Origin of the sequence: Hyalangium gracile, from assembly GCF_020103725.1 — a bacterium.
Taxonomy (GTDB): Bacteria; Myxococcota; Myxococcia; order Myxococcales; family Myxococcaceae; genus Hyalangium; species Hyalangium gracile.
In genome coordinates this window covers 1-55874 of the sequence record NZ_JAHXBG010000030.1, presented here as the reverse complement: position 1 = coordinate 55874, position 55874 = coordinate 1, and the positions used below count along the sequence as shown (strand labels likewise).

Annotated in this window: 59 protein-coding genes (1 of these 59 running past the window's edge); 16 read left to right on the top strand and 43 right to left on the bottom strand. The window is 68.6% G+C overall.

Translation table 11 applies throughout. The annotated features are described in order from the left end of the window. From KY572_RS39615 to KY572_RS39600, 4 genes are all read right to left on the bottom strand, one after another. Positions 1–530, bottom strand: partial view of a hypothetical protein gene (locus KY572_RS39615; protein WP_224248925.1) — the beginning only. Its footprint begins 1144 nt before the window's first position; 530 of the gene's 1674 nt are visible here — the first part of the coding sequence; its start codon is at positions 528–530; its stop codon lies beyond the left edge, outside the window. A 148-nt stretch (positions 531–678) separates the two neighbouring features. Beyond that, positions 679–1272: an HNH endonuclease gene (locus KY572_RS39610; protein WP_224248924.1), complete on the bottom strand. Its 594-nt coding sequence runs from the start codon at positions 1270–1272 to the stop codon at positions 679–681. Then, positions 1269–2669: an L-seryl-tRNA(Sec) selenium transferase gene (gene selA, locus KY572_RS39605; RefSeq protein ID WP_224248923.1), complete on the bottom strand. Its 1401-nt coding sequence runs from the start codon at positions 2667–2669 to the stop codon at positions 1269–1271. Before selA ends, KY572_RS39610 begins: the two co-directional genes overlap by 4 nt. Positions 2670–2789: 120 nt before the next feature. Then, entirely contained in the window at positions 2790–5204 is a 2415-nt protein-coding gene (locus KY572_RS39600; protein ID WP_224248922.1) for a transglycosylase SLT domain-containing protein, read from the bottom strand. Between the two features lie 108 nt (positions 5205–5312). Between KY572_RS39600 and KY572_RS39595 the strand changes: the two genes are divergently transcribed. The 5 genes from KY572_RS39595 (at position 5313) to KY572_RS39575 (ending at position 12524) form a co-directional block, all read left to right on the top strand. Continuing rightward, on the top strand, positions 5313–7550 hold the full coding sequence (locus tag KY572_RS39595; RefSeq protein ID WP_224248921.1) for a sensor histidine kinase: 2238 nt from the start codon (positions 5313–5315) through the stop codon (positions 7548–7550). A gap of 93 nt (positions 7551–7643) precedes the next feature. Continuing rightward, positions 7644–8681 (top strand): chemotaxis protein CheB, encoded by a 1038-nt coding sequence (locus KY572_RS39590; protein WP_224248920.1) that lies wholly within the window; start codon positions 7644–7646, stop codon positions 8679–8681. A 79-nt stretch (positions 8682–8760) separates the two neighbouring features. Next, entirely contained in the window at positions 8761–9810 is a 1050-nt protein-coding gene (locus KY572_RS39585) for a chemotaxis protein CheB (RefSeq protein ID WP_224248919.1), read from the top strand. Positions 9811–9972: 162 nt separating this feature from the next. Next, entirely contained in the window at positions 9973–11013 is a 1041-nt protein-coding gene (locus KY572_RS39580; RefSeq protein WP_224248918.1) for a chemotaxis protein CheB, read from the top strand. Positions 11014–11162: 149 nt separating this feature from the next. Next, positions 11163–12524 (top strand): serine/threonine protein kinase, encoded by a 1362-nt coding sequence (locus KY572_RS39575; protein WP_224248917.1) that lies wholly within the window; start codon positions 11163–11165, stop codon positions 12522–12524. A 16-nt stretch (positions 12525–12540) separates the two neighbouring features. On the opposite strand, the gene KY572_RS39570 is transcribed toward KY572_RS39575, so the two are convergent. Continuing rightward, positions 12541–12879, bottom strand: coding sequence for a hypothetical protein (locus tag KY572_RS39570; RefSeq protein WP_224248916.1), 339 nt, complete (start codon positions 12877–12879; stop codon positions 12541–12543). 1078 nt (positions 12880–13957) lie between these two features. Further along, positions 13958–15934 carry an ABC-F family ATP-binding cassette domain-containing protein gene (locus KY572_RS39565; RefSeq protein WP_224248915.1) on the bottom strand — a complete coding sequence of 659 codons (1977 nt, stop codon included), beginning with the start codon at positions 15932–15934 and terminating at the stop codon, positions 13958–13960. Positions 15935–16123: 189 nt separating this feature from the next. On the opposite strand from KY572_RS39565, the gene KY572_RS39560 reads away from it, so the two are divergent. From KY572_RS39560 to KY572_RS39540, 5 genes are all read left to right on the top strand, one after another. Continuing rightward, the gene (locus KY572_RS39560; RefSeq protein ID WP_224248914.1) at positions 16124–17779 is read left to right on the top strand and encodes a serine/threonine protein kinase; all 1656 of its coding nucleotides are present in this window, start codon (positions 16124–16126) and stop codon (positions 17777–17779) included. Between the two features lie 168 nt (positions 17780–17947). Further along, positions 17948–19015: a putative zinc-binding metallopeptidase gene (locus KY572_RS39555; protein WP_224248913.1), complete on the top strand. Its 1068-nt coding sequence runs from the start codon at positions 17948–17950 to the stop codon at positions 19013–19015. 54 nt (positions 19016–19069) lie between these two features. Continuing rightward, positions 19070–20149 carry a D-alanine--D-alanine ligase family protein gene (locus tag KY572_RS39550; RefSeq protein WP_224248912.1) on the top strand — a complete coding sequence of 360 codons (1080 nt, stop codon included), beginning with the start codon at positions 19070–19072 and terminating at the stop codon, positions 20147–20149. 121 nt (positions 20150–20270) lie between these two features. Next, positions 20271–20762, top strand: coding sequence for a GAF domain-containing protein (locus KY572_RS39545; RefSeq protein ID WP_224248911.1), 492 nt, complete (start codon positions 20271–20273; stop codon positions 20760–20762). A 236-nt stretch (positions 20763–20998) separates the two neighbouring features. Further along, a complete protein-coding gene (locus KY572_RS39540; protein WP_224248910.1) occupies positions 20999–21565 on the top strand; it encodes a TMEM165/GDT1 family protein in 567 nt (188 codons plus the stop codon). A gap of 1 nt (position 21566) precedes the next feature. Here KY572_RS39540 and KY572_RS39535 read toward each other — a convergent pair whose 3' ends face one another. Further along, positions 21567–22472: a pseudouridine-5'-phosphate glycosidase gene (locus tag KY572_RS39535; RefSeq protein WP_224248988.1), complete on the bottom strand. Its 906-nt coding sequence runs from the start codon at positions 22470–22472 to the stop codon at positions 21567–21569. A 103-nt stretch (positions 22473–22575) separates the two neighbouring features. Here KY572_RS39535 and KY572_RS39530 point away from each other — a divergent pair, with 103 nt between their 5' ends. Genes KY572_RS39530 through KY572_RS39520 form a run of 3 tightly spaced genes read left to right on the top strand, consistent with a single transcriptional unit; the run spans position 22576 to position 27721 of the window. After that, positions 22576–23451 (top strand): DMT family transporter, encoded by an 876-nt coding sequence (locus tag KY572_RS39530; protein WP_224248909.1) that lies wholly within the window; start codon positions 22576–22578, stop codon positions 23449–23451. A gap of 34 nt (positions 23452–23485) precedes the next feature. Next, positions 23486–24934, top strand: coding sequence for a hypothetical protein (locus KY572_RS39525; protein ID WP_224248908.1), 1449 nt, complete (start codon positions 23486–23488; stop codon positions 24932–24934). A gap of 9 nt (positions 24935–24943) precedes the next feature. Continuing rightward, positions 24944–27721, top strand: a complete 2778-nt coding sequence (locus tag KY572_RS39520) for a PKD domain-containing protein (protein WP_224248907.1) — start codon at positions 24944–24946, stop codon at positions 27719–27721. A gap of 66 nt (positions 27722–27787) precedes the next feature. On the opposite strand, the gene KY572_RS39515 is transcribed toward KY572_RS39520, so the two are convergent. From KY572_RS39515 to KY572_RS39495, 5 genes are all read right to left on the bottom strand, one after another. Then, complete coding sequence (locus KY572_RS39515) at positions 27788–30661, bottom strand: hypothetical protein (RefSeq protein WP_224248906.1); 2874 nt, start codon at positions 30659–30661, stop codon at positions 27788–27790. 124 nt (positions 30662–30785) lie between these two features. Next, on the bottom strand, positions 30786–31862 hold the full coding sequence (locus KY572_RS39510) for a winged helix DNA-binding domain-containing protein (RefSeq protein ID WP_224248905.1): 1077 nt from the start codon (positions 31860–31862) through the stop codon (positions 30786–30788). A 9-nt stretch (positions 31863–31871) separates the two neighbouring features. Next, positions 31872–33572, bottom strand: coding sequence for a sigma-54-dependent Fis family transcriptional regulator (locus KY572_RS39505; RefSeq protein WP_224248904.1), 1701 nt, complete (start codon positions 33570–33572; stop codon positions 31872–31874). A gap of 118 nt (positions 33573–33690) precedes the next feature. Continuing rightward, positions 33691–34869, bottom strand: coding sequence for a DUF2314 domain-containing protein (locus tag KY572_RS39500; RefSeq protein ID WP_224248903.1), 1179 nt, complete (start codon positions 34867–34869; stop codon positions 33691–33693). Continuing rightward, positions 34866–35480 (bottom strand): deoxynucleoside kinase, encoded by a 615-nt coding sequence (locus KY572_RS39495; protein WP_224248902.1) that lies wholly within the window; start codon positions 35478–35480, stop codon positions 34866–34868. The genes KY572_RS39500 and KY572_RS39495 overlap by 4 nt, the downstream gene beginning before the upstream one ends. A gap of 322 nt (positions 35481–35802) precedes the next feature. Between KY572_RS39495 and KY572_RS39490 the strand changes: the two genes are divergently transcribed. The 3 genes from KY572_RS39490 (at position 35803) to KY572_RS39480 (ending at position 38651) form a co-directional block, all read left to right on the top strand. Next, positions 35803–36552, top strand: coding sequence for a lysophospholipid acyltransferase family protein (locus KY572_RS39490; protein WP_224248901.1), 750 nt, complete (start codon positions 35803–35805; stop codon positions 36550–36552). 65 nt (positions 36553–36617) lie between these two features. Further along, on the top strand, positions 36618–37946 hold the full coding sequence (locus KY572_RS39485; protein ID WP_224248987.1) for a tetratricopeptide repeat protein: 1329 nt from the start codon (positions 36618–36620) through the stop codon (positions 37944–37946). Positions 37947–38078: 132 nt separating this feature from the next. Continuing rightward, entirely contained in the window at positions 38079–38651 is a 573-nt protein-coding gene (locus KY572_RS39480) for a hypothetical protein (RefSeq protein ID WP_224248900.1), read from the top strand. A 263-nt stretch (positions 38652–38914) separates the two neighbouring features. Here KY572_RS39480 and rplQ read toward each other — a convergent pair whose 3' ends face one another. From rplQ to KY572_RS39325, 31 genes are all read right to left on the bottom strand, one after another. Next, a complete protein-coding gene (gene rplQ, locus KY572_RS39475) occupies positions 38915–39340 on the bottom strand; it encodes a 50S ribosomal protein L17 (protein ID WP_224248899.1) in 426 nt (141 codons plus the stop codon). Between the two features lie 172 nt (positions 39341–39512). Then, positions 39513–40556, bottom strand: coding sequence for a DNA-directed RNA polymerase subunit alpha (locus KY572_RS39470; RefSeq protein ID WP_224248898.1), 1044 nt, complete (start codon positions 40554–40556; stop codon positions 39513–39515). A 183-nt stretch (positions 40557–40739) separates the two neighbouring features. Beyond that, the gene (rpsD, locus tag KY572_RS39465) at positions 40740–41366 is read right to left on the bottom strand and encodes a 30S ribosomal protein S4 (protein WP_224248897.1); all 627 of its coding nucleotides are present in this window, start codon (positions 41364–41366) and stop codon (positions 40740–40742) included. Positions 41367–41426: 60 nt separating this feature from the next. Then, the gene (gene rpsK, locus KY572_RS39460) at positions 41427–41870 is read right to left on the bottom strand and encodes a 30S ribosomal protein S11 (RefSeq protein ID WP_224248896.1); all 444 of its coding nucleotides are present in this window, start codon (positions 41868–41870) and stop codon (positions 41427–41429) included. Positions 41871–41942: 72 nt separating this feature from the next. After that, positions 41943–42329, bottom strand: coding sequence for a 30S ribosomal protein S13 (gene rpsM / locus KY572_RS39455; RefSeq protein ID WP_224248895.1), 387 nt, complete (start codon positions 42327–42329; stop codon positions 41943–41945). 47 nt (positions 42330–42376) lie between these two features. Continuing rightward, positions 42377–42493 (bottom strand): 50S ribosomal protein L36, encoded by a 117-nt coding sequence (rpmJ, locus tag KY572_RS39450; RefSeq protein ID WP_002614755.1) that lies wholly within the window; start codon positions 42491–42493, stop codon positions 42377–42379. 67 nt (positions 42494–42560) lie between these two features. Beyond that, positions 42561–42779: a translation initiation factor IF-1 gene (infA, locus tag KY572_RS39445; RefSeq protein WP_002614803.1), complete on the bottom strand. Its 219-nt coding sequence runs from the start codon at positions 42777–42779 to the stop codon at positions 42561–42563. A 148-nt stretch (positions 42780–42927) separates the two neighbouring features. After that, on the bottom strand, positions 42928–43686 hold the full coding sequence (gene map, locus KY572_RS39440; protein ID WP_224248894.1) for a type I methionyl aminopeptidase: 759 nt from the start codon (positions 43684–43686) through the stop codon (positions 42928–42930). An 89-nt stretch (positions 43687–43775) separates the two neighbouring features. Then, positions 43776–44423 (bottom strand): adenylate kinase, encoded by a 648-nt coding sequence (locus KY572_RS39435; protein ID WP_224248893.1) that lies wholly within the window; start codon positions 44421–44423, stop codon positions 43776–43778. Between the two features lie 148 nt (positions 44424–44571). Beyond that, the gene (gene secY, locus KY572_RS39430) at positions 44572–45918 is read right to left on the bottom strand and encodes a preprotein translocase subunit SecY (RefSeq protein WP_224248892.1); all 1347 of its coding nucleotides are present in this window, start codon (positions 45916–45918) and stop codon (positions 44572–44574) included. Between the two features lie 128 nt (positions 45919–46046). Next, on the bottom strand, positions 46047–46571 hold the full coding sequence (rplO, locus tag KY572_RS39425; protein WP_224248891.1) for a 50S ribosomal protein L15: 525 nt from the start codon (positions 46569–46571) through the stop codon (positions 46047–46049). A gap of 57 nt (positions 46572–46628) precedes the next feature. Then, a complete protein-coding gene (gene rpmD / locus KY572_RS39420) occupies positions 46629–46889 on the bottom strand; it encodes a 50S ribosomal protein L30 (RefSeq protein ID WP_224248890.1) in 261 nt (86 codons plus the stop codon). A 2-nt stretch (positions 46890–46891) separates the two neighbouring features. Beyond that, positions 46892–47413 (bottom strand): 30S ribosomal protein S5, encoded by a 522-nt coding sequence (gene rpsE, locus KY572_RS39415; RefSeq protein WP_224248889.1) that lies wholly within the window; start codon positions 47411–47413, stop codon positions 46892–46894. A gap of 24 nt (positions 47414–47437) precedes the next feature. Beyond that, the gene (gene rplR, locus KY572_RS39410; RefSeq protein ID WP_224248888.1) at positions 47438–47791 is read right to left on the bottom strand and encodes a 50S ribosomal protein L18; all 354 of its coding nucleotides are present in this window, start codon (positions 47789–47791) and stop codon (positions 47438–47440) included. A 108-nt stretch (positions 47792–47899) separates the two neighbouring features. Beyond that, positions 47900–48466: a 50S ribosomal protein L6 gene (gene rplF / locus KY572_RS39405; protein ID WP_224248887.1), complete on the bottom strand. Its 567-nt coding sequence runs from the start codon at positions 48464–48466 to the stop codon at positions 47900–47902. Between the two features lie 61 nt (positions 48467–48527). Beyond that, on the bottom strand, positions 48528–48929 hold the full coding sequence (gene rpsH, locus KY572_RS39400) for a 30S ribosomal protein S8 (protein WP_224248886.1): 402 nt from the start codon (positions 48927–48929) through the stop codon (positions 48528–48530). A gap of 171 nt (positions 48930–49100) precedes the next feature. Further along, positions 49101–49286 (bottom strand): type Z 30S ribosomal protein S14, encoded by a 186-nt coding sequence (locus KY572_RS39395; protein ID WP_002614761.1) that lies wholly within the window; start codon positions 49284–49286, stop codon positions 49101–49103. Between the two features lie 21 nt (positions 49287–49307). Further along, positions 49308–49973: a 50S ribosomal protein L5 gene (rplE, locus tag KY572_RS39390; RefSeq protein ID WP_224248885.1), complete on the bottom strand. Its 666-nt coding sequence runs from the start codon at positions 49971–49973 to the stop codon at positions 49308–49310. Between the two features lie 174 nt (positions 49974–50147). Beyond that, positions 50148–50477 (bottom strand): 50S ribosomal protein L24, encoded by a 330-nt coding sequence (rplX, locus tag KY572_RS39385; RefSeq protein WP_224248884.1) that lies wholly within the window; start codon positions 50475–50477, stop codon positions 50148–50150. A 35-nt stretch (positions 50478–50512) separates the two neighbouring features. Beyond that, entirely contained in the window at positions 50513–50881 is a 369-nt protein-coding gene (gene rplN / locus KY572_RS39380; RefSeq protein WP_224248883.1) for a 50S ribosomal protein L14, read from the bottom strand. A 101-nt stretch (positions 50882–50982) separates the two neighbouring features. Then, positions 50983–51300, bottom strand: a complete 318-nt coding sequence (gene rpsQ, locus KY572_RS39375) for a 30S ribosomal protein S17 (protein ID WP_224248882.1) — start codon at positions 51298–51300, stop codon at positions 50983–50985. Positions 51301–51375: 75 nt separating this feature from the next. After that, the gene (gene rpmC / locus KY572_RS39370) at positions 51376–51588 is read right to left on the bottom strand and encodes a 50S ribosomal protein L29 (protein WP_224248881.1); all 213 of its coding nucleotides are present in this window, start codon (positions 51586–51588) and stop codon (positions 51376–51378) included. 22 nt (positions 51589–51610) lie between these two features. After that, on the bottom strand, positions 51611–52030 hold the full coding sequence (gene rplP / locus KY572_RS39365; protein WP_224248880.1) for a 50S ribosomal protein L16: 420 nt from the start codon (positions 52028–52030) through the stop codon (positions 51611–51613). 56 nt (positions 52031–52086) lie between these two features. Further along, a complete protein-coding gene (gene rpsC, locus KY572_RS39360) occupies positions 52087–52749 on the bottom strand; it encodes a 30S ribosomal protein S3 (protein WP_224248879.1) in 663 nt (220 codons plus the stop codon). 34 nt (positions 52750–52783) lie between these two features. Continuing rightward, the gene (rplV, locus tag KY572_RS39355) at positions 52784–53128 is read right to left on the bottom strand and encodes a 50S ribosomal protein L22 (protein ID WP_224248878.1); all 345 of its coding nucleotides are present in this window, start codon (positions 53126–53128) and stop codon (positions 52784–52786) included. Between the two features lie 24 nt (positions 53129–53152). Next, positions 53153–53440 carry a 30S ribosomal protein S19 gene (rpsS, locus tag KY572_RS39350; RefSeq protein WP_002614770.1) on the bottom strand — a complete coding sequence of 96 codons (288 nt, stop codon included), beginning with the start codon at positions 53438–53440 and terminating at the stop codon, positions 53153–53155. A 19-nt stretch (positions 53441–53459) separates the two neighbouring features. Beyond that, positions 53460–54305, bottom strand: a complete 846-nt coding sequence (gene rplB / locus KY572_RS39345; RefSeq protein ID WP_224248877.1) for a 50S ribosomal protein L2 — start codon at positions 54303–54305, stop codon at positions 53460–53462. Positions 54306–54337: 32 nt separating this feature from the next. After that, on the bottom strand, positions 54338–54631 hold the full coding sequence (locus tag KY572_RS39340) for a 50S ribosomal protein L23 (RefSeq protein ID WP_224248876.1): 294 nt from the start codon (positions 54629–54631) through the stop codon (positions 54338–54340). Then, complete coding sequence (gene rplD, locus KY572_RS39335; protein ID WP_224248875.1) at positions 54628–55251, bottom strand: 50S ribosomal protein L4; 624 nt, start codon at positions 55249–55251, stop codon at positions 54628–54630. Before rplD ends, KY572_RS39340 begins: the two co-directional genes overlap by 4 nt. Positions 55252–55301: 50 nt before the next feature. Then, complete coding sequence (rpsJ, locus tag KY572_RS39330; RefSeq protein WP_002614753.1) at positions 55302–55610, bottom strand: 30S ribosomal protein S10; 309 nt, start codon at positions 55608–55610, stop codon at positions 55302–55304. Positions 55611–55796: 186 nt separating this feature from the next. Continuing rightward, the coding region (locus KY572_RS39325) for an EF-Tu C-terminal domain-related protein (protein ID WP_224248777.1) at positions 55797–55874 on the bottom strand (78 nt) is incomplete at its 5' end.

The following is a 55874-nucleotide window of genomic DNA, read 5'->3' as shown; positions in this document are numbered from 1 at the left end:
GCGCGGGTGCACAGGCCGCCCTGGCAGTTGGTGGAGCAGCAGTCGGAGTCCGCCCCGCAGGCCTGGCCCAGCACCTTGCACTGGGAGGAGCTGCCGGGGATGTCCGCGCACGTGCCGTTGGTGCAGACCTTGGTGCAGCACTGCTCGGCGCCGGTGCACGCCTGGCCCACGTCGCGGCACAGGTTGGTGGCGCAGGTGCCGTTCTCACAGATGTTGGTGCAGCAGTCGCCGCCCGTCTGGCAGGCCTCGCCCGCGCTGCGGCACAGGATATTGGGAGGCGGACAGCGCCCGTCGTCCCCGCACACGCCGGTACAGCACTGGTTGCCGGAGGTGCGGCTGCACGTGGCCCCCTCGAGCAGACACTCCGAGCCGGGCCCCGCGTCGGGGACCGGGAGCACGCCTCCATCCGTCTGGCTCCCTCCATCGGGGGTCTCTTCGGGCGGCGGATCATCTCCCCCGCAGTCACACCCCACGATGCTGAACGCCACCGCGAGCGCGCCCAACAACAGCAGACGGTTTGCCTCTCTCACGTGTCTCCCCTTCCCTGGGGGCGGTCCGCCAAGGAAGGCGCGCCCCGGTCCGGACTCCTGCGCACGGACACCCGTGCGCCAGGGGGGACTCCATCAGTCCGGAATCGGCCACAGCCGGCCAGGCGCCAGGCTGCGGGGAGACAGGGCGCTACTCGTCGAGCAGTTCGACGTTCCAGTACGAGGCATCCTCCACTCGCAGGAACGGAAGCCACTCGCGGTAGGTGACGCGCCGGATGGCGCCGCGGAACAGCGGCGTCCACCGGGGACGGAAAGGTTTACGCAGGAGCTTCATGCCGGCCTGCTCGGGAGTGCGCCCGCCCTTCCTCAGGTTGCAGGGCACGCAGGAGCAGACGACGTTCTCCCACGTCGTCTTGCCGCCCTCGCACCTGGGCAGCACGTGATCCAGGTTCAGCTCCGAGCGCGGGAGGGTCCGCCCGCAGTACTGGCAGGTGTCCGCGTCGCGCGCGTAGATGTTGAGGCGAGAGAAGCGCACGCGACCCTTGGGCAGGTACTCGTACGCGGAGAGCACCAGCACGCGCGGCACTCGGATGGAGCGGTTCACCGTGGTGATGCAGTCGTGCGTGGCGCTCAGGGCGGCCCAGTCCTCGAACTCGTAGAGCTTGTACTGGGCGTCGATGGCTTTGGCCACGCCCTGGTACAGCAGCGAGAAGGCTCGCTTCACCGAGGTGACGTGGACCGGTTGGTAGTTCCGGTTGAGGACCAGGACGGCGCTTTCGATCATGGGCGGCTTTCCTGTCTGGCGGTGCCGACGACGGCCTCGGCAACCAATCCGAGTTCCTCCTCCGCGAGACAACGGACGTCGAGGACGACCTCACCGTCCGCTATCCTTCCAATAACCGGCGCCTCGGCTTCTCGCAGGCGCGCCAGGAATACATCCGGCTCCCCAACTTTGAGGATGCACGCGAAGGAAGGCAATCGGGCCAGCGGCATCGCCCCCCCGCCTACCTGCCCCGACACCGCGACCACACGAACCGGGACATGGCGCGCGGCCAGCAGCCCCTCGAGGCGCTCGGCGCGTGCGCGCAGTTCCTCTGGCTGCTGGGAGAGCAGGCGCCAGGTGGGCACCGCCTGAGGACGGCCGTCCCGGTACAGCTCCAGGGTGGCCTCCAGCGCGGCCACCGTCATCTTGTCCACCCGCAGCGCGCGGGTGAGCGGGTGCGACTTGATGCGGGCCAGCAGCGCCTTGCGCCCCACGATGATGCCCGCCTGGGGGCCTCCCAGCAGCTTGTCGCCGGAGAAGGCCACCACGTCCGCGCCGGCCTCCACGGCCTGCTTCACCGTGAGCTCGGAGGTGAGCCCCTCGCCCTCCAGCGGCACCAGCGCGCCCGAGCCGAGATCCTGGAACACCGGCACCCCGCGCGCGCGGCCGAGCGCGGCCAGCTCCTCCACGCCCACCTCCTCCGTGAAGCCCACCAGCGCGAAGTTGGAGCGGTGCACCTTCACCAGCAGGGCGGTGTCCGGCGTGAGCGCGGACTCGTAGTCGGAGCGGCGGGTGCGGTTGGTGGTGCCCACCTCGACGAGCCTGGCGCCGGACTGGCGCATGACGTCCGGCACGCGGAAGCCTCCGCCGATCTCCACCAGCTCCCCGCGCGAGACGATGCACTCGCGCCCCGAGGCCAGCGACGCGAGCACCAGGAGCACCGCGCCCGCGCAGTTGTTGACGACGACCGCGTCCTCCGCGCCCGTCAGCTCGGTGAGCAGGCCGATGACGGGGGCATAGCGGCTGCCGCGCTCGCCCTCGTCGAGATCGTACTCGAGGTTGGAGTAGCCCCGAGCCACCGCCGCCACGCGGGCCACGGCCTCCGGAGCGAGCGGCGCGCGGCCCAGGTTGGTGTGCAGCACCACGCCGGTGGCGTTGAGCACGGGGCGCAGGTTCGGGGTGGCCAGCTGGCGCAGGGCCGCGTCCACGTCCGAGTCCTCGAAGGGGCGAGCGTCTCCACTCAGCAGCCGGGCCCGGACCTGCTCCACGGCCAGTCGCAGGGCCGCGACGGCTCGGGCACGAGGCAGTCCCGCCAGCCGTGACTGCAACGACGGCCGGTGAAGCAGCTGCTCGATGGACGGCAGGGAGCGCAGGAGCGCGTTCTTTCCGCCGTTCCCACTATTCGACGGTGCGTCCACGCCCCCGAGTCTAGGAGACCCGGGAGCCGGGCGCCAGCCGGCGCGAGCGGCGTACCAACTGGTCCTACCAGCAGACCAGTTCGGCCGAAGTCGGCGACCAGGCCCCTCGAAGTGTGTGCCTCAGCGCTTCGCCGGCAACAGCCCGGCGGACTTGACCATGGGGACCTTGCCGGTCCGACCATAGAGGAGCTGGTAGGTGTTGTAGGAGCGCAGCACGCGCTTGATGTAGCCGCGCGTCTCGGCGATCGGCACCTCCTCCACCCACGCATCCAGCGGCATGCCCTTGCGCTCGGAGCGCCAGCGGTTGATGGCGCCGGAGCCCGCGTTGTAGCTGCCCACCGCGTACGGGGTGTTGCCGTCGAACTTCCGGATGAGCTCTCCCAGGTAGTGCGCGCCCAGGCGGATGTTGAGGTCCGGCTCCAGCAGGGACTCGACGCGGAAGCGCTTGATCTTCAGCTGCGCGGCCACCGACTTCGCCGTGGCCGGCATGAGCTGGGTGAGCCCCAGCGCTCCGGCCCAGGACAGCGCCTTGGGATCCAGCGCGCTCTCCTCGCGCATCAGCGCCTGGAGCAGATCCGGCTCCACCCCGGCGTCCTTGGTGTGCTTCTCGATCATCTCCCGGTACGCGTTCGGATAGGCGATCTCCCACACCGGACGGGTGCGCGGGGTGATGCGACCGCTCAAGTCGCGACGCAGCGCCACGCGGGCCACGGCGTGCGCGGCGCGCTCGTCCCCGGCCATGGACAGCAGGTGGACGATCAGCCGTGCGGACTCGGCGGGCAGGCCGTTGCGGTTGACGGCCAGCAGCTCGGAGGACACGGCCTCCGGGAAGCCCATGCGCAGCAGCTCCACGCCGGCCAGGAAGTGCGGATCCTTCTCCATGATGGGCCCGGTGTGCATGGGCCACGGGCTGGCCGTCTCCGCGGTGAACACCAGCTGCGGCGCGATGCGCTCCAGGCGCTCCTTGTCCACCTCGCCCAGCTGCGCGCGCGCCATCAGCCCGTAGTAGGTGGCCGGGTGCTCCAGCGCGAGCTTCTCGAAGATGGCCTCCGCGCCCTCCAGCTGGCCGCGCTCCTGCAGCGTCCGAGCCCGCCAGTAGCGCGCCCGCTCCACGTCATACGTCTCGTCCGCGTCGGCGAAGCGCTGCTCGATCAGGTCCAGGATCGCCAGCCCGCCATCGGCCGCCTTCGAGGTGCGCGCGATCCAGAAGGACTTGAAGAGCGCCTCGCCCAGGAAGTCTCCCTGCGGGTAGTTCTTCGCCAGCTCCTCGAGCCGCAGCGCGGCCTGCTCCGGCTGGCCCGTCTTCACGTACAGGTCCGCCGCGTAGAAGAGCGCGTCGTCGGCGAAGGAGTGGCCGGGGAACTCCTTGGCGAGCCGCTCGTACGTCTGCGTCCCGCGCTTCTGGTCCACGATGGAGCGCGAGGAGCCCAGCACGTACATGGCGCGCGGCAGCAGGTCCGCGTCCTGGCACTGCTCCACCACCGGGGTGAGCGTGGCGATGGCCTTGGTGTGGTTTCGCTCCTTGCGCTGGCCCTTGCCGTAGGCGAAGTGCGCGCGGCAGGCGATGGGCTCGGGCAGCTTCAGCGTGGGCAGCAGCGGCTCCAGCACCGTGAGCCCCTGCTTGTTGCGGTGCAGCTCGATGAGCTGCTCGGCGCGCGCCACCTGGGCCTCCACCGGCGGCTTCATGCCCTTGAGGCGACGGTCCGCCTGCTTCGTCAGCGGAGAGAGCGGGTACAGCGACCACAGCCGCCACAGCGCCTCGCGCTCGCGCGTCTTGTCCTTCTTCTCCGCGGCGATGTCGGCGATGCCGATGAGGGCCTCGGCGCCCACGTTGCGGCCGAACAGCGGCGCGGGGCGGTTCGCCAGCGGCGAGAGCGCGGCGATGGCCCCGTCGTAGTCCTTCTTCTTGCGCAGCACGCGGCCCAGCGTCAGGCGGGCGTCCACGTACATCTTCGAGTCCTCCGACACCGCGCCGAGCAGCTTCGCCGCCTCGTCGTACCGGCCGAGATCCTCCAGCGCCACGCCCGCGTGCGTCAGGCACCTGTCCTTCAGGGCCGGGTAGTCGTCCGCCAGCGCCGCCATCTCCGCGGCCGCGCGGGTGTCATCCCCGGCGCGCACGGCGCTCAGCGCGCGCAGGTAGCGCACCGGCGGCGAGTCCCCCTCGCCCTGCAGCAGCTCGCGGGCCTTGAGGTAGAAGCCGCGATCGAAGGCGGCCTTGGCCTCCTTCTTCTTCCCCTCGGCGAAGTAGGGCGTCAGATCCTCCAGGCCGTAGGCCTTGCCCAGCTCCACCTTCACGACGGGGGCGGGCTTGCGAGGCGCCTCCACCACGGGCGACGGGAAGGCGGGGTTGAAGATCTCCACATAGCCGTCGGGCAGCGGCTCCTTCTCCGCGTCCGGCGGAGGCGTGAGCTGGGCCTCGGTAGGGGCGCCATCGGTCCGGGGCTGCGGCGCGTGGGTAGGCTCGGAGGCCACCTGCTGCGCGGAGGCCAGCGTGGCGAAGGAGACGAGGGCAATCAGCGAAAGGGCGGATTTCATGGGGGCGGGCGGTTGGCCCTGGTGGATGCGCTCGGGCACGCCCGAGGACAACGGGAGACAGTCTAAAAATTTCCGGACGTGAACACAGGTTAGACTGTCCGCTCGAACATGGACATCCGGACCCTCAGCGCGCTGTTCGCGTCGATCATCGGCCTGGCGCTTGCGCTGTCGATGCTCCTCCGGCCAGGCAGGCCCCGGGTGGGGACGCTGTATTCCGTCTTCGCCCTTACGGTGGCGGGGTACTACCTCGCACTCTTCTTCGCGGGCATCTTCCCCGAGCCGGGCTGGCTGTCCAGAATCGCCGTGGGCGCCACCATCCTGCTCGCCTCCCTGGTGCCCGGCACGGCGGTCTCCTTCTTCCTGGAGTTCCTGGGCGTCAGCAAGGGCACGCACCTGCTCGGCCGGCGGCTGGGCGTGCTGTCGAGCGTGCTCGGGCTGGCCGTCGCGGTGACGCCGCTGGCGCAGACGGGCTGGGCGCGGGTGGCCACCGGCATGTGGGTGCTGGTCACCCTGCTCACCTCGGTGAGCCTGCTGCTGAACCGGGTTCGCACCGAGGAGTCGCGCATCGAGCGGCTGCGGCTCATGTACCTGGCCATCGGCGCGGGGGCCTCCATCCTGCTGACGGCGCTGGACTTGATCGGCCGGCGCTACGACATCCCCCTGCTGCCGCTGGGGCCCATCTTCTCCACGCTCTACCTCTTCTTCCTCCGGGAGACGCTGCTGCGGCTGCGGCTGATGGACCTGCACGAGCTGCTGGGGAAGATCGCCTCGCAGACGGTGCTGGCCTCCATCCTGGCGGCCGTCTTCATGGTGCTCACCGTCTGGGTGAAGGAGAAGACGGGGCTCTACGTCTTCACCACGGTGGTGGCCGCCTTCGTCATCATCATCCTCATGGAGCCGCTGAGGGTGAAGGTGGAGGAGCGCGTGGTGGCGATCTTCTTCCGCGAGCGCTTCGAGCTGCTGCGCGTGCTGGGAGCGCTCCGGGCGCGCATGGCCACCGTCATCGACATCTCCGAAGTCACGCGGCTGCTGCTGGACGCGCTCCACGAGACGGGCCGTGTCACCCACACCTCCGTGTACATGCTGGCCGAGGACAGGCCCGGCTACCGGCTGCTGGACTCGCGTGGCCCTCCGCCCGAGGGCTTCCTGGACACGGCCGCGGCGCGTGGACTGCTGCTGGCGGCCGCCAGCGGGCAGAAGGCCGTGCTGCTGGAGAACGTGGAGCACCGGCTCACCGCCCTGCGGGTGCAGGCCACCGAGGGCAAGCGCTTCCGCGACGAGATCAAGCGCCTGCAGGACACGCGCTCGGCGCTCAAGCAGATGAAGTCCGGCATCTCCGTGCCGCTGGTGGGCAACGATCGCGTCATCGGCTTCCTGAACCTGTGGGACGAGCGCGTGCCGGAGGCGTACGCCTCGGACGAGATCGCCCTCATCCTCTCGGTGGCCGAGCGCGTGGCCACGGTGCTGGAGAACTCCAAGCTGTACGAGAAGATCCGCGAGCGCGACCGCCTGGCGGCCCTGGGCGAGATGGCGGCGGGCCTGGCGCACGAGATCCGCAACCCGCTGGGCGCCATCAAGGGCGCGGCGCAGTGCCTGGACCCCAAGCGGCTGCCGGGCGAGGACGGCGAGTTCCTGGGCGTCATCGTCGAGGAGGTGAACCGCCTCAACGGCGTGGTGACGGCGTTCCTCGACTACGCGCGCCCGCTCAAGCAGAGCTTCGGGCCCACGGACCTCAACGAGGTGGTGACGCGCACCATGCGCCTCATCCAGAACGACGTGCCCAGGCAGATCGAGCTGGCGGTGCAGATGGACCTGGCCGTGCCACGGGTGGACGCGGACGCCGAGCAGCTCAAGCAGGTGCTCATCAACCTGGTGCAGAACGCCGTGCAGGCCATCGGCGAGGTGCCCGGCCGCATCACCGTGGGCACCGTGAAGCAGGACCGCTTCAGCGAGTTCCGGGGCAACCTCAACGAGTTCGTCGAGGTCCACGTGTCCGACACCGGGCCCGGCATTCCGTTGGACCAGCAACAGCACATCTTCGTGCCCTTCTTCACCACCAAACAGAAGGGCACCGGCCTGGGGCTGGCCATCTGTCAGCGCATCGTCAAGAACCACGGGGGCAGCATCTCCGTGCACAGCAAGCCCGGAGAGGGGTGCGCCTTCGTCATCCGCCTGCCGGCGCTCCCAGCGGAGCCACAGGCGGTGGAGGCTCCTCCTACAGACGGTACGCCCCTGCCCGCCCCCCCTCCCGCGCTCCCCTCACCCGTGGAAGACTCCCGGGAAACCCCGACTCCCAAGCCTCCCGAGGCCAGGTCCAAACGAGAAAAGAAGCGCAAGGCGGGCTGAGCGCGCTTGATACACTGCTACACGGTGAGTCGTAGGCGAGCGGCCCACCCCTGGGGTAGAAACCCACCTGGAGTTTGGAGTTCGGAGAACCGAATGAGCAAGCCGATTCAAGTCCTTCTCACCGACGATTCCCCCACGATGCTGCAGGTCCTCACGCGGTTGCTGTCGGCCCAACCGGACGTGACCGTGGTGGGGACCGCACGCGACGGAGAGGAGGCGGTGAAGCTGGCGCGCTCGCTCAAGCCAGACGTCATCACCCTGGACGTGCAGATGCCCGGCATGGATGGCCTGGGGGCCACCGAGCGCATCATGGCGGAGACGCCCTGCCGCATCCTCATGGTGTCCGGCGCGCCGGACACGGACCTGTCCTTCCGCGCGCTGCAGGCCGGAGCGCTGGAGGTGATCGCCAAGCCGCAGGGCGCGCCCGAGGACGTGGCGCGCTTCGGCGTGCGGCTGCTGTCGGCCATCCGCCTGCTGGCGGAGGTGCCGCTCGTCACCCAGCGCCACGAGGGCCGCTCCACCGCGCCCAAGCTGCCGGAGAACGCGCGCGTGGCGGGCTTCGCGCTGGCCTCGTCCATCGGCGGCCCCACGGCGCTGGCCTCGCTGCTGTGGCTGCTGCCGCGCAGCCTGCCCTACCCGCTCTTCATCGCCCAGCACATCACCCCGGGCTTCACCGTGGGCCTGCACCGCTGGCTGTCCTCGCTGTCGCCGCTGCCGGTGGAGATCGCCCGCGCCTCCGAGCAGCCCCGCGCCGGCACCGTCTACCTGGCCCCGGACGGCCACCACCTGAGGGTGGGCATGCAGGGGGAGATCGTCATCGAGAAGGCCTCCGGCAGCACCTTCCCCTCGGGGGATCTGCTCCTGGCGTCCCTGTCACGCGCCTATGGCGCCCACGCGGCGGGCGCGGTGCTCAGCGGCATGGGCGAGGAGGGCGCGGTGGGCCTGATGGCCATCAAGCGCGCCGGCGGTCTCACCTTCGCGCAGGATCCGCAGACGTGTCTGGTGGCGGGCATGCCGGAGGCGGCGCTGCGCAACAAGGCCACCGAGCACTCCGTGTCTCCGGAGGCGCTGGCCACCATTCTCCGCTCGCTCGAGGGCATGCCCCCGCCGGGCTCTCCCCCGGGCATCTGACTCTGCTCTGGCCAGGACGGACCGTTCAAGGCATGAGACGGTCCGCTGGCCACACTCGTTCCCTCTCGTCGAGGCGTACATGAGCTCCACCATCCGAGTCCTCATCGCGGACGACTCGCCCACCATGCTGAAGATGTACTCGGCGCTCCTGTCTTCGGCTCCGGACATCCAGGTCATCGGCACCGCGAAGGATGGGGCTGAGGCCCTGGAGCTGGCGCGCACGCTCCACCCGGATGTCATCACCCTGGATGTCCGCATGCCGCGGATGGATGGCATCGAGGCCAGCTCGCGCATCATGAGCGAGGCGCCCAGCCGCATCCTCGTCATCTCCGGCGCGGTGGATGCGGAGATGTCCTTCAAGGCGCTGCAGGCCGGGGCGCTCGAGGTGATGCCCAAGCCGCGGCCGGGCCTGGAGGGCCTGGCCAACTTCGGCGTGAAGCTGATCCACATCATCCGCACCATGGCGGAGCTGCCGCTGGCCGAGCGCCGGCCCACGCCTCCCACCCAGCCGGCGGCGGCGGCGCCAACGGTGGCGCCCCAGGGACGGGTCAACGGCTTCGGGCTGGTGGCCTCCACGGGAGGTCCGCCCGCGCTCTGCCTGCTGCTGTCGCTGCTGCCTCCGAAGCTCCCCTACCCCATCTTCATCGCCCAGCACGTGTCGGACGGCTTCACCGCGGGCCTGTGCCAGTGGCTGGGCGCGGCCTCCACGCTGCGGCTCGAGGTGGCGCAGACGGGCGTCCGTCCGCAGGCGGGCCACGTGTACCTGCCGCCGGACGGGCACCAGTTGCAGGTGACGCTGGGCGGGGAGCTGCTGGTGGAGCCCATCCCGGCGGCGAAGACGGCGCTCGGGGACACGCTGCTGGCCTCGCTGGCGCTCGCCTACGGCAACCGGGCCGGCGGCGCGGTGCTCACGGGCATGGGCTCGGATGGGGCCTCGGGGCTGCTGGCCATCCGCCGCGCGGGCGGCATCACCTTCGCGCAGACGCCGGAGAGCTGCGTCGTCCCCGGCATGCCCGAGGCGGCGACGCGCAACGGCGCCACCGAGACGCTGCTGTCCCTGGAGGGCCTGGCCTCGGCCATGCGCGCGCTCTCCGGCGCGGCTCCGGCGACTCCCACCGTCAAGAACTGAGGAGAACCCTCGCCTCGGCGTTCCCCGGAGGACACCCTCGTGGCCTCCGGGCGGGACGCAATACTACCCGAGGCGTAGGCTTGTGGCTGGACAGCGGGTAGAATCCATCAAGTAGGCTCCGTACCCTCTCCGCTGCGCACTCGTCGGTCCCCCGAGGTGCACATGAACAAGCCGATCCAGGTCCTCCTTGCTGATGACTCTCCCACCATCCTGCGGATGTTCACCGGACTGCTGGCCCCGGCCCCGGACATCCGCATCGTCGGCACCGCCAACGATGGAAAAGAGGCGGTGGCGCTGGCCCAGTCGCTCCGGCCGGATGTGGTGACGCTCGATGTGCGGATGCCGCGGATGGACGGCATCGACGCCACCGAGCGCATCATGGCCGAGGCGCCCAGCCGCATCCTCGTCATCTCCGGCGCGATGGACGCGGAGATGTCCTTCAAGGCGCTGCAGGCCGGGGCGCTCGAGGTGATGCCCAAGCCGACGCCGGGCAAGGACGGGGGCCTGTCGGGCTTCGGCTCGCAGCTCATCAACACCATCCGCGCCATGGCGGAGATACCGCTGTCCCCACGCAGGCCGCTCATCGGCCAGCCGGTGCCTCCCCCTGCCCTGCGGAGCGGGCGGGTGAACGGTTTCGGACTGGTGGCCGCGACCGGAGGGCCGCCCGCGCTGGCGATGCTGCTGTCGCTGCTGCCCCCGAGCCTCCCCTATCCGGTGTTCATCGCCCAGCACGTCTCGGTGGGCTTCACCTCGGGCCTGCGCCAGTGGCTGGCCGCGGCCTCTCCGCTGGAGCTGGTGCTGGCGCGCACGGGCCTGAAGCCGCAGGCGGGCCACGTGTACCTGCCTCCGGATGGGCACCAGCTGCAGGTGCTCAGCTCGGGAGATCTGCTGGTGGAGCCGATCCACGGGCGCCACGTCTCGGTGGGAGACACGCTGCTGATGTCGCTGGCCCGAGCCCATGGGAGCCGGGCCGGGGGCGCGGTGCTCACGGGCATGGGCATGGATGGCGCCTCGGGGCTGCTGGCCATCCGTCGCGCCGGGGGCATGGCGCTCGTGCAGCACCCGGAGACATGTGTCGTCTCCAACATGCCCGAGGCGGCGCTCCGCATGGGCGCCTCGGAGACGTCGCTGACGGTCGAGGCGATGGCCGCGGCCATGCGCGCGCTCGCCGGAGCGATGCCGTCGGTGGGCCTGCGGAGTTGATGCCGTTTCTCGAGAAATGGCACGGCCAGGATGAGCCAGCCGGATCCGTCCGGCCGGAGTCACTCGTCCTGTGCTGACACGGACAGTGCACACGGTTCGTGCGTGAGCGGGGGTCGCGGTCTGGCGATCCCGGATCGAGGTTGCCCGGGATGCAAGTCGGCAAGTACCAGCTCGTCCGCAAGCTCGCCACCGGGGGTATGGCCGAGGTCTACCTGGCCAAGGTCGCGGGCCCCATGGGGTTCGAGAAAGAGGTGGTCGTCAAGCGCGTCCTGCCGCACCTGGCGGAGGACCGGGGCTTCGTGGAGATGTTCTTCACCGAGGCCCGGCTGGCGGCTCGCCTCAATCACCCGCACATCGTCCAGATCTTCGACTTCGGCCAGGCCGACGGCACGTACTACCTGGCGATGGAGTACATCGACGGGCTGAACCTGCGCGCGCTCATGAAGCGGGTGAACTCGCTGAAGATGGCGCTGTCGCCGGTGCTGTGCGCGAAGCTGATCGCGATGGCGTGCGAGGGGCTGGCCTTCGCCCATGCGCTCCGGGAGCCGGAGACGGGGCAGCCGCTGGAGCTCATCCACCGGGACGTGAGCCTGGACAACATCCTGCTGTCGCGCGAGGGCGGGCTGAAGATCGTGGACTTCGGCATCGCCAAGGCGGCCAACCAGAGCCACCGGACGCTGACCGGGGTCATCAAGGGCAAGCTCTCGTACATGGCGCCCGAGCAGATCCGGGCCATGCCGCTGGACCTGCGGGTGGACGTGTACTCGCTGGGCGTCGTGTTCTACGAGCTGCTCACCGGCCGCAAGCCGTTCAACGCGACGACGGAAGCCAGCATGGCGCAGGCCATCCTCTTCGAGCCGCCCGTGCCGGTGTTGCAGCGGCGGCCGGATCTGCCCCAGGCGGTGGCGCGGATCCTGGATCGTGCGCTCGCCAAGGATCGGGATCAGCGCTACGCGGACTGCCGCGCGTTCCTGTCGGATCTGGAGGACTACCTGCTGTCCACCGGGAAGAAGGTGGGCGTGCACCGGACCGCGAACTTCGTGTCGAAGATGCTCGAGGTGAAGGTGGAGGAGCCGCCGGCCCCACCGAGCGAGCCGCCGCGCGCCACACCGCCTCCGCCGCCCAGCGAGACGGAGACGCTTCCTCCGGCGCCCAGGGTCACGCCTCCGCCGGCGCCCCGGGAGGTGCTCGTTCCGATACCGCGGCGCATGTCTCCGCCGCCTCGGCCGGGGCTGGCCATCACGAAGGTGGAGTCCGCCGGGAAGCTCGGGGTCAGCACGGCGCCCAAGCCGAGGCCCGCTCCGAGACCGACCCAGTCCGTCGACTCCGAGGCGGAGACCCTGCCCGCCCGAGCGGTCTTCAGGCCGCACCAGAAGACCGGGCTGGCGTGGGCCCTTGCCTGCGTGGGGCTGCTTCTTGCCGGAGGTGGGCTCCTGGCCTGGAGGCTGGGAGGAGAGCCGCAGCCCATCCAGCCCGCGAGCCCCCCTGCCGCGCAGCTCAAGTCGAAGTGAGCGCCTTCAAATCGTTTCAGGGGTGATAGGGATAGCGCGCGAGGACTTTCCCTTCTGGAGAGACGGCATACAGCTCGAACCAGTCGGTCTCGGTGCTGAATCCGGGGGGAGCCACCCATCCGCACTTGTCGACGCGTTGATTGATACGGACGATATACATTCCGTCACCCTCGCCGACGATCACCTCCATGGCCTTGGCAGAGGTCTCACACTCCCCCGAGTAATTCTTCGCGAGACGTGTCAGCACCTGCTGCATCGCGGCATGAGCAGCAAGGACAGCGGGCCCGTCCAACGTGGCCAGAGTCCGCACTTCGGTTGGCCAACGAATGCCTCCCGCGATGACAGGCTTGCGCACAACAGCCCCACCATCTCGTTCCGAGGCAAGCGCCGGGTCTGCCCCAACCCCTGCATCAGCCTCTGACGGGCGAGCTGGAGCCGCCATCATCCCTGCGTCCGGTCCCGTGGAGCTGGGTTGCGGCGCGCCCACTCCGCCATCCCTCAAGAGCGAACCGAGCAGAATCAAAAGATGAGGTCTCAACATAGAACCACCCACAAGAAGTCCTGACTCAGTACCAGTCTGTCAACGCAGGAGTGCAGTTTGGCGCGAGGGCGCGATCAGCCTCGAGGAGAGTGGACGACTCAGGTTTGCAGATCGCCTGAAACTCCCAACGTCCCCCGTTCTCGCTCCATTTGAAGACTTCGCCCGCTGGGTTCCACTTGTAGAACCGAGGCTCGGTCGCATGTCCCGTGGCGAGCCAATGCCATGCTGGAATCAGCTCCCCTTGTGAATCACGGGCCAACCCGCCGCTGGGAGCCGTCGCATACCCTACGACCACCCATGCCCCTGTCGGAGCTCTCGCGGCAGGAAACCTCATCAGGTCCGTGCTGCTCGCGAAGAGTCCGCAGGTGTGGTTGTGGGCATAGCCAAACACGGGCAGGTCTCGTCCAAAGTCCGCATCTTCGACACCGCCGAAAGGAGGTCTGCACGCGCTCGCCGCATCCACCAGATTCCGGATGGGCCACGTCACACGCCAGTCCCGCGGTGTCCGATAGGTTGCAATGCAGTACTCGGCCGCGTCGGGACGTGGCTGCCCCCACGCATCGCAGGAATCCGCTGCCCCAGGTAGCGCCATCAACGCCTTGAGAGCCGACAGCACCAAGGCATCGGGGACAGAGGACCCGTCCGAGATCACCGCAGGCACTGCTGGCCAGGGTCCAGGGCCCACAGCCCACTTTCCCTCCAGCTTGGGCACCTCACTGTGCACGTAGTAGAGCCTGGCGCCAGTGCATGACAGGGAAAGCAAGAGCACGGGAGCCATGAGCTGCAAGGCAGGGCGGATCCTGGCTCCACGCAAGTTGATAGACCCTCCCTTCAGGCGTTGAAGCCCCAGCACTCACTCTACGAGGAGCTTCAGGGAGCCGTCTCAACCGTGTCAAGGCGACGCCAGGGACGCCGAGGCTGCCGCCAGCTTCTCCTGCGCGGCTTCCCACTCCATGTACAGCGACTCCAGCTCCTCCTTGCCGGCCCGGTGCGTGTCCATCAGCGGCTTGGCTCGCGCGAAGTCGTTGTAGAGCGCCGGATCCGCCAGCTGCGCCTCGCGCTCCTTCTGCTCGGCCTCCAGTTTGGCGATGCGCTCCTCGATGCGGGCGATCTCCTTCTTGATCGGCCCCTCCACCACGCTGCGGCGCTGACGGGCCTCGGCCTCCAGCCGCTTGCGCTCCTTCTCCGTCATCGGGCCGGTGGAAGCCTTGTCGCTGGCCTTGGCCTGCTCCCCCGCCGCGGCCGCCTCCGCCGCCTGCCGCAGTTGCTCCTGGTGGTACAGGTACTCATCCAGGTTGCCCGGGTGCGGCACCACCTTGCCGTCCACCACGTCCCATACCTGGTTGGCCAGCCGGTTCACGAACGCCCGGTTGTGCGACACGAACAACAGCGTCCCGCCGTACTGCGCCAGCGCCTCGATCAACATCTCCGTCGAGTCCAGATCCAGGTGGTTGGTGGGCTCGTCCATCAGCAGGAAGTTGGAGGGCCGCAGCAGCAGCTTCGCCAGCGCCACGCGCGCCCGCTCACCTCCGGACAGCACGCCGATGGGCTTGTCCACGTCATCGCCCGAGAACAGGAACGCCCCCAGCACCCCGCGCACGTAGCTCTGCGGCTTGTCCGCCGCCAGCGGCTGCACCTCCTCGAGGATGGTGTTGCGCTTGTCCAGCGTGTCCGCGTGGTGCTGCGCGTAGTACCCCATCACCACGTTGTGCCCCAGCTTCACCTCGCCGCCGTCCGGCGTCAGCTCGCCCGCCAGGATCTTCAGCAGCGTCGTCTTGCCCGCGCCGTTCGCGCCCACCACCGCGATGCGCTGGCCCCGCTCCACCCGCGCGTCCAGCCCCGAGTACACCACGTGGTTGCCGTACGCCTTGCGGATCCCCGCCATCATCGCCACGTCCCGCCCCGAGCGCTCCACCTCCGGGAAGCGGAAGTGCACCGTGTCCCGCTCCTCCAGCAGGTGCACCTCCTCCAGCTTCTCCAGCATCTTCGCGCGGCTCTGCGCCTGCCGGGCCTTGGTCGCCTTCGCGCCGAACCTGTCGATGAAGGCCTGCAGCTCCGCGCGCCGGGCCTCCACCTTCGCGGCCCGGGCCTTCAGCTGCTCCATCTCGTCGGCCCGCTGGCGCTTGTACGCGTCGTAGTTGCCCACGTACGAGCGCAGCCCCTCGATCTCCAGCGCCAGCACCCGCCCCACCTGCCGATTCAGGAAGTCCCGATCGTGAGAGATGAGGATCAGCGCCTTGTTCGAGCGCTTCAGGAACCCGTCGAACCACGTGAGCGTGGGCACATCCAGGTGGTTGGTGGGCTCGTCGAGCAGCAGCAGATCCGGATCCTGCAGCAGCAGGCCCGCCAGCGCCGCGCGCATCCGCCACCCGCCCGACAGCGCCCCCGTGGGCTTGGCCAGATCCGCCTCCCGGAAGCCCAGGCCCTTGAGGATGCGCTCCGCGTGGTGCCGGCCGTAGTGGTCCTCGAAGTGGTCCAGCTCCGTGTGCAGGTCCGCCAGCTCCTGGGAGAGCTCCAACTGGGTCTCCTCGTCCGGGGCCTCGGCGAGCGCCGCCTCGGTGCTCTTCAGGCGCGCCTCCAGCGAGTCGCGGCCCGGCACCGTGCTCATCACCGCCTCCACCACCGTGCCCGAGGGCAGGCCGGCGAGCTCCTGGGGCAGGTAGCCTACCCGGGCGCCTCGGGCGAAGGAGACCGTCCCCGAGTCCGCGTGCTGCACCCCGGCGACGATCTTCATCAACGAGCTCTTGCCCGTCCCGTTGGCACCCACCAGCCCCACCCGGTCGCGCGGACCGAGGGTGAAGCTGGCGTCGTCGAAGAGGACCTTCTTGCCGTAGGCGAGGCAGACATCCTGGGCGATGAGGAGGCTCATGGCGGCTGGGGGATGTAACAGCCCGGAGCCCCTTCGGGAACGGCCTGTTTGCCTGCTCGCTCCCTCTGCTCGCCAAGCATCCCCGTTGGGCCCCGCGCGCGGGTTGCCTATACTCCGGCCCCAATGGCTTCCCCCTGTCCCCACTGCGGCAGCACCGAAGGACCCGATCACCTGTGCGGAGGGGCCAGCATGGCGCTCCTGGGGCAGGTCCTCGATGGCCGCTACAAGATCGAGAGCGTGCTCGGCCAGGGAGGCATGGGCATGGTCTTCCGGGCCACCCAGACCTCCGTCCAGCGCCCGGTGGCCGTCAAGACGCTCAACCCGGCCCTGGCCGCCGCGCCCACCTTCTTCGAGCGCTTCCGCCGCGAGGCCGAGGTCGCCAGCCGCCTGCGCCACCCGAACGTCATCACCATCTACGACTTCGGCCGCGCCCCGGACAACACCTGCTACTACGTGATGGAGCTCCTCGAGGGCGAGAGCCTCAAGGAGATCGTCAAGCGCGAGGGGCCCATGTCCCTGCGCCGCGCCGTCAACCTGCTGGAGCAGTCGGCCCGCGGCCTGGCCCACGCGCACGAGCAGCAGGCCGTCCACCGCGACCTCAAGCCGCACAACATCATGGTGCAGCAGCTCGACGGGAAGGACTTCGTCAAGGTGCTGGACTTCGGCCTGGTGAAGGCCCTGGAGCAGGAGGAGGAGGATCAGCTCACCTCCACCGGCCAGGTGCTCGGCACGCCCCAGTACATGCCGCCCGAGCAGGCCGGCGGCGAGCTGGTGGATCAGCGCTCCGATCTCTACTCGCTCACGGGCGTCTTCTTCTTCTGCCTCACGGGCACCTCGCCCTTCGGCGCCAACACCGTGCGCAAGGCGCTCACCGCCGCGCTCACCCAGACGGTGCCGCCGGTGAACAGCAAGCGCCAGGGCGCGCCCGTCCCCTCCGCCATCGACGCCTTCATGCAGAAGGGCCTCGCCCGCGAGAAGGAGGACCGCTTCCAGTCCGCCGAGGAGTTCATCGAGGCGATGCTCGACGCCGTGGCGGACCTGACGCCCGAGCAGCTCGACGCACGGCCCTCGGGTGGCGCCCCCGGACGAGAGGCCGGCGGCAGCGGCAGCAGGCCCAGCGTCTCCGGAGCCCGCAAGGCCGGCAGCGCCAGCAACGCCCGCCCCTCCAGGCCCTCCGCCGCGTCTCCTCGGGGCACGGCCTCCAACGTCGTCGTCGCCCGGGGCGCCGCGGGCAGCTCTCCCTCCGCCAGCCGGCCCCGCCCCCCGGCCAGCGGGACGCCGCAGCGCGCCCCCGTGGCCGCGCCCCCGCCCCCGGCCCCGCCCCCTGCGCCCCAGGGCATGTCCGCGGGCAAGAAGGCGGCGCTCATCGGCCTCCCCGTGCTCCTGCTCGCCGCGGGCGCCGGCGTGGTGGCCATCCGGCGCGTCAGCACTCCGCCTCCGGCCCCGCCGCCCAAGGTCGTCGAGGCCACCCGCACCGAGACGCCGAAGCCGCCCCCGGTGAAGCCTCCGCCGCCCGAGGAGACGAAGCCGCCCGAGCCCGCCATCAACCCGATGGTCACCGTGAAGTGCACCTCCATGCCCGCGGGCGCCGCCATCTTCAATGAAGAGGGCGTCCAGATCGGCGCCACGCCCATGGACCTGAGGCTCGCCCGCGACAAGAAACACAAGCTCACCTTCCGCCTCTCGGGCTACCACGAGGTGGATCGCCCGCTGGACTTCAGCGCCGTCGCCAGCGACTCCATGCCGGTGGAGGTCACGCTGACGGCCATCGCGCGCACGCCTCCTCCCACCAAGAAGCCCCCCAAGCAGACGGGCGGCGGCTCGGACATCTCCGTCTTCGAGTAGTCAGCGGGCGCACACTGACACACTCGCCAGAATGGCCTCCCGGCGCCCCTTCGAGGGGTCGTTTGAGGCCATATTACTCAGTCATTTCAAGCATTTGCATGCAGTAGGAAGCGAGCCAATTTACCCCGAAGGCCTCATCGCTACACTCCGAGGCCCTCCGGGGACCCGATGCTCTCTTCCTCCCAGATCACCTTCCGCGAAAAGACGCTGGCCGACCCGCACGAGGCGGCCGACTCACCACGCCGGCCCGAGCGCGAGGCGCTGCTCCAGGCGCGAATCAAGGACCTCAAGCTCCACCTCAAGGGCACGGCCCTGGAGCGCTACATCCACCAGCTCTACGCCGAGCTGGAGGCCAAGGGCATCTCCTTCCGGCCCGAGTGCTACCTGTCGGATCAGTGGGGCTGCCCGTCCGGAGTGCCGGTGATCGGGCTGCCGTTCTACCTGGCGGACCCTCGGCTGCACTCCATCGAGGCGGAGCTGGGCGGCGAGGCGGAGACGGAGCGCGAGATCCTCATGTACCTGCGCCACGAGGCCGGGCACGCGTTCAACTACGCCTACAAGCTCTACGACACGGACGAGTGGCGGAAGATCTTCGGGGACTACTCCAAGCCCTACCAGGAGAACTACAAGCCGCAGCCGTTCAGCCGCAAGTACGTGGTGCACATCAGCGGCTGGTACGCGCAGAAGCACCCGGACGAGGACTTCGCCGAGACGTTCGCCGTGTGGCTCACCCCGGGGCTGGACTGGGCCAGGCGGTACACGGGCTGGGGCGCGCTCAAGAAGCTCCAGTACGTGGACGAGGTGATGAAGCGCCTGGGCCGCGCGCCGCAGCTGGTGCAGCTGGCCGAGCGGGACCTCGACGTGGAGGACATGGAGGAGACGGTCCTCGATCACTACCGCCAGCGCCAGCTCGAGGAGCGCGTGGAGCTGTCCTTGCGCGAGCACCTGGACCAGGATCTGCTCGGGCTGTTCGAGCCGCCGGACACCGCGCCGGCCAGCGCGGAGACGCTCATTCGCGCCGAGCGCCAGTCCCTCATCCAGTCCGTCACCCAGTACAGCGGCGTGGGCCGCCCGGTGGTGGTGGCGCTGGTGGACCACCTGCTCGAGCGCGCCGTGGCGCTGCGGCTGGCCATCCACCTGGACAAGACGCGCGAGTACCTCACCAAGCTCACCTCACTGGTGACGGCGCTGGCGATGAACTACCTCTATACGGACCGCTTCTTCGAAGTGGACTGAGGCCGGCGGGCAAAAAGTGCGGGAGCGCCCCAGTGCCTGGATGCACATGGCGGCATGACGCCTTACACTTTTGTCATGCCGGTACCTCCCCTGAAGATCGCCATCCTTCACTATCAGCCGGACGGAGAGCCGGTGGATGCCGTCGTCACTCAGGTGGGCGAGTCCCTGCGACAGCTGGGGCATGAAGTCTCCACCGTGGCGGTGAGTGATCGCGTCTTCGACATCCTCCAGGAGATCGAGCGCTCGAAGTGCGACCTGGTGTTCAACCTCTGCGAGACGTTCGCCGAGGACTACCGGATGGAGGTGAACGTCGCGGCGCTGATGGAGATGGCGCGGGTGAAGTTCACCGGCTCGGGGACGGCGGGGCTGCTGCTGGCGCAGGACAAGATCCTCACCAAGCAGCTGCTGGAGTACCACGAGATCCCCACCGCGGACTTCGCCACCTTCGATGGCGTCACCGTGGAGACCAATGGCGATCTGGAGTTCCCGCTCATCGTGAAGCCCTCGCGCAGCGACGCCTCGATCGGCATCGGGAAGAAGTCGCTGGTGAAGACGTGGGAGGAGCTGACGCGGCGGGTGCAGGAGATCCGCAAGGAGCTGCAGGACGAGGCGCTCGCCGAGGAGTTCATCGAGGGGCGCGAGGTGTACGTGGGCGTCATCGGCCCCAAGGAGATGCCGGAGATCCTCCCCGTGGTGGAGCTGGACTTCGGCAACTGGGACAAGAACAAGCCGACCATCTCGGACCGGGAGGTGAAGTTCGGCCCGGAGACGGAGGGCTCGCCCAAGCTCGTCATCGCCCGGAACCTCTCGCCGGAGCTGCGCCAGCGCATCGAGCGCGCCGCCCTGCTCGCCTACCGGGGCCTCAAGCTGCAGGACTACGCCCGCATCGACCTGCGCATCTCGAACGAGGGCGATCCGTACGTCCTCGAGGTGAACCCCAACCCGTACCTCGAGGACAAGAGCGAGCTGGCGCTGGGGGCGCGGGAGAAGGGCCTGTCCTTCACGCAGCTGGTGGGGCGCATCCTGGAGTCCGCCGCGAAGCGCTACGGGTTGCTGGCCAAGGCGGAGAAGCCGGAGAAGGCCGCCCCGAAGGCCGAACCTGCGACGGCGCCTGCCGCGAACGCCGCCAGCTGAGGTTTTCCCGAACGTTTCCGTTGAAACCCGGGTGCCACCTGACGCATCTGGGTTTTCGGATAAAAGGGGCGCCCGAGCGGCGCTCCCGCGCCGATGACCTGCATCCCACGAGGACTCCACCATGGCCGAAGTCACCCTGGATCTGCGCGGCACGCCCAAGGCGGAGGCCTACGGCGAGCTGAAGCGGCACGTCGAGGCGGTGCTGGAGGGCATCGACGACGAGATCGCCGCCATGTCCACCATGAGCTGCCTGCTGCACCACGCCTTCGGGCACCTGTGGACGGGCTTCTACCGGGTGGTGCAGCCCGGGAAGCTGCTGCGGGTGGGCCCGTACCAGGGGACGCTGGGGTGCCTGGAGATCAAGTTCGGCAAGGGCGTGTGCGGCGCGGCGGCGGCCACCCGCGAGACGGTGGTGGTGCCGGACGTGCACGCGTTCCCGGGGCACATCACCTGTGACGGGCGCTCGCAGTCGGAGATCGTCGTCCCGGTGTTCGGGCCGACGCGGGAGCTCATCGCCGTGCTGGACATCGACTCGGAGCACAAGGCCACCTTCGACGAGGTGGACCGGCGGGAGCTCGAGGCGCTGATGGGCTGGTTCTCGCGCAAGCGCTAGCCGCGTTGCCTGTTGCAGCCCCGGCGCAGGACTGATAGTTGGCGTCTCCAGTAAGGGGAGTAGTTCACGTCGGATTCAATCGACGTCGGGGCGCTCGACACACTGGCTGGTGACAGCCCGGGCCCTCACCTCGCGGCGCGAGGCGAACGAGACCTTCGGACAGGGAAACCTGGCCGAGGCTCGTGCGTGCGCAGCAGGCTCCCACGACACCTCGGCCGCAGACTCGGAGTGTCGTGATGGAAGCGGTGGTGAGCTCTTTCCTCCTCGTGGCCGCCAGTGAGATGGGCGACAAGACGCAGCTGCTCGCGTTCTCGCTCGTCACGCGGTTCCGCAAGCCGTGGACGGTGATGGCGGGCATCCTCGTGGCCACGCTGGCCAACCATGCGCTGGCCTCCAGCGTGGGCAGCTGGGTGTCCGCGCACGTGCCCGCACGGGTGATGGCGGGCATCCTCGCCGTCACCTTCATCGGCTTCGGGCTGTGGACGCTCAAGCCGGACACGCACGAGGACGCGGAGAAGCCGCCGCGCTTCGGCGCCTTCCTCACCACCACCGTCCTCTTCTTCCTGGCGGAGATGGGAGACAAGACGCAGCTGGCCACGGTGGCGCTCGCGGCGCGCTACCTGAGCGTGCTGCAGGTGACGGTGGGGACCACCCTGGGGATGCTCTTCTCGGACGGGCTGGCGGTGTTCCTGGGCGACAGGCTCGCCGGACGGGTGCAGACGAAGGCGCTGCGGTGGGTGGCCGCCTCGCTCTTCTTCGTGTTCGGTGCGCTGTCGCTGTGGGCCGCGGTGCGCGGCCCGTAGCTCAGCCGCGCGCCAGGGCCACGGCCAGCTCGCCGGCGAACCGGGAGTTGTTCGTCAGCAGCGCCAGGTTCACCTTCAGGCTCTTGCCGCCGGTGCGCTTCGCCATGTCCGAGAGCAGGAACGGGGTGACGGCCTTGCCTCGGATGCCCTGGCGCTCGGCCTCGGCCAGCGCGGAGGCGATGTGCAGCTCCACGTCCGCCCGAGGCAGGGCCACGTCCTCGGGCGGAGGCAGCGCGAACACCATGCCCCCCTGCTCCAGCTCCAGCCGGGCCCGGACGATGCGAGCGGCCGTGGCGGCGTCCTCGACGCGGTGCTCCAGCGGCAGGCCCGAGCTTCGGCTGTAGAAGGACGGCAGCTCGCTGGTGCCCACGCCCAGCACGGGCACGCCGGCCGTCTCCAGGGCCTCCATCGTCTTGGGCAGATCCAGCACGGACTTGGCCCCGGCGCACACCACGGCCACGGGGTAGCGGGCCAGCGCGCCGATGTCCTGGGAGATGTCCCAGTGCTCGGCGACGCCCCGGTGGATGCCGCCCAGCCCCCCGGTGGCGAAGACGCGGATGCCCGCGGCGGAGGCCAGCTCGCAGGTGGCGCTCACGGTGGTGCCTCCCGAGGCCTTCAGCGCGATGGCCACGGGCAGGTCGCGAGAGCCGAGCTTCATCAGCTTCTCCTTGCCCTCGGCGAGCCGGCGCATGCCTGCCTCCTCGAGGCCGATCCACACCTCGCCATCCACCACGGCGATGGGAGCAGGCACGGCACCCGCTCGGCGAACGGCCTCTTCGCAGGCCCTGGCGGCGGCGAGGTTGTCCGGATACGGCAGGCCCTGGGCCACCACGCTCGTCTCGAGCGCCACCAGCGGCGCCTTCATATCCAGCGCGAACCTCACCTCGTCGGAGTAACGGAAGCTCATCATCGAGGGCATCTACGCCGAGGGAGCGCCGGGGGACAAGCGCCATGGCGTGGGAAGCGCCTCCGGTGTACAGGAGCCCGGCGCCGCCAGGCGTCCCTCCGCCGTGAGCACCTCCCCTCCTTCCAGCCCGCCGCCCTCCTCTCCGGCTCGCCGCTTCTCCCTGTCGGACGTGGCCATCGCCTCCGTGGTGGTCATCTGGGGGACGAACTACACGGTGGTGAAGGAGGCGCTGGACGCCATTCCGGCGCTGGCCTTCATGTCGCTGCGCTTCGGCCTCGCCGCGCTGGCCATGGGGGTGCTGCTGTGGCGGCTGGAGGGCTGGAAGCCGCTGCCCCGCGCCACGCTCTTGCGGCTCATGGCGCTGGGGCTCATGGGCAACACGCTGTACCAGCTCTTCTTCATGCTGGGCATCGACCGCACCACGGCGGCCAACAGCGGGCTGCTCACGGCGGTGTCGCCGGTGCTCACCACGTCCCTCGCGGCGGCCTTCGGGCTGGAGCGGCTCACCCGCAACGTCGTGCTCGGGCTGGTGCTCTCGGTGCCGGGGATGATCCTGGTGGTGGCGGCACGCGGGCCGGAGCTGAGCGCGGATACGCGCGTGGGGGATCTGCTCATCCTCGCCGGGTGCGTCTGCTGGGCCATCTACACGGTGGGCCTGCGCACCCTGGACCCGGGACTGTCGGCGCTGCGCGTCACCGCGATGACGATGATCTCCGGTGCCCCCGCCGTGGTCCTCGCGGGGTTGCCGGCCGTGCTGGAGCTCGAGCCCTCCCGCGTCGGACCTGGAGCGTGGGCGGCCCTGGCCTACTCGGCGCTGATCTCCCTGGTGCTCTCCTACGTCATCTGGAACCGCAGCGTGCAGCAGGTGGGCAGCAGCCGCACGGCCCTCTACAACACAGGCCTGCCAGTCGTGGCGGCGCTCACCTCCTGCGCGCTTGAGGGGAAGCCGCAATTGACGGCAGTCGCCTCCGCTCGATAAGCGGAGGCTGACTTCCCAAAGGGAGCCCCCTCACATGACCTCGCTTCTCTGGCAGGCCTGGCGCCTCGGCCTGTGTACCGCTCTCGTCCTCGTGGGCTGCGCCGAGCCCACCTCGGTGGTCCCTTCCCACCCGGCCATCCCCTCCTCAGGGAACCTGCCGCTGCCCACCGCGCGCAGCTTCAGCCTGGAGCGAGAGAACCAGGGCCCCTATCTGGAGCGCACGGTGGAGCGCTTCCGCGCCGTCTCCTCGCGGCCGGACGTGAAATCCGTGCTCTGGAGCGCCAGCGGCGGGATGCTGGAGACGCAGGGGATGGAGGCCACCTGGACGCTGCCTCGGGCCGGCACCGCCACCCTCACCCTCACCGCGGAGACGGACTCGGGCGAGCAGCTCACCGAGACCTTCCAGTACCGCGTCTCCGCCGAGGCCTCCAGCCAGTCCACCGAACCCCAGGCCGCCAACGTGGCGTTCGCCCCCGTGGCCGTGGATACCTCCGACGACGAGACGGGCGATGTCTGTGACCTGGCCTTCGATGCGGCGGGGATCGGGCACCTCATCTACCACAACGAGACCCACCCCTCGCTCTGGTACGGCACCTGGAACGGCTCCGCGTGGACGACCCAGATGGTGGATGGCATGGGCTTCAACACGGGCGGCATCGTGATGAACACCATGGCGATGGTCCTGGACACCGCGGGCAAGCCCCACATCGCCTACAGGATGAGCGGCAAGGGCGTGTGGTACGCCACGCTCTCGGGCAACACGTGGATCCGTGAGCGGGTCGACACCCCTTCGCTCCCGCCCCACTCCAACTACCGCGTCTCCATCGCCCTGGATCCGTCCCAGGGCAACCGCCCCACGATCGCCTATAGCTGGCGTGGCTATCTCAGCAGCGCGGGGACCACCACCACCCGGACCGTCATGGCCTACCGGACAGGCGCGAACGCCTGGACCGCCACCATGCTCGAGTTCCCGCACAACTACGCCTATGAGGAGCAGAACGTCCGAGGGGAGATGGTCTTCGAGCCCAACGGGACGCTCTACATTCCCTTCGGGTACGCCGCGATCGGCACCTGGAAGGCAAACGCGGCCCCTGCCAGCTACGTGTTCTTCAGCGGCACTCTGTACGAGAGCGACCAGGAGGCCCTGGTGAGGACGGGGACGGGACGCCTGCTGCTCCGAGCGGGGAGCACCCTGTTGGACATCACTGTCGGAACGACGACGCCCGTGGCCTCCTTCATCGTCTCGGATATCGAAGGAGTCCAGGCGCCCGTGGGTGACCTGGTCTTCGCCGGGGGCAAGCCCCAGGAAATCCATCTCCATGGGAGCTCCCTGGAGCTGGTCGCCCCCAACGCCAACAACTACTGGACCTATACGGACGTCGGTACGGCGACCACCAACAGGCGCGTCGCCCTGGCGCAGCGGCCCACGACGGGCGCGCTCCACTACTGCTTCCAGTCCGGCTCGAAGGTGATGTTCCAGTAGAGCCGAGCCATGTCCACACGCATCCTTCTGGTGCTCGCGCTCGTGGCGCTGGCGGGCTGTGGGGGCGACAAGCCTCAGCCGCCTCCACCGCCACCGCCACCGCCTGAGAACACCGCGCCTACCGCCCGCATCCTCTCGCCCGAGAATGGCGCCACGCTGCGGGGAGCCGGGCCACATGAGCTGGCAGGTCTGGCCACCGATCCGGAAGACGGCCCTCTGAGCGGCACCGCCCTGCGCTGGTCCTCGAGCCTCGATGGCGAGCTGGGCACCGGCACTCCCCTGAGCGCCCGGCTCTCCGCCGGCGAGCACCGCCTCAGCCTGGATGTCACCGACTCCGGCGGTAAGCAGGCGCGTGCGCAGCTCTCCGTCACCGTCATCATCGAGAATCAGCCTCCGGTGGCCACCATCGAGTCGCCCACCTCGGGCGCCACCTTCGAGGAGGGCTCGCCCATTCCGCTGCGCGGCAAGGCCCTGGATCCAGAGACGGGAGCGCTGTCCGGCGCGGCGCTCACCTGGAGCTCCGACAAAGGCGGCGTCATCGGCACCGGCACCCAGCTGTCCTTCTCCGGCGCGACTCGCGGGGTTCACCGCCTGCTGTTGACCGCCGTGGATCCGTCAGGCCAGGTTGGCTACGCCAGCGTCACGGTGACGGTCGTCCCTCCCGGCACCAACCTGAAGCCGGTCGTCACCCTCACACAGCCCACCGAGGGCGCACGCTTCCTCACCACCCAGGCCGTCACCCTGCAAGGCAGCGCCACGGATGCCGAGGATGGCACGCTGGCCGACAGCGCTCTGAAGTGGACCTCCAGCAAGGATGGCGCCCTGGGCACGGGCCGCCAGGTGACCGGCGTGCTGCTCTCGGCCGGCTCTCACACCCTGACGCTCACCGCCACCGACTCGCTGGGCGCCTCTTCCAGCGCCTCCGTGCTCGTCACCGTCACCGTCCAGGGCCAGACGGCTCCCACCGTCTCCATCACCCGCCCCGCCAACGGCTTCACCCTCTTCGCTGGCACTCCCCTCACCCTGGAGGGCACCGCCACTGACGCCGAGGATGGCCCCCTGTCGGGCGCCTCGCTGCGCTGGTCCTCCAGCCTCGCGGGCTCCCTCGGGACAGGCAGCCCGCTCACCGTGCCGGGGCTCTCGCCTGGCTCCCATGAGCTCGTCCTCACCGCCAGGGACTCCACGGGCAACGAGAGCGCCGCTCGCATCACCGTCGAGGTCCTCCCCGCCAACAACCCTCCCTCCGTTCAGATCACCGCTCCGGCCAACGGCTCCCGCTTCACCGTAGGCACCGTGGTGGCTCTGCGCGGCTCCGCACAGGATCCCGAGGACGGCGTGCTCACCGGCAACCGCCTCTCCTGGCAGTCCAGCCTCGCCGGGCAGCTTGGCCAGGGCTCCTCACTGGACGTGGGCTCGCTGGGCGCGGGTACGCATCAGATCACCCTGACGGCCACCGACTCCGGCGGCCGGGTGGCCAGCTCCAGCATCCAGCTCGTCATGGAGCCAGCGCAGGTGAAGCTGCCTCCCGTGGCGCGGCTGACAGGGCCCGCTCAGGCGGAAGCCCTCCGCGTCGCCACCTTCGACGGCGCCACCTCCAGCGATCCGGATGGCACTGTCACCCGCTACCGCTTCGACTTCGGCGACTCGACACCGCCCGTGGACGGCACGGCTCCTCAGGCCCCGCACACCTATGCCTCCCCGGGCACGTACACCGTGACGCTGGAAGTCACGGACAACGACGGGCTGAAGGCCACCGCCACCCTCACCCTCACCGTGACTCCCTACGTCCGCGTCCCCGAGGTGGTGGCCGAGGGCCACGAGCGCTTCGGCTCGACGTGCCAGCTGGAGATGCGTGGAGCCGTGGCGCACCTGGCCTTCCGCGGACTGACACACCCCTCTCTGTGGTACGGCACGCGCACCGGCACCACCTGGGCCATGGAGCAGGTGGATGGCATGGGCTTCAACACCGGCGGCGTCGTCCTGGAGTCCCTGGCGATGACCGTCGCCGCCGATGGGACACCCCACCTGGCATACCTGCTGGGCGGCAAGGGGCTCTGGTACGCCACGCGCTCCGGGAACACCTGGATCCGCGAGCGCGTGGACTCCACCGCGACGCCTGTCGACTCGGACACCTGGGTCTCCATTGCTCTGGATCCCTCCAACGGCAACCGTCCCACCGTCGTCTATGGCTGGTACGGCTACGTGAACAGCATCGGAAATCTCTGGCGCACGGCCGTCGCCTACCGCACGGGCGCCGCTGCCTGGTCCTCCACGCTGGTCACCTTTCCCACCACCGCCAGCAGCCACCAGCAGCCCCTCGGGGATGCCGTCTTCAGCCCGAGCGGCACGCTCTACATCCCCTACAGCGACACCTTCCTGGGGGCCTGGAAGAGCACGGGCGCACCCGAGGCGCTGACGCTGCCTGGCAGCCTGGGCAGCGCGAGGATCTCCACCTCCTGGACGACCACGGGACCGCTGCTGCTCACACAGTACGGGCTGCAGCGGGTGACGCTCGGCACCCCGTTCAGCGCCAGCACGGTCAGCGTGTCCAACGTGGAGGGATTCTCCCTCACGGAGCTCGCCGTCGCCGCGGATGCCAGCGGCAGACCTCGCCTCGCCTTCACTCACGGAGGCCAGCTCGAGGTCGCTCGGCCAGGCTCGGACAACTACTGGTCTCGCACCGAGAACCTGAGCGCGGTGGACGCGGCGGAGATCGACGCCGCCGTCGACGCGCAGGATCAGACGCGGGTGTGCTTCTTCCGCGCCGGCAAGCTGCTCCTGTACTGAGCCGGGACGAGCACGGGAGCGCGATCCCCCGCGCTCCCAAGCCTCGTCACCCGAGCAAGCCGGCGCTCACGGCGTCTCGGGGCTCGACATGAGGATGCGCAGCATGGCCTCGGTGGTGGCGGGGTCCGTGCCGGTGGTGCCATTTCCGAAGATGCTGACGCCGCTGGCCTGCATCTCCTGGACAGCCTGCTCGGGGGAGATCTCCCCCGAGCGCAGCCGGGCCTGGAAGTTCGGGTCGAACCAGATGGTGGCGGCCTGCATCGCCGCGCCCTTGAGCAACTCCGACGCGATGTCCTGCGTCTCGAAGTCCACGCGCAGGAAGGTGGCGATCTGGCCCTTGAGGTTGGGCGTGAGCGAGTCCCACGGGATGGAGTTGGTGACGGTGCCGAGGATGAGGGCCCGCATCAGATCGTCTCGCGACTGGCCGCTCGCCCAGAGCTCCTCGAGCTTCGCCGGATCGCGGAGGATGTCCGCGGCCTGACCGCCCGCGGCCTCGAACAGGCCCTGGATGACGGGAGCCAGCCGCCCCAGGACGGGCCCGAGCGCATCCTTGGCGCGCGCGCCGAGCACGGGCGCCAGCGCTCCCACGCCGAAGTCCAGGATCGCCCCGCCGACGAGGTTGGGCAGGGTGAGCTCGCGCCCCTCCTGGTTGGCCTCGAGCTGCGCGAAGACCGAGCCGAGCGCGGCGTTGGCTGCGGCGGCGGCCACGGGCCCTCCGGCGGCCATGGCCAGCGCGGAGACGCCCGTCTTGCACGCGGTCTCGGCCAGCTGCCGCACACCGGTGATGTTGCCCAGGATCTGATCGCGCTGGGCGATCACGCTGTCCACGAAGGGCCCCAGGTTGTCGAAGTACGTGTCGTGCTGGATGCCGCCGAGCGTGAGCGCCTGGGCCACGAACGCGGGATCACTCGAGCCGCGGATCTGCTGGGCTAGCTCCCTCAGCCCCGCGACGCCGATGGCCGAGAAGTCATCCAGGTGGGCCTGCTGGATGGGGTTGCCGGCGATCACGTTGAAGAGGGTCGCCATGGCCTGGTCGCCGCCGGTGTACGCGGAGAGGTCCGTGTTGCCGGTGGCGGCGATGGAGGAGGCCAGGGCATCCAGGTAGTCGGCGGCCATGGCCGGAGTGATGGGGTTGGGGATGGAGCCCTGCAGGCTCTCCGCGGTCACCGGCTGGGGCAGGTTCGCGATGGCCGGGAACTGGCCGGCCAGGTCTCCGGGGACGGCCGGCAGCTCCGCCGCCCCGTTCACGTTCGCCGGATCCATGTTGCCCAGGGCCGTCTGGACCTCGGCCGCGGCGATGCTGCCCAGGTTGCCCTGGTAGGTGTTGAGCAGCTCGGGGTTGAAGTTCGGCCGCTGGAGGAAGAAGAGCAGATTGGCCTGGCGGGCCTCCACCGGCAGCTGCGGGTTGAAGAGCAGCGAGGCCCCATGGGTGTTCTGGAGGATGGCCTCCCAGTTCCGGGTGTCGGCCTGCTGGGCCGCGGTGTCCCCGGGGAACCGGATGGACGACAGGTACTGGGCCACGGGGCCGCGCACGGTGCTGCTGTTCTGGAGCGTCTCCGGCGGCAGCGCCATGAGGACCGTGGCCCCCAGACGGTCCGTCGTCTCCGAGCGAGGCAGCTCGGCCAGTCCGGACATCAGTCCGCCGACGGCCTGGGCCCAGACGTTGTCCTCGGTGCCCATGCTCGAGTTGGCGCTGAGGGTGGTGAGGGTCTGGGTGAGCGCGTCCACGCCCGCGGTGTCGATGAGCCGCTGGGCGGCGGGCCCGGAGCTCCCGGCGGCGGTGAGGGCCGCGGCCTGGGCCGACAGATCCCCGCCCGACAGCGCCCACAGCTGCCCGGCCACCTCGGACTGGAGCGCATCCGAGCCGCTGGCGGCGATGAGCTCGGCGAACTCCGAGTACTCCTCGTATCGCCCCAGGCCGTCGGGGCCCATCAACTGGCCCAGCATCTCGGGCGTCACCGCCCCCATCTCGAAGGCATGGCCCAGCGCCCGCGCCAGCTCCGGGTACGCCGCCGGGTTGGAGCCCGCCAGCGAGAAGGCCTGCGCATCACCGCTCGCGATGCTGCGCTCCACCATCTGCTGGACGAGGAAGGCCCTCTCCTCGGCGGTGAGCGGTCCCGGCTGCAGGGTCCCGGCGAAGACCTGCTCCATCATCGCGGGCTCATTGCCGATCTGCTCGGCCGCGAAGCGCAGCGCGTCCTGGCGCTCGGCGGTGACACCATCGGCCACCTGGCGGTAGGCGATGGAGGTGAGCCCCAGCTTCTGGATGACGGCGTCTCGCTGCGGGCCGGGCGGCTGGGCGAAGACCTGGCGCAGGTGCGACTGGGGGATGGAGACCGGCTGGTGGTAGTCGGTGTGGGCCGCCTCCCACTCCGCGCGGCTGGCGTACACCTTGCCGGGCTCGTTCGGGTCGGAGATGGAGCCATCCGGGCGCTGCACGACGGCGTGGCCCACGGGATCATCCGCGTCCCTGTAGAGGAGGATCTGATCGCCCGGGCGTGCGGACTCGTAGGCGCTCTCGAGGCAGTTCGAGCTGCCATCGTTGAGCACCTCGCTCGCCAGCGACGAGGCGGGGCTCTGGGCCGTGGGCGGCTTGGAGGGAGTGCTCTGAGCCACCGTGCCCGTGGCCCCCGCGCCGGTGCCAGCCTTGGGCAGCGTGGCGGCGAAGCCCTTGGAGGCCAGGGCCATCAGCTGCGCGGGGCTCATGCGGGGCGCGTTGGCCACCGAGACATCGCCTGCGACCGTCTCGGAGATGTTGGGGTTCTTCGACTTCTGCTGGGCGAAGAACTTGTCCATCAGCTCCTTGGGAGAAGGTGGCGGCGGCTTCGGCGGCGGGGGCACGCTGACAGGCTTCTGGGTCGCCTGCGTGGACGCCTGTTGGGTCCGAGTCGTGGAGGGAGGACGCGAGCCGCCAATGCCACTGGAGGAGGAGTTGCCCATGAAGCACCTCGAGACAGGAGAAGCACGAGAACCCCCTCATTCTGCTCGCGGCGCCAGTCCCGTTCCACTGAGGGTTTCCCGTCATCCTACCTGGGTCCACCGTAGCCTTCCTGCTCCCGCGAGCTCAGAAGGACAGCTCGACGGGTGCGCCCATGAAGCGGCCATAGGGCTCGGCCGCGGCTTCGACCGCGCGCTTCTGGGCCTTGCTCAGCGGAACGAACGAGCGGACCGTCACGACCAGCGCCTTCTTCTTGAGCGTCCGCTTCCAGGTGCCCAGCACCTGGCCGTCAATGACGACGATCGGGCTGAACATCCCGTTGGTGGGGAGCCACTTCTTCCGATGCTCCGGCGCGACCACGGCGCCGCGGTCCGTGTAGCCGAGCATGTACTCATCGAAGCCCGGCAACAGATAGGCGGTGGGAGAGGCGGCTCTCGGCGCTCGCAGGTCGCGGGCCAGCCAGTATTCCTGTCCGTCCACGGTCACCTGCTCGAGCCGCGAGGAGACCGAGTCCAGCGCGGCTCTCGCCTCGGCGGCTTTCAGCCCGGACCACCACAGGAAGTCCTGCAACGTGGCGGGGCCGTGGCTGGTGAAGTAGCGCATCGCCAGCTCCGCCAGGGACTCCTCGCGATCGAGCTTCCTGGACGCGGGCACCCACTCGTCCAGGAGCACGAAGGTCTGCTGCTTGCCGCGCGTGGGGCCGAAGCAGATCAGCCCCTCCTGAGCCGCCCTCCACAAGAAGTGATACCCGCGCTGGCTGTCCGTCGAGAGCCGGGCGCGCTCCAGCACGGCATACAGCTCGTCGCGCGTCAGGGCCTGGCCGCCCTGCAAGGCCTTGGTGAAGAGCTTCTGGCTGCGCGAGAACCTGGCGGCCGTCAGGCCGATCTGCCGGTGCCGCAGGGCGGCGCTCTCCATGTTGCGGGGAGCCAGGAGCGCCAGCATCCAGCGCAGATCCTCCGGAGCCACGATGTGGAGCGTGCCGCGCATCGGCCACGAGCGGACGATGGCCCCGTCGGCGATGGCCTGCTCGACGTCCGCATCGGTGGTGTCCGGCAGCCGCAGGCCGATGGACCACTTCGCCCCGGGATAGTCTTGCGCCTGGAGGGCCCCGAGCCAGGAGACGATCTGTCCCGGAGTCTTGAACCGCGTCCGGGCAATCTGCTGCTGCTGGAGCCGGTACTGAGCGATCTGCTGAAACTTCATGGTCCCCCCTCAGCTCCGCCGAGACCGCTCCACGCGGATGGCGTACTCCTCGATCTTCTTGTCGAGCGTGGGACGGCTGATGCCCAGGCGCTCCGCCGCGCGGATCTTCCGCCCTCCCGCGGCCTGGAGCGCTTCGATGATGGCATCCCGCTCCAGTCGCTCGACCATCTGCTGCAGGCTGCGCGGCTCCGAGTCCACCGAGCCCTCCTGGATCTCCGGAGGCAGGCGCAGCGTGTGCACCTCGCTGCCGGCGTACAGGCGCGCGAGCCGCTCGCTCACCAGCTTCAGCTCGCGGACGTTCTGCGGCCACGCATAGTCGGTCAGCAGGCGCCGGGCCCCAGGGCTCAGCACGGGCGGAGGCTTCCGAGCATCCCCCACTCCACGCCGGGCGAAGTGCTCGAAGAGCGTGAGCACATCGGCGCGGCGCTCGCGGAGCGGAGGCACCTCGATCTCCAGCCCGGACAGAGCCATCGCCAGGGCCATGTCCATCTCCCCCTTGGCGGCCAGGAGCTGGGCGGGGGCGCTCGCGGTGGCGATGAGGCGCAGGTCCACGGGCTCCTCGCCGCCCTGCCGCGCCGGAGCCACCTTGCGCGCGAGCATCCGCGTCAGCCGCTCGACGATGGCGCCCGACAGCGCCTCCACGTGCTGGAGCAGCAGCGAGCCTCCATCCGCGCGCAGGAGCGCGGAGGAGCGCGGGGGCTGGCCGGGAGTGCTGGGCCCACCGAAGAGGAGCTCCTCCACGGTCGGCTGCCGGCAGTCCACCGCCACCAGCGGCCCGAGCCCTCGCGGCGAGTGGGAGTGGACGAACCGGGCCAGCAGGCTCTTGCCCGCCCCGGGGTCCCCCGAGATGACCACGGGAGCGGCGCTGGCGGCGGCGCGGCGGGCCTGCTCCACCATGCGGCGGAACGGCCGGGACGTGCCGACCAGCTCCACCTGGGCCTGCTCCTCCACCGCGCGCGAGCGCATGGCGGTGTACGCCTCGCCGCCCATGCGCCCGAGCGCCGCCACGAGCTGGACCTCCAGGGCGCCGAAGCGGGGCTCGTTGCACCCCACGAACAACAGCCCGAAGGGCATGCCCCCCGAGGCCACCAGTGGAGCGCACAGCGCGGTGCCCGAGGAGGCCACCTCCTTCAGCTCCAAAGCCATGCTCGCCATGGCGCGAGGCACCTCCACGGAGGCCGCGCCGGACACGGCCGCGGTGAGCAACCCCTCCTGCCGGCCCAGCAGCGCCGCGGCGCGGTCCGCATTGAGCGCGTGCAGGGCCTCCTCCACCAGGCGCCGCAGCACCATGGCCTCGCTGGTGGCTCCCAGCAGGGCCACGCCCGCCGAGAAGAGGGCCGCCTGGGGGCCCACGTGAGGCAGCACCTCGGCGATGGGCACATGGCTGGCGTCGAGCGGCTCCGTCTGCGCCAGGGCCGCCTGGCTGAGCGGCTCGTAGATGACGGTGGTCTCCCCCACCTGGACGCGATCGCCGGGCAGCAGGCAGGCCTCGCCCTCCAGGCGCTGCCCGTTGACGAGCGTGCCGTTGCGGGACTCCAGATCGCGCAGCCACACCTGCCCCGCGCGCACGAAGATGCGAGCGTGCCGCCGGGACACCTTGTCGTCCTCGATCTGGATCTCGCAGGAGGGGCTGCGACCGATCGTGACTTCCGAGACCACCTCGTAGCGGCGGCCAGCGGAAGGACCGGTGAGCAGCAGCAGGGCTGGCATGGCGCGCGGAGCCTAGCGCCCCGCGTGCTCCGGGCAAGCGACCTCGAGTCGGATCTCGCGACGCGGGCGGACACCGCAACGCGCCAGCCCGGCGCGTCGTGCCGGCCGGCGGGCTGGGTTACATGGGCCGCTCGGCGATGAGCAGGGCGCGCATCTCCTCCTCGTCCAGGGTGCGCCCCTCGCGGCTGATGGCGAGCGCGTTGACGTGCTCCTCGTCCACCTCGACCTGGGCGCCCTTGCGCCACTCGGTGGTGTGGACGGCGCCATCCACCAGCTTGCCCACCACCGTGCCCTCCTCCCAGAGCATGACCTCCAGCCAGAGGTTCTCCTCGACGGCCTGGCCCTCGGGGTGGGTCTCGAAGGGAGCGCGCACCAGGAAGGTGAGCGGCTCCATGAGCCCCTTGCGCTGGAAGCGAGCCTTGAAGGCGGGCAGCAGGGCCTGGGACTCGACGCGCAGCGACTCGGTGCGCTCCTCGGGCTCGGGCACGAAGCGCTCGCGGTACGGGCGCAAGAGCTCGGCGGTGTTGTGCCGGCCCAGGGGGGACACCACGCTGAGGAACAGCGCCTCGTGGCCCTCGAAGGTCTCCAGCGGCACGCCCAGCAGGTTGATGCGAGCCTCCTCGGAGGGGACCATCATGAAGGACTGGCCCTCGCTGGTGTGCACCTCCTTGCGAGGCTCGGGGCCCTGGCCGAAGGCCATGTCGGTGCACAGCTCGTGGAGGAACATCTCCGCGGCCAGCAGGTCCTCCTCGCCCAGGTGGAAGATCTCCAGGTCCCGCGTGCCGAACTTCTCCATCCCGTGCGAGTGCACCCACAGGGGGGTGTCGCCCTCGATGGCGGCCACGGCGTGGAGGTTCACATGGTCGCGGATGTCGAAGTCCAGCTCGGTGATCTCCACCACGTCCGCCACGTCGTGCAGCTTGTACGAGGTGAGATCCAGCAGCACGCCCTGGGTGAGCTCCATCAGCGAGCGCGCGCACCACAGCGCCTCGAAGACGGGCACGGTGGGCTGGGGCCCGGAGCCCGGCTCCACGGAGATGTAGAAGAAGCCCTTGGCGCGCTGGAAGGCCTGCTGGGCCTCCTCGCTGCCGGTCAGCAGGCGCTGATCGGCGCCCTCGAAGGAGGGCCCCTGGGTGCTGAAGCGCACCTCCACGCGGGTCCCCTCGGCCTGGACGATGAACCCGGCCTCCCCCTCGCGCGGCGAGAAGCGCACGTCATCCGACTCGAACGTATGGCGCAGCTCGGCCAGGGACGGCGAGGAGGACGACTCGGTGGCCAGAGCGTAGACCTCCTTCACAGGTGCTTCTCGATCTGGCGGAAGAGATCCACGCGATCCACCAGGTTGGTCAGGTAATCCAGCTTGTCCGTCGGGAGAACGAGGACGGGCGACATCTTGTAGTTACTGAACCATTCCTCGTACAGGGCATTGAGGCGCTTGAGGTAGAGCGTGGGGATGTCCTTCTCCATGGCTCGGCCGCGCAGCCGGATGCGCTCCTTGAGGGTCTGCACCGGGCAGCGCAGGTAGATCATCAGGTCGGGCGGGGTCAGCACCTGGGAGATCGTCTCATAGAGCTCGCGGTACATCTGCCAGTCGCGCCGGTCGATGAAGCGCTGGCGGTGCAGGTTCTTGGCGAAGATCTCCGCGTCCTCATAGATGGTGCGATCCTGTAGGACGGTGCCGGCATGGCGCTCCATCTCGCGGTGGAGCCGGAACTTGTGGGTGAGGAAGAAGATCTGCGACCGGAACGCCCACTTCTTCATGTCCTTGTAGAAGTCGGCCAGATAGGGGTTCTGATCGTTCGGCTCGAAGTACGGAGTGAGCCCGTACTTGCGGCAGAGGAACGAAGTGAGCTCTGTCTTGCCGGCGCCGATGTTGCCTGCGACGGCGATGAACTTTTTCCTGGCCACGCCACCCCTGCTTGTAGCCTCACCGGGCGACGCATACCAGCACCAAAGGCGGGGGCGGTCCGTGGTAGAACCCGCCGCTCCATGCCCCCGTCCTGCTCCGCCCCCCGTACGCTCGGTGTGGCCTCTGGGGTAGTGCCCAGGGGCCCTGGCCGCCAGCAGATGCCCACTGCTCGCCCGGGAGCCCTCCGGGGCGCCAGGGAGGCCTGGCGGGCCAGGGACGCACAACGGGAACGCGCAAGCGCTCCGGGTATGGCAGGCTCTCACTCCAAGGCCTCAGATGGCACGTAAGCTCTTCTGCATGTTCGTTGCGGGAGCGTGGACGATGTTCTTGTTCCCGTTCACGTTCCTGACCCTCCTCATCCTCGGCGGCGACGCCACGGTCTGGATCTGCCGCCACCTCTGGTCGCCCGTGCTGCTGTGGGCGGGCGGCGCTCGCCTGGTGGTGCACGGCCAGGAGAACGTGGATCCCAGGCGCCCCACCATCTACGTGGGCAACCACCAGTCCACGCTCGACATCCCGGCGCACTTCGTCACGGTGCCGGTGCCCTTCCGGTACGTGGCCAAGAGCCAGCTGCGGTGGGTGCCGGGCATCGGCTGGTACCTGTGGATTGCCGGGCACATCTTCGTCAACCGCCGGAACCGGCAGGCGGCCATCCAGTCGCTGGAGATCGCGGGCAGGAAGATCCGCAACGGCACCAGCATCTTCCTCTACCCCGAGGGCACACGCTCTCCGGACGGGCGGATCCTGCCCTTCAAGAAGGGCCCGTTCGCGCTGGCGCTCGAGGCCCGCGTGCCCATCTGCCCGGTCACCATCGAGGGCACCGGGAAGATCATGCCGAAGAACTCCTGGGACATCGTCCCGGGCCCGGTGCACGTGAAAATCGGCAAGCCCATCGACACGACGGCGTTCGCGCCGGATGACCGCGAGGGGCTTGCCCGCGCCGTCCGCGCGGTGATCATCGCCGACAGCCTGGAGCTGGGCGGCAAGGGTGGAGATCTCGAGGACGCGATCGCCGCCGCCGGCCATGAAGGCTTCAGCCGCCCGTCCCCCGCCGCAGAGAAGATCTCCTGACCTTGAACGTGAAGCTGCCCACCCTTCGCCGCGCCTCCCTGCTCTACCCCCCCACCCTCGCCGCCATGCTCGGCTGGAGCCTGCTGACGGGCTGCAGCCACGGCTCCTCGATGGAGCGAGCGCTCAGCCCAAGAGAGCAGGCCCAGGTCTACCTGGAAGAGAACCAGCCGGCCCGGGCCCTGCCACTCCTGGAGGATCTGCACGCGAAGAGCCCGGACGATTTAAGCGTGGCGCGAGCCCTCACCGAGGCGCAGGTGAAGACGGGCCGCACGGACACCTGGATCGCGGAGCTCCAGCGCCGCAACACCCAGTCCGAGCGGGCGGTGAACCACTACATGCTGGGGCTGGCGTACTTCTCCCGAGCCTCGGACGCCGGAGCGCCGGCGGTGGCCGCCTTCGAGCGAGCCATCTCCATGGCCCCGAGCGAGGCCGAGTTCCACTACCGCCTGGGCATCGCCCGACTGGAGTCCGAGCAGTACGCGGAGGCGCTGGGCCCGCTGCGCCGAGCCACCGAGCTCGCACCGGAACGGGCGGCCATCCGGCTGCCGCTGGCAAAGGCGCTGCACCGCACGGGAGACAGCGTGGGCGCGGTGGCCGCGCTGGGGGCCGTGGTTCGGGCGTCGCCCAGTGCGTCGGAGGTGACGACGGCACGGGCGCTGATGAACCAGATCGCGGATCCCTTCGCGGGCTTCCCGAAGGCGGCCGAGGGCAAGCTCGAGGAGGGCATGCGGTTCCTGCAGGAGCTGGACGTGCCGCAGCAGGCCATCCTGGCCTTCGAGGAGATCCTGCACGACTACCCGGACCTGGCGGTGGTGCACGCGCTGCTGGGGCTGGCCTACCAGCGGCTGGATGACGCGGGCCGGGCGGTGGACGAGTTCAAGCAGGCCATCGAGCTGGCGCCGAGGGACGGAAAGAACCAGTTCTACCTGGGCGAGCTGTACCTCTCGCGCCAGAGGGCGGACGCGGCGCGGGAGGCCTTCTCGAAGGCGGTGGCGCTCAACCCGCTGCTGGACGAGGCCTGGGGGCGGCTGGGGGATCTGAGCCTGGATCGGCGGGATCTGCCGGCGGCGCGCGAGGCGTTCCGCATCCTGACTTCGCTGCAGCCGGAGGCGGCGGTTCCTCGAGGCAAGCTGTCGATGGTGTACCAGCTCGAGGGTGACTTCCCGGCGGCCGAGCGTGAGCTGAAGCGTGTGGTCGAAAAAGACCCGGAGAACATGGAGTTCGCCTTGAGGCTGGGGCTGCTCTACACGGAGCAGGCGTTGAGGACGCGGAAGGCGGAGGATCGGCGGGCGACGAGCGAGGAGGCGGAGAAGTGGCTCCTCAAGGTCCTGGAGGAGCAGCCGGACAACGCGCTGGCGTCGCGGGCGCTGCAACAGATCAAGGCACAGGAGTAGCCACCGGGCGGCCCTGGCCTCTACACTCGGGGTTCGATGAGCGAAGGTCGCAAGGTGCCTGAAAGCAACGCTCCCACCGAGGACGGAGCCGAGACTCCATCGGCGCCGCAGCGGCCGGTGTCGAGTCCTGGGATGCCGCGAGCCGTGACGAACCCGGGCATGCGGGCCATGAGCGCGGCGCGCACGACGCCGGTGACGAAGAAGCCTGAGGGGCCGGTCGGCAAGCGGGTGGCGTCGGAGGCCTCGAACCAGCTCCTGAACGCGCTGTCGGTGCTGAAGGAGCTGGTGCAGGACTTCCGCGGCTCGGATCGGTTCGTGAAGGCGAAGGCGGGCATCATCGGCGGATGGATCTTCATCTCGCTGGTGAGCATCATCATCGCGTGCCCGAGCCGAGGGGTGCAGACGACGGACCTCGGGGCGCGGGTGACGGTGCTGCCGAACGCGGATCGTCCGCAGGCGGCGCCGAGCCTGACGGTCTCGAACACGGACGAGGATCCGTGGGAGGAGGTCGTCTTCACGGTCAACGGCAAGTACAAGGCGATCGTGGACCGGATCGACTCGGGGGCCATCTTCACCCTCACGCCGAAGAGCCTGCTGAGCCCGACGGGGCCAATGCCGTCGGACGAGCGCTTCATCAACGCGGAGATGAAGACGAAGGACGGCAAGGCGGATCTGGTGAAGAACGGCCAGCCGCTGACGGAGTAGCGAGGCCCCCCAGCCCCACCGACCGCGCCCTCCGGCCGAGTTGCTGGCCAACTGGTATGACAAGCAGCCTGTCGAAAAAGCCCCGGACGACACTTCTATCCCCCTGATAACAGGCGTCTTGCATGGAGGTTGTGGGGGCTTCTTCGACAGGCTCACAAGCATACCAGTTCGCAGCGCATGCGAGCGGAGGGCCCCAGAAAGCACGAGAGCGTCCCCCCCGTGTGGGAAGGACGCTCCGTGACGGCATCAGAGCCGGGGTGAGACTACCCCTCGGTCTTCTCCTCGGTCTTCGCCTCGGCCTCGCCACCCTCGGCGGGAGCCGCCTGCTTCGCGGGACGGTCCACCAGCTCGAGCAGGGCCATCTCCGCGGCGTCGCCACGGCGGAAGCCGAGCTTCACGATGCGGGTGTAGCCGCCCTTGCGGTTGGCGTACCGGTCCTTGTACTCGCTGAACACCTTCTGGAGGACGTTCTTGTCCTTCACGATGCGAGCCGCGAGCCGAACATTGGCCAGACCGCCGCGCTTGCCGAGGGTGATGATCCGCTCCGCCATCTTCCGGGCCTCCTTGGCCTTGGGGACGGTGGTGCGGATGGCCTCGTGCTCCAGCAGCGAGGTGACCATGTTGTTGAGCATCGCGAGCCGGTGGCTCGTGCTGCGGTGGAGCTTCCTCTGTCCAACCTTGTGACGCATGTGAGCGACTCCGGAGCCCTTCAGGGCTCCACCACTCCGGCCGTATCAGGTACCGGGTGGGAAGGGCGGCTCCGACACGAGCGCCGCCATTGCCAATGGGCTCTGGGGAGAGCCCCTCTTCCCGCGCCGCGTGAAGCCGTGTCACGGCGCGGGTGGAGGTACCACGAAAGGCCTAGGCCTTGGGAGCCGCGCTGGCCGCCGGAGCCGCAGGGGCCACCGGAGCCTGCTTCGGGGGCCAGTTCTCCAGCTTCATGCCGAGCGACAGGCCCATCTCCGCCAGGATCTCCTTGATCTCCTTGAGCGACTTGCGGCCGAAGTTCTTCGTCTTGAGCATCTCGGCCTCGGTACGCTGCACCAGGTCGCCGATGGTCTTGATGTTGGCCTGCTGCAGGCAGTTGGCGGAGCGCACCGAGAGTTCCAGCTCATCCACCGAGCGGAACAGGTTCTCGTTGAGCTTGGCCTCCTCCTTCGGGGCCTCGGCCACCACCGGCTCCTCGGTCTCGTCGAAGTTCACGAAGACCGAGAGCTGCTCCTTGATGATCTTCGCCGCGTACGCCACCGCGTCCTGCGGCGTAACGGAGCCGTCCGTCCAGACCTCCAGCGCCAGCTTGTCGTAGTCAGTCACCTGACCGACGCGGGCGTTGGTGACCTGGTAGTTCACCTTGCGGATCGGCGAGAACAGCGAGTCGATGGGGATGGTGCCGATGGGAGAACCGGCGACCTTGTTGACGGTGGCGGCCACGTAGCCACGGCCGCGGCGGCACGTCAGCTCCATGCGCACCTTGCCGCCCTCGGACACCGTGCAGATGTGGTGACCGGGGTTGAGGATCTCCACGTCCTGGTCCGCGATGATGTCGCCGGCCTTGATCTCCTTGGGACCCTCGGCCTCGATGCGCAGCGTCTTCGTCTCGTTCGTGTGCATCCGAAGGAGGACTTCCTTCAGGTTCAGCACGATGTCGGTGACGTCCTCGGCCACCTCGGGGATGGTGGTGAACTCGTGGTCCACGCCCTCGATCTTCACCGAGGTGATGGCCGCGCCCTGCAGCGAGCTCAGGAGCACGCGGCGCAGCGAGTTGCCCAGCGTCGTGCCGAAGCCGCGCTCGAGCGGCTCCGCGACGAACTTGCCGTAGGTGGTGGTGAGCGAGTCCTGATCGACTTCCAGCCGGCGCGGCTTGATGAGGTCGCGCCAGTTCTTCGCGATGAACGTATCAGCCATGGTGTTGCTCCTCGAGGCGTGCGCCACCACCGACTTACCCGCCAGGGTGGCAGGAGGATGGGCACGCGGGGGTACGACGAATAATGGAGACCGGCCAGGCCGGCCAGAAAGAAGCACGACGCCCCGGCGGTGGCCGCCAGGGCGCCTGAAGCAAGGAAGCAGGCCCTCGTGGGGCCTCACGCCTTACTTGGAGTAGAGCTCGACGATGAGCTGCTCCTGGATCGGCATGGTCAGGTCTTCACGGTTCGGGGCGGTCTTCACCGTGCCCTTGAAGCCCTTCTTGTCCAGGTCGATCCACTGCGGCACGCCGCGGCGATCCACGGTCTCCAGCGCCTCGGAGATGCGCAGCACCTTGCGGCTCTTCTCCGCCACCTCGACGGAGCTGCCCGGCTTCACCGCGAAGGACGGGATGTTCACCCGCTTGCCGTTCACCGTGAAGTGGCCGTGGCGCACCAGCTGGCGAGCCTCGTTGCGCGTATCCGCGAAGCCCATGCGGAACACCACGTTGTCCAGGCGGAGCTCCAGCTGCTGCAGCAGGTTCTCACCCGTCTTGCCCTTGGCCGCGGACGCGCGGTGGTAGTAGCCGCGGAACTGGCTCTCGAGCAGGCCGTACATGCGCTTGACCTTCTGCTTCTCGCGCAGCTGCACGCCGTAGCCGGAGAACTTCACGCGGCCCTGGCCGTGCTGGCCGGGGGGATAGGGGCGGCGCTCGATGGCACACTTGTCCGTGTAGCAGCGGTCGCCCTTGAGGTACATCTTCAGGTTCTCGCGCCGGCAGATGCGGCAGGCGCTGGCGGTGTAACGAGCCAAGGAACTTCTCCTTCGAAAGGTGGTCTGGGGCCGCCCCTCTCGAGGCGGCCCGGATGAGGATTAGACGCGGCGACGCTTCGGCTGACGGCAGCCGTTGTGCGGGATGGGCGTCACGTCGCGGATGAGGTTGATCTTCAGCCCCGCGGCGGCCAGGGCGCGCAGCGCGGACTCGCGGCCAGCGCCAGGCCCCTTCACCAGCACCGTCACGTTCTTCAGCCCGTGCTCCATGGCCTTGGCGGCGGCATCGCCCGCGGCGACCTGCGCGGCGAACGGCGTCGACTTGCGGCTGCCCTTGAAGCCACGGGCGCCAGCGGAGGACCAGGAGATCACGTTCCCGGACACGTCCGTGATCGTGATGATGGTGTTGTTGAACGTGGACTGGATGTGGACCACGCCGTTGAGGATGTTCTTCTTGCCCTTGCGCTTGGCCTTCTTCGCCGCGGCGGACTCACCGCCCTCGGTCGCGGCCGGGGCGGCTGCGGGAGTGTTGACTTCTTCAGCCATGAGAGTGGGTGCTCCTGAGAGTAGATGATCGACGCCGGCGCCTCATCGGGCCGGCGCAGGTAGGGGAACGGGTTAGCGGCCCGCCGGAGCAGCCGGCTTGGCGCGCACGATGCCGCGCTTGGGACCCTTGCGGGTACGGGCGTTGGTGTGGGTGCGCTGGCCGCGGACGGGCAGGCCCTTGCGGTGACGCAGGCCCCGGTAGCAACCCAGGTCCATCAGCCGCTTGATGTTCATCGTCACCTCGCGCCGGAGATCACCCTCGACCTTGAGGTTGGCCTCGATGTACTCGCGGATCTTGCGGGCCTGCTCATCGGTCAGGTCCTTGGTCCGCGTAGCGAGATCGATCCCCGCGTGGGCGCAGATGTCATGGGCGGTCTTGTTGCCGATCCCGTAGATGTACTGAAGCGAGATCACCGCGCGCTTGGCAGGCGGGAGATCGACACCGGCGATACGAGCCATCGTTCGTTCCTTCTAGTTGAGTTGGTCTGGAGCCAACGGACTGGCCGTTAGCCCTGGCGCTGCTTGTGCCGCGGGTTGGAGGCGCAGATCACGCGCACGATGCCCTTGCGACGGATCACCTTGCACTTGTCGCAGATCTTCTTGACGGACGCCCGAACCTTCATGGCGCTACTTCCTTCCTTCGTGAATGAAAAGCCTGCAGGGAGGCCTCCGCCAGGCGGAGGCGGCCGACTACTTCGCGCGGTACGTGATCCGGCCGCGAGTCAGATCATAGGGCGAGAGCTCGACCTTGACCTTGTCGCCCGGCAGGATTCGGATGAAGTGCATCCGCATCTTGCCGGAGATGTGCGCGAGCACCTTGTGGCCGTTGTCCAGCACCACGCGGAACATCGCGTTGGGAAGGGGCTCCATCACGGTCCCCTCAACTTCGATCGAATCATCCTTCGGCAATCGAAAACCCTCTTCCGGACCACCATACTCTTGGAAGCGCGGCGGGATAGCACTTTGGTCCCGAAGTGGCAAGTACCGTGTCGCGCTCGCTCCGAACTTCTATCAACCCCTCATATTAACAACGTATTTCACCCCGCGTCAGGCCCCATCAGGACCTGCGGGTGAGCACCTCGGGGCCACGGTCCGTGATCAGCACCGTATGCTCGAAGTGCGCGGAAAGCTTGTGATCGAGCGTCACCGCCGTCCAATCGTCCTCCAGTAGGCCTACCTCGGAGGTTCCCATGTTCACCATGGGCTCGATGGCCAGCACCATCCCCGAGCGCAGCTTCATGCCCGAGCCCGGCTCGCCGACATTGGGCACCTCGGGCTTCTCGTGGAGCTTGCGGCCAATCCCGTGGCCGGTGAACCCCTCGGCCACCGAGTAGCCGCGCGCCTCCACGTAGCTCTGCACCGCGTGGCCGATGTCGCCGAGCCGGTTGCCCACCACCGAGGCCGCGATGGCCTTCTGGAGCGACTCCCGCGTGGCGTCGATCAGCGCCTGGGCCTCGCGGCTCACCTTCCCTACCGGCACCGTGCGCGCCGAGTCCCCGAAGAAGCCCCGGTACACCACCCCGAAGTCCAGCTTCATCAAGTCCCCCTCGGCCAGCTTCCGCTTCTTCGAGGGGATGCCGTGTACGACTTCGTCGTTGACGGACGCACACAAGCAGCACGGAAAGCCGAGGTAGCCCTTGAACGCCGGCCTGGCCCCCTTCTCGTAGATGAGCTTCTCGGCCAGGGCGTCCAGCTCCCACGTCGTCACGCCGGGAGCCACCGCCTTCTCGAGCTCGTCGAGAATCTCACACACGATCCGCCCAGCCTCACGCATGAGGGCGATCTCGTCCGGGCTCTTGATCTCGACGGAACTCATGACTTCGACTCAACCTGTTCCAGGGAGAACCCGGGAGCCGGGGGGCGTCACTCCTCTCGGAGGCGCCCGCCAGCCCGCTCGCTCTCCACTCAGGCCTTGCCGATGGCTCCCCGGAGCTCGGCGTAGATGCCGTCCGTGGTGCCCACGCCATCGATGCTCTTCAGCAGCCCCTTCTTGGCGTAGTAGTCCTTCAGGGGCGACGTCTCGGCGTCATACTTCTGGAGCCGCTTCTCGATGACCTCGGGGTGGTCATCCTCGCGCTGGACGAGCCCGGCGCCGCACTTGTCGCAGTACCCTGCCCGCTTCGGGGGGTTCTGGTATACGTGGTAGACGCTGCCATCCACCGGGCACGAACGGCGCCCCGAGCCGCGCTCGATGAGCTTGGAGTGCGGCACCTCGAGCGAGACGACGGCGTCGATCTTCTTGCCGTTCTTGGCCAGCATCCGCTCCAGCGCATCCGCCTGGGGGATGGTGCGCGGGAAGCCATCCAGCACGAAGCCGTTGGCGCAGTCCGGCTGCTTGAGGCGCTCCTCGACGATCCCGATGACGATGTCATCCGGGACGTAGGCACCCGCGGCCATCAGCGGCCCCGCGATCTTGCCCAGCTCGGTGCCATCCTTCACGGCCTTGCGGAGGATGTCCCCGGTGGAGATCTGGGGGATCTGATAGTCCCGGAACAGGTTCTTCGCCTGGGTACCCTTCCCCGCGTTTGGCGGGCCCAACAGGATCAGGTTCATGTGCTCCTCTCAGCTCCTCCGAAGGAACGCACGGAAGCCCAATGCGATGAACCTCCGAAAGCGCCCCCCGTGCACGACTGACTACCCCTGAACGACAAGGCGCCCCTCCCCGGCATCCGGAGAGAGGCGCCTGGAGAAACCCCGGTGCCTAGGCCGCCACCCGCACACGGCCGCGGATGCGCGGGCCGCGCGGACCGGCGAAGCCCTCGTAGTTGCGGCTGATGAGGTGGCCCTCGATCTGCTGCACCGTGTCCAGCGCCACGCCCACCACGATGAGGAGCGCCGTGCCGCCGAACGAGAAGTTCACGCCCATCACGTTGCTGATGACGGACGGGATGACGCAGATGGCCGCCAGGTACACGCCGCCGCCGAAGGTGATGCGGTTGAGCACACGCTCGATGAAGTCCGCCGTCTGGCGACCCGGACGGATGCCGGGGATGTAGCCACCCTGCTTCTTGATGTTGTCGGCCACGTCATCCGGCCGGAACGTCAGCGCGGTGTAGAAGTAGGCGAAGAACACCACCAGCAGGACGAACAGCCCGTTGTAGAGCCACGGGTTGCCCTCGAGGCCCTGGCGGAACGTGTTCAGGAAGGGGAACCAGGTGCCCAGCGTGGCCGGGAAGGACAGCAGCGCGCCGGCGAAGATGGGAGGAATCACGCCCGCGCTGTTCACCTTCATCGGGAAGTAGGTGGCCTGGCCCGCGAACATCCGCCGGCCCGCCATGCGCTTGGCGTACTGCACGGGGATGCGCCGCATGCCGCGCTCCACGTACACCACCACCGCGACGACGAAGAGCATGAACACGGCCAGCGCCACCAGCGCCGCGGACTCGATGGCCCCCTGCGCCGACATGTCGAACAGCGTCTTGGTGGCCGGCAGCATGCCCGCCACGATGCCCGCGAAGATGATGAGGGAGATGCCGTTGCCGATGCCGCGCTCGGTGATGCGCTCGCCCAGCCACATGATGAAGGCCGTGCCGGCGGTGAGGCTGATGACCGTCATGAAGGTGAACCACATGCTGTCATCGGGGACGACGATCTGGTTGAAGCCGCCCTGCCCTCCGTCGCTGCGGCCCAGGGACACCAGCCACCGCGAGATGCCGATACCCTGAATGACGGACAGGACGATGGAGCCGTAGCGCGTGTACTGGTTGATCTTCTGCCGGCCCGCCGCGCCTTCCTTCTGCAGCCGCTCCAGGCTGGGGATGACCACCGCCAGCAACTGCATGATGATGGAGGCGGACACGTACGGCATGATGCCCAGGCCGAAGATGGACATCTGCTCCAGGGCGCCGCCGGAGAACAGGTTGAACAGCGAGACCAGGCCACCCGACTGCTTCTGGGCGTCCATGAACGCGTTCATTGCCGCCCTGTCCACTCCGGGCGTGTTGATGAAGATGCCGATGCGGTACACCGAGAGCAGCACCAGCGTGTACGCCAGCCGGTTTCGCAGCTCCGCGATGCGGAAGATGTTGGTGAAGGCGTTCAGAGCCACGTGGGAGCCATCCCCTTTAAAAAGTCCTGACAGAACGACAGCGCCCCTATCCACGAAGGAGAGGGGCGCGTGAGCCTACACAAGCGAACCGGCGCGCACCACCCAAAGTGAAGCGCGCCCGGCCTGGACTAGGCGGTCGGCTGCTTGGGGGCCTTGACGCCCTTGCCCGAGTGAGCCTTGGAAGCGGACTCCGGCTTGTGCGCCACCAGCGGAAGCACCTCCACCGCGCCGCCCGCCTTCTCGATGGCCTCCCGGGCCTTCCCGGAGAGCTTGTGCACCCGCACCGTCAGCTTCTTGGCCAGGTCGCCACGGCCCAGCACCTTCACGCCGTCGTAGCGGCCCTTGACCAGGCCCTTGCCCTTCAGCGCGGCCTCGTCCACCGTGGTGCCCGCGTCGAACCCGTTCAGGTCCGTCAGGTTCACCACCGCGTAGATGACGCGGTTGGGCGAGATGAAGCCGAACTTCGGCAGGCGGCGCTGCAGCGGGCTCTGGCCGCCCTCGAAGCCCTCGAACCGCATGTTGCCGGAACGAGCCTTCTGGCCCTTGCCACCGCGGCCGGCCGTCTTGCCCAGACCGGAGCCCTGGCCACGGCCCACGCGCTTCTTGCGGTGCCACGAGTTGTTCGGCCGCTTCAGGTTGTTGAGAGTCGTCATCTTGAAATCCTCGAGCGCGGCGGCCCCGCTTCCAGGGCCCCGCGGAATCAGTCCGTGCTAGCTCTTGGCCGCCTGGGCGCGCGCCCGGTCACGGACGACGATCTTGCGCGGCTTGCGACGCTTGGGCGCCGGAGCCTCCTGGCTCACCGTCTCGCTGGAGACCAGGTGCTTCACCTTGAACACCAGGCCGCGGTTGGACGGAGTGTCCTTCAGCAGCCGCTCGTCCCCGAACTTCTTCAGGCCGAGCCCACGGATGGTGTCCAGCATCTCCTTGGAAGAGCCAGCGGAGCTCTTCACCAGCTTCACCTTGAGCGCCATGACTAGGTCCTCGCCTCACCGGCCAGCTTCGTGGCCTCCACGTCCTTGCCGCGCAGCCGGGAGACCTGCTCGGCCGAGCGCAGCTTCTTCAGCCCCGCCACCGTGGCCTTCAGCACGTTGTGTGGGTTGCGCGAGCCCTGGCTCTTGGTCAGGATGTTGCGGATGCCCGCCGCCTCGAGGACCGCGCGCACCGCGCCACCGGCGATGACGCCCGTACCCTCGCTGGCCGGCTTGAGCAGCACCCACCCGGCGCCGAAGTGGCCCAGGCTCTCGTGCGGAATCGTGTGCCCCATCAGCGGCACGCGGAACAGGTTCTTCTTGGCGTTCTCGCCACCCTTGCGGATGGCCTCGGGAACCTCGTTGGCCTTGCCCAGGCCCACGCCCACGTGACCGTTGCCGTCACCCACCACCACGAGGGCGGCGAACGAGAACCGGCGGCCACCCTTCACCACCTTGGCCACGCGGTTGATGTTCACCACGCGGTCGGTGAGGTCCAGGTCGTTCGGATTGATCGGAGTTGCCACTTGGAGTGCTTCCTTTCGGATTTCTTAGAACTTCAGCCCGGCCTCGCGCGCGGCGTCAGCCACGGCGGCGATGCGCCCCTGGTACGGGAAACCATTGCGGTCGAACACCACCGCCTCGACGTTGGCCGCCTTGCACTTCTCGGCGATGAGCTTGCCCACGCGCTTGGCATCCGCCTTCTTGTCACCCTCGTCCTGCCCCTTGAGCTCCTTGGAGAGCGAGGAGGCGAAGGCGAGCGTCTTGCCCGAGGAGTCATCCACCACCTGGGCGTAGATGTGCTTGAGGCTCTTGTACACCGTGAGCCGAGGGCGCTCGGTGGTCCCCGAGAGCTTCTTGCGGATGCGGTTCTTCCTCTTGATGCGCGGATCGACAGTCGGCATGGCTGATTCCTTTTCCTTCCGGCGGCGATGAGGCCTTCCGCCTCCGGATGATGGCGAGCCCCCAGAGGCGCTCGCCGGGTTGATGAACGTTCAGGGCACGGACGACGACTAGGTCGTACCGGTCTTGCCCTCCTTACGACGAACCTTCTCCTCCGCGTACTTGATGCCCTTGCCCTTGTACGGCTCGGGCGGGCGCAGCGCGCGGATCTTCACGGCGGCGGCCCCCAGGGCCTCCTTGTCCGCCGAGCGCAGCGTCAGGTCCAGCGTGGGCAGGCTCTCCTCGGTGCGAGGCGTCTTGTCCACCTCGGCCGTCACGCCCTCCGGCAGGTTGAACACCACCGGGTGCGAGAAGCCCAGCGCGAACTGGATCGTCTTGCCCTTCACCTCGGCGCGGAAACCGACGCCGCGGATGCTCAGCTTGCGCTCGAAGCCCTTGCTCACGCCCTGAGCGGCGTTGGCCAGGATGGTGCGCGCCAGGCCGTGCAGGCTCCTGGCCTCGCGCGAGTCATCCACGCGCGTCACCACCACATTGCCGTCCTTCACCTCCACCTTCACCTTGGCGGGGAGGTTCACGGACAGCTTGCCCTTGGGGCCCTCGAAGTTGATCTTCGTGCCGGCGACGGTCGCCTTCGACTTCTCGCCCAACTTGATCGGCAGTTTTCCAATGCGACTCATGATGGCCTCGTAAGGTCGGCCCGGCTCGCGCCCCTCTCGGGTCGCGGCGCCAGGCCACTGGCTAGTAGACGGTGCAGAGCAGCTCGCCGCCGATGTTCTGCTTGCGCGCCTCGCCGTCCGACATGATGCCCTTGGACGTGGAGAGCACGGCGATGCCCAGGCCACCGAGCACGCGGGGAATCTCGCGCATGGGGACGTAGCGGCGCAGGCCCGGCTTGGAGACGCGCTTGATGCCGGTGATGGCGCCGGCGCGGTCAGGCCCGTACTTCAGCTGGACGGTGATCTCGCTCTGCGGCTTGCGCTCGTGGACGGTGTAGTCCCCGATGTAGCCCTCGTCCTTGAGGACGCGAGCGATCTCGACCTTGAGCTTCGAGTGGGGAATGACGACCTTGTCGTGCCGCGCACGCGAAGCGTTGCGCAGGCGGGTCAGCATATCGCCGACGGGATCATTGACCGGCTTCATGGGGAACAACCTTCCGTGCGGAGGGCACCTCGGCCCTCCGCGAACTCGACCGCCGCGCCTGCCGGGCCCATCCCGGGGGTTCGCCGCGATCGCACGACTCTGAGGCTTCGGCGCCGGCGTGGCGCCAGGATGCCCCGGGCAACAGCGGCCCCGGGCACCCTCTTCCGGCGACTACCAGGACGACTTGGTCACGCCGGTGATCTCACCGCGCAGCGCGCGCAGGCGCAGGCAGATGCGGCACATCTGGAACTTGCGCAGGAAGGCGCGCGGCCGGCCACACAGCGGGCAGCGGTTGTACTTGCGCACGGAGAACTTCGGCTTGCGCTTCGCCTGGGCGATCTTGGAGAGCTTGGCCATGGAGCTTGGATTCCTCGGGAGTTACTGGCGGAACGGCATGCCGAAGTGACGCATCAGCGCCAGCCCCTGCTCGTCGTTCTTCGCGGTGGTGACGAAGCTGATGTTGAGCCCCTTCACCTTCTCGATCTGGTCGTAGTTGATCTCAGGGAAGATGATCTGCTCGCGCACGCCGAGCGTGTAGTTGCCCTTCCCGTCGAACGCCTTGGGGGACACGCCCTTGAAGTCACGCACGCGCGGCAGCGCCACGGAGATGAGGCGGTCCAGGAACTCGTACATCCGGTCGCCGCGCAGCGTGACGGCGCAGCCGATGGCCTGGCCCTGGCGCAGCTTGAAGTTCGCGATCGACTTGCGAGCGCGCGTCACGACCGGCTTCTGACCGGTGATGGCGCCCAGCTGGTCCACCGCCGACTCCAGGATCTTGTTGTTGGAGAGCGCCTCTCCCAGACCCATGTTGACGACGATCTTCTCGAGCCGCGGCACCTGGAAGGGGTTCTTCAGGCCCAGCTCCTTCATCAGGGCGGGCACTCCCTCCTTGCGGTAGCGCAGCTTCAGCCGCGCCGGCTTCGCCTCGAGGCCCTCCTCGATGTTGGCCGCGAAGCCCGCCTTCTTGACGTCTTCCTTCTTGCGGCCCTTCTTTTCCTTCTTTTCCTTCTTCTCAGCCTGCTCAGGCTTCTTCTCGTCAGCCATTGTCCTGTCCTCTGCTTCGGAGCGCCGTCATGGACCCAGCGGCCCCGATCAGTTCATCCGGAATCTCAGAAACACCGAGAGGGCCCCAGTGCTTCGGGCCCTCGTGTACGCATGCCTGCTCGCCCCTGGCCCCGGGTGGCCAAAGGGCGCGCATACATGCCCCAACCCAAACCCCTAGTCAATCAGGGCGTCGCAGTTCTTGCAGAACCGCTTCTTGCTGTCGCCCTCGGCGCGGATGCCCACCCGGGTCGGCTTGTCGCACTTGGCGCAGACCACCTGGATGTCCGACAGGGCGATGGTGCCCGCCTTCTCGACGATGCCGCCCTCGGGGCTCTGGGCCGTCTTGCGGAGGTGGCGCTTGACCATCCGCAGCCCCTCCACCGTGACACGCCCCGCCTCGCGGTCGATCTTCAGCACCTTGCCGCGCTTGCTCGCCGGGGTCTTCTCCGAGCGCTCGGCGCCCGAGATGACCTGCACGGTGTCTCCAACCTTCAGCTTCTGCATGGCTTCCTCTCTGACTGCTCGCCTGCTGGCCGGGACTACAGAACCTCGGGCGCGAGCGAGATGATCTTCATGAACTTGCGGGCGCGGAGCTCACGGGCGACCGGCCCGAAGATGCGCGTGCCGATGGGCTCCAGGTCCTTGTTGATGAGGACCGCCGAGTTGCCATCGAACTTGATGTAGCTGCCGTCGGGCCGACCCACCTCGGCCTTGGTGCGAACGATGACGGCCTTGGCCACGTCACCCTTCTTCACCTTCGAGTTCGGCAGCGCCTCGCGGATCGACACGACGATCACGTCGCCGATCGACGCGTACTTGCGCTTCGAGCCGCCGAGCACCTTGATGCAGAACACCTTCTTGGCGCCCGAGTTGTCGGCCACGTCGAGCACGCTCGTCATCTGAATCATCTGGAAGTCTCCTCTAAGGTCCTACGAGCGGCCCCGGCCCGGCGAGGGCGGAGCCGCGCGGCTCGAGCCGCCCGCGCCAGGTGGCGGCGGGCTCACGTGGCTCAGACGTTCTTGCTCTTCTCGATCACCTCGACCACCCGCCACCGCTTGTCCTTCGAGGTCGGCCGCGTCTCGGCGATGCGCACGCGGTCACCCTCGTTGATGGTGATCTTCTTCGGGTAGTCGTGGTCCTCGACGTGCGCCTTGTACTTCTCGCGCATGCTCATGATCTTGCCGTACTTGGCGTGCGGCGCGCGGCGCTGGACGGTGACGATCACCGTCTTCTGCATCTTGTTCGAGGTGACGATCCCCACGCGCGTCTTGGGACGGCCGCGGGAGGAGGTCTCGGGAGCGGAGGTGGTCTGGGTCTCTTCAGCCATCGTGAATCTCGCCTGTCAGTCAGTGTCCCCGGGACTTCCCGGTGACGGCAGCCCCTGGGGGCATGCCCTTGAAAGCTACTTGTCCGTCTTCTGCGGAGCCTTCTTCTTCTCCGTCAGCACGGTGAGAACGCGGGCCAGGTCGCGGCGGTGCTGGGTGCGCTGCGAGGGGCTGTCCAGATTGCCCGTCCGCATGCTCAGCTGGTCCTGGAACAGCGTGGTGCGCAGCTCATCCGCGCGCCGCTGCAGGTCCTCCACCGACAACTCCTTCAGTTCCTTGGCAGTCGCCATCTTCGGTCTCCTGGGCGCGGGGCTAGAGTGACAGCGCGCCGCGGGTCACGATCTTGGTGAGCACAGGCAACTTCGCCTGCGCGAGCTTGAGCGCGCTGGTGGCCACGTCGGCCGTCATGCCCTCCATCTCGTAGAGGATGCGGCCCGGCTTCACCACGGCCACGTAGTACTCCACGCCTCCCTTACCGGTACCCATACGGGTCTCGGCGGGCTTCTTCGTGATGGGCTTGTCCGGGAAGATCCGGATCCAGATCTTGCCGCCGCGCTTCACGTGGCGGGTCATCGCGATACGGGCCGCCTCGATCTGCCGCGAGGTGATCCACCCCGGCTGCAGGGACATGAGGCCGTACTCACCATAGGTGAGGTTGCTGCCACGGTGGGCCTTACCCGGGGTGCGGCCCTTGTGCATCTTGCGGAACTTGGTACGAGCAGGCTGAAGCATCGTCGGTGTCCTTCATCCCCGAAGGGGCACCCGTGGGCGCCCCGGGGAGCTCAGAGCTAGCGGTTGGAGGGCATCGGGGCCTGGCCGCCCTTGCCCGGCAGAACCTCGCCGCGGCAGATCCAGACCTTGCAGCCAATCTTGCCGTAGGTGGTCTTCGCCTCGGCGAAGCCGTAGTCGATGTCGGCGCGCAGGGTGTGCAGGGGCACGCGGCCCTCGCGGTACCACTCGTAGCGCGCCATCTCCGCGCCACCCAGGCGGCCCGAGCAGGCCACGCGGATGCCCTTGGCGCCGAACTTCATGGCCGTCTGCAGCGCCTTCTTCATGGCGCGGCGGAAGGCGATGCGGCGCTCGAGCTGGGTGGCGATGTTCTCGGCCACCAGCTGCGCGTCGGTCTCCGCCTTGCGGACCTCGACGATGTTGAGGAAGACCTCGTTCTTGGTGAACTGCTGCAGGTCCTTCTTCACCGTCTCGATGCCCGCGCCGCGCTTGCCGATGACGATGCCCGGGCGCGCGGTGTGGACGTTGACCTTCACCTTGTTGGCCGCGCGCTCGATCTCCACCTTGGAGACGCCCGCGTGGTTGAGCGACTTCTTCACGAACTCGCGGATGCGGATGTCCTCATGCAGCCACTGGGCGTAGTTCTTGTGCTCGAACCACTTGCTGTCCCAGGTCTTGATGACGCCGAGGCGGAACCCGATCGGATGAACTTTCTGTCCCAACGTGCTTCTCCTTAAAGATTGAAGGCCCGGAGGGCTACTTCTTGGCCTCGGCGAGCACCACGTGAACGTGGGCGCTCTTCTTGTTGATGCGCGTGGCCCGGCCCATGGCGCGCGGCATGTACCGGCGCTGGGTGGGAGCCTGGTCCACGGAGATGGTCTTCACGTAGAGCGTGTCCACGTCGACCTGGCCCTTGGACTTGTCGGTGGCGTTGGCCACGGCGCTCTTGATGAGCTTGCCGAGCGGAGCCGCCGCGGCGCGGGGGGTGAACTTCAGGATGTTGAGGGCAGCCTCGACAGGCTTGCCCCGGACGAGCGCAGCCACCGTCGAGAGCTTCCGGGGGGACATGCGGACGTAGCGCAGATGTGCAGTGGACTCCATCGTCATCTCCTAGAGCGGTCCGGATTACTTACCGGGGGCCTTGGCGACCTTCTTCTCCGCCGAGTGCCCGCCGAAGGTCCGAGTCGGCGCGAACTCGCCGAGCTTGTGACCCACCATGTTCTCCGTCACGAACACCGGGATGAACTTCTTCCCGTTGTGAACCGCGAAGGTGTGCCCGACGAACTCCGGCAGGATGGTGGAGCGCCGCGACCACGTCTTCACGACCTTCTTCTGGTTCGTCTTGATCATGTCCTCCACCTTCTTGAGGAGATGATCGTCGACGAACGGTCCCTTCTTGATCGAACGAGCCATTTCAGAATCCCTTTACGAGCTACTGGCTGCGCGGGCCCTGCCGCCGCTTGCTCACGATGAACTTGTCGGTCCGCTTGTTGGTGCGCGTGGTGAGGCCCTTGGTCTTCTTGCCCCACGGCGACACCGGGTGCGGGTTACCCTGGCCGGACTTACCCTCACCGCCACCGTGCGGGTGGTCGACCGGGTTCATCGCCAGACCGCGGACGGTGGGCCGGATGCCCAGCCAGCGGCTCTTACCCGCCTTGCCGACGCGGATGATCTCATGCTCGATGTTGCCGAGCTGGCCGACGGTGGCGCGGCACTCGATGAGCACCTTGCGCACCGCGCCCGAGGGCAGGCGGACCTGGGCGTAGCGGTCCTCCTTGGCCATCAGCTGACCGGAGGTGCCGGCCGAGCGGATGATCTGCGCGCCGCGGCCCGGCTTCAGCTCCACGTTGTGGATGACCGTACCCACCGGGATGTTCAGCAGCGGCAGGCAGTTGCCCGGCCGGATGTCCGCGTTGGGGCCGGCGAACAGCGTGTCGCCCACCGCCAGGCCCACCGGGGCCAGGATGTAGCGCTTCTCGCCGTCCGCGTAGTGCAGCAGCGCGATGTTGGCGGTGCGGTTCGGGTCGTACTCCACGGAGGCGACCTTGGCCGGCACGCCGTCCTTGTCACGACGCTTGAAGTCGATGACGCGGTAGCGGCGCTTGTGACCGCCACCCTGGTGACGGCGGGTGATGTGGCCGTGGACGTTGCGGCCACCGGAGCGCTTGAGCGGCTCGGTGAGGCTCTTCTCCGGCGTGTCCTTGGTGATGTCCGCGAAGTCGGACACCGTCATCAGGCGGCGAGCAGCGGAGGTCGGCTTGTACTTCTTGATGCCCATGGTGGTTTCCTCAGACGGTCAGCGCGGTGCGCCTAGGCCGTCCCTCCCTCGAAGAGCTCGATCTTGTCGCCCTCCTTGAGGGTGACGACGGCCTTCTTGTAGTTGGGGCGCTGGCCGATGCTCTTGCCCACGCGCTTGATCTTGCCGCGGACGATGTTGGTGCGAACGCCCTCGACGGTGACCTTGAAGAGGCTCTCGACCGCGCGAGCCACGTCCACCTTCGTCGCCTTCTTGTCGACGATGAAGGAGTACTGGCGGAACTTCTCGCGGGCCTGGTCCAGCTTCTCGGTGATGAGCGGACCCTTGATGACGTCGTGGATCTTCATGACAGGGCCTCCTGGATGGCCTTGGCGGCCGCGGAGGTCAGCACGAGCTGCTTGTGGCGGAGCACGGACTCGAGGTTGATACCCTCGGGCGGCAGCACATCGAACTGAGCCAGGTTGCGCACGCTGCGGTGCAGGTTGATGTTGCCCTTCTCGTCGATGACCAGGGCGTTCTCCAGCTTCAGGCGCTTGGTCAGCACGTCGAAGGCCTGCTTGCTCTTCGGGGCGTCGAGCTTGAAGCCGTCCAGGATGACCAGCGCGTTCTCCTTGGCGCGCAGGCTGAGCGCCGCGCGGAGCGCGCCGCGACGAACCTGGCGGGGAGGACGGTAGGTGTAGTCCCGAGCCTTGGGAGCCATCGCCTTACCACCGCCAACCCAGTGGGAAGCGCGGATGGAGCCCTGACGGGCGCGGCCGGTACCCTTCTGCTTCCAGGGCTTCTTGCCACCGCCGCTCACCAGCGAGGTGTTCTTCACACCCACGGTGCCGCGGCGACGGTTGATCTGCTGCATCTTCGCCACCTCGTAGAAGAGGTGGGGGTTCGGCTCGGCGCCAAACACCGTGTCGGAGAGCTCGATCTCCGACACCTGCTCGCCATTGAGGTTGATTACCTTGAACTTCGCCATGACATTTCCTCGGGGGTCGGAGTGGAACCGCGCCAGTCCTCTCCCGCTTCCTAGGACTTGATCTCCACGTCAACGCCAGCCGACAGATCCAGCTTCATCAGCGCATCCAGCGTCTGCTGGGTGGGCTCGAGGATGTCGAGCAAGCGCTTGTGCGTGCGGATCTCGAACTGCTCGCGGCTCTTCTTGTCCACGTGCGGCGACCGCAGAACCGTGAACTTGTTGATGCGCGTGGGAAGGGGGATCGGACCGGCCACCTTGGCGCCCGTGCGCTTGGCCGTCTCAACAATCTCCCCGGCGCTCTGGTCCAGGAGCTTCGAGTCGTACGCCTTCAGCCGGATGCGAATCTTCGTTGTCGCCATTTCGAAAAAACCTCTTAGACGGCCCCTAGCAGTGGAGGCGTTACGACCGACGTCCCCTGGATGTCACAGAGCCGTGCTTCAGACGAGGGGCGCGGCATGTACCACCCCACCCCTCTGGTTGCAACTGTATTCCGACACTACCCCGGCAATCCAACTCCTGGCCGCCGGGGTAGCGGTCGGGAGAACTTACTCGATGACCTCGGCCACGACGCCAGAACCCACCGTGCGACCGCCCTCACGGACGGCGAAGCGCAGCTGGTTCTC

Coding starts and splice junctions, on each gene's coding strand:
- KY572_RS39470 (WP_224248898.1), bottom strand. CDS start 40,556: ATGGCTGATACGTTCATCGCGAAGAACTGGCGCGACCTCATCAAGCCG.
- rpsJ (WP_002614753.1), bottom strand. CDS start 55,610: ATGGCGACAACGAAGATTCGCATCCGGCTGAAGGCGTACGACTCGAAG.
- rplR (WP_224248888.1), bottom strand. CDS start 47,791: ATGCCGACTGTCGATCCGCGCATCAAGAGGAAGAACCGCATCCGCAAG.
- KY572_RS39560 (WP_224248914.1), top strand. CDS start 16,124: ATGGCGCTCCTGGGGCAGGTCCTCGATGGCCGCTACAAGATCGAGAGC.
- KY572_RS39595 (WP_224248921.1), top strand. CDS start 5,313: ATGGACATCCGGACCCTCAGCGCGCTGTTCGCGTCGATCATCGGCCTG.
- KY572_RS39395 (WP_002614761.1), bottom strand. CDS start 49,286: ATGGCCAAGCTCTCCAAGATCGCCCAGGCGAAGCGCAAGCCGAAGTTC.
- rpsM (WP_224248895.1), bottom strand. CDS start 42,329: ATGGCTCGTATCGCCGGTGTCGATCTCCCGCCTGCCAAGCGCGCGGTG.
- rpmD (WP_224248890.1), bottom strand. CDS start 46,889: ATGGCGCTCAAGGTGAAGCTGGTGAAGAGCTCCGCTGGCTCTTCCAAG.
- rpmC (WP_224248881.1), bottom strand. CDS start 51,588: ATGGCGACTGCCAAGGAACTGAAGGAGTTGTCGGTGGAGGACCTGCAG.
- rplN (WP_224248883.1), bottom strand. CDS start 50,881: ATGATTCAGATGACGAGCGTGCTCGACGTGGCCGACAACTCGGGCGCC.
- rplE (WP_224248885.1), bottom strand. CDS start 49,973: ATGGCTGACGAGAAGAAGCCTGAGCAGGCTGAGAAGAAGGAAAAGAAG.
- KY572_RS39505 (WP_224248904.1), bottom strand. CDS start 33,572: ATGCCAGCCCTGCTGCTGCTCACCGGTCCTTCCGCTGGCCGCCGCTAC.
- KY572_RS39565 (WP_224248915.1), bottom strand. CDS start 15,934: ATGAGCCTCCTCATCGCCCAGGATGTCTGCCTCGCCTACGGCAAGAAG.
- KY572_RS39590 (WP_224248920.1), top strand. CDS start 7,644: ATGAGCAAGCCGATTCAAGTCCTTCTCACCGACGATTCCCCCACGATG.
- rplB (WP_224248877.1), bottom strand. CDS start 54,305: ATGGGCATCAAGAAGTACAAGCCGACCTCCGCTGCTCGCCGCCTGATG.
- map (WP_224248894.1), bottom strand. CDS start 43,686: ATGAGTTCCGTCGAGATCAAGAGCCCGGACGAGATCGCCCTCATGCGT.
- rplD (WP_224248875.1), bottom strand. CDS start 55,251: ATGGCGAAGTTCAAGGTAATCAACCTCAATGGCGAGCAGGTGTCGGAG.
- KY572_RS39585 (WP_224248919.1), top strand. CDS start 8,761: ATGAGCTCCACCATCCGAGTCCTCATCGCGGACGACTCGCCCACCATG.
- KY572_RS39610 (WP_224248924.1), bottom strand. CDS start 1,272: ATGATCGAAAGCGCCGTCCTGGTCCTCAACCGGAACTACCAACCGGTC.
- rplV (WP_224248878.1), bottom strand. CDS start 53,128: ATGGAGTCCACTGCACATCTGCGCTACGTCCGCATGTCCCCCCGGAAG.
- rpsK (WP_224248896.1), bottom strand. CDS start 41,870: ATGGCTGAAGAAGTCAACACTCCCGCAGCCGCCCCGGCCGCGACCGAG.
- KY572_RS39515 (WP_224248906.1), bottom strand. CDS start 30,661: ATGGGCAACTCCTCCTCCAGTGGCATTGGCGGCTCGCGTCCTCCCTCC.
- KY572_RS39510 (WP_224248905.1), bottom strand. CDS start 31,862: ATGAAGTTTCAGCAGATCGCTCAGTACCGGCTCCAGCAGCAGCAGATT.
- KY572_RS39600 (WP_224248922.1), bottom strand. CDS start 5,204: ATGAAATCCGCCCTTTCGCTGATTGCCCTCGTCTCCTTCGCCACGCTG.
- KY572_RS39555 (WP_224248913.1), top strand. CDS start 17,948: ATGCTCTCTTCCTCCCAGATCACCTTCCGCGAAAAGACGCTGGCCGAC.
- KY572_RS39545 (WP_224248911.1), top strand. CDS start 20,271: ATGGCCGAAGTCACCCTGGATCTGCGCGGCACGCCCAAGGCGGAGGCC.
- rpsQ (WP_224248882.1), bottom strand. CDS start 51,300: ATGGCTGAAGAGACCCAGACCACCTCCGCTCCCGAGACCTCCTCCCGC.
- KY572_RS39340 (WP_224248876.1), bottom strand. CDS start 54,631: ATGAAGATCCACGACGTCATCAAGGGTCCGCTCATCACCGAGAAGCTG.
- rplF (WP_224248887.1), bottom strand. CDS start 48,466: ATGAGTCGCATTGGAAAACTGCCGATCAAGTTGGGCGAGAAGTCGAAG.
- KY572_RS39520 (WP_224248907.1), top strand. CDS start 24,944: ATGTCCACACGCATCCTTCTGGTGCTCGCGCTCGTGGCGCTGGCGGGC.
- KY572_RS39540 (WP_224248910.1), top strand. CDS start 20,999: ATGGAAGCGGTGGTGAGCTCTTTCCTCCTCGTGGCCGCCAGTGAGATG.
- KY572_RS39525 (WP_224248908.1), top strand. CDS start 23,486: ATGACCTCGCTTCTCTGGCAGGCCTGGCGCCTCGGCCTGTGTACCGCT.
- rpmJ (WP_002614755.1), bottom strand. CDS start 42,493: ATGAAGGTTCGGGCGTCCGTCAAGAAGATCTGCGACAAGTGCAAGGTG.
- KY572_RS39535 (WP_224248988.1), bottom strand. CDS start 22,472: ATGAGCTTCCGTTACTCCGACGAGGTGAGGTTCGCGCTGGATATGAAG.
- KY572_RS39550 (WP_224248912.1), top strand. CDS start 19,070: ATGACGCCTTACACTTTTGTCATGCCGGTACCTCCCCTGAAGATCGCC.
- KY572_RS39575 (WP_224248917.1), top strand. CDS start 11,163: ATGCAAGTCGGCAAGTACCAGCTCGTCCGCAAGCTCGCCACCGGGGGT.
- rpsS (WP_002614770.1), bottom strand. CDS start 53,440: ATGGCTCGTTCGATCAAGAAGGGACCGTTCGTCGACGATCATCTCCTC.
- KY572_RS39490 (WP_224248901.1), top strand. CDS start 35,803: ATGTTCTTGTTCCCGTTCACGTTCCTGACCCTCCTCATCCTCGGCGGC.
- KY572_RS39480 (WP_224248900.1), top strand. CDS start 38,079: ATGCCGCGAGCCGTGACGAACCCGGGCATGCGGGCCATGAGCGCGGCG.
- rplX (WP_224248884.1), bottom strand. CDS start 50,477: ATGCAGAAGCTGAAGGTTGGAGACACCGTGCAGGTCATCTCGGGCGCC.
- KY572_RS39580 (WP_224248918.1), top strand. CDS start 9,973: ATGAACAAGCCGATCCAGGTCCTCCTTGCTGATGACTCTCCCACCATC.
- rplQ (WP_224248899.1), bottom strand. CDS start 39,340: ATGCGTCACAAGGTTGGACAGAGGAAGCTCCACCGCAGCACGAGCCAC.
- rplP (WP_224248880.1), bottom strand. CDS start 52,030: ATGCTTCAGCCTGCTCGTACCAAGTTCCGCAAGATGCACAAGGGCCGC.
- rpsH (WP_224248886.1), bottom strand. CDS start 48,929: ATGAAGCCGGTCAATGATCCCGTCGGCGATATGCTGACCCGCCTGCGC.
- KY572_RS39435 (WP_224248893.1), bottom strand. CDS start 44,423: ATGAACCTGATCCTGTTGGGCCCGCCAAACGCGGGGAAGGGTACCCAG.
- rplO (WP_224248891.1), bottom strand. CDS start 46,571: ATGACGACTCTCAACAACCTGAAGCGGCCGAACAACTCGTGGCACCGC.
- KY572_RS39485 (WP_224248987.1), top strand. CDS start 36,618: ATGCTCGGCTGGAGCCTGCTGACGGGCTGCAGCCACGGCTCCTCGATG.